Genomic DNA, 57,671 nt, shown 5'->3' with positions numbered 1-57,671 from the left:
CGTCGTTGGACAGGCCGGCCCCGACCAGTCCCATCACCTCGCGCTCCCGCTCAGTGAGGGCGTTGAGGCGCGGGCTCGGGTCGGGCCGGGGGCTGCGGCCGGCGAACTCGGAGATCAGCCGCCGGGTGACGGCGGGCGCGATCAGGGCGTCGCCGCGGGCCACCACCCGTACGCCGTGCAGCAGTTCCATCGGTTCGGTGTCCTTGACGAGGAAGCCCGACGCGCCGGCGCGCAGCGCGCCGTACACGTAGTCGTCGACGTCGAAGGTGGTCAGGATGACGACGCGGACGTCCGCCAGACGCGGGTCGGCGAGGATCCGGCGGGTCGCCTCAAGGCCGTCGACGCCGGGCATCCGGATGTCCATGAGCACGACGTCCGGGCGCAGTTCGCGGGCCAGGGCGACGGCCTGCTCGCCGTCGGATGCCTCGCCCACGACCTCGATGTCGGCCTCGTCGGCAAGGATTGATCGGAAGCCGGCCCGCACCAGAGTCTGGTCGTCGGCGAGCACCACGCGAATCATTCGGTCCCCCTCAGGTCCTGTTCAGGACCCAGCGGCAGCCGGGCGCTGACCCGGAAGCCGTCTGCTGTGTTGCGTGCGGTCAGTTCGCCGCCGAAGGCCTTGGCGCGCTCGGCCATGCCCATGATGCCGCTGCCCAGTGACTGCGCGTCGGCCGAGCCCTGTCCGTCGTCGTCGATCCGTACGCGGACGTCGTGCTCGGAGTAGGCGATGGTGATCAGCGCGGTGCTCGCGTTCGCGTGCCGGGTCACATTGGTCAGCGACTCCTGCACGATCCGGTAGGCGGCGAGGTCGACCGGCGGCGGCAGCGGACGGGGCGTGCCCTCCGTGCGCGTACGGACCTCGATGCCGGTTGCGCAGGCCCGTTCGACGAGCTCGCCGAGCCGGTCGAGCCCGGAGACGGGCGCGGTCGGCGCGGCCTCGTCGGCCTGCCGCAGCACCCCAAGGGTGGAACGCAGCTCGCGCAGCGCGTCCTTGCTGGTGCTCTTCACCGCCTCCAGCGCCGCCTCGGCCGCGGCCAGCGCGTCGGCGGGCTGCGGCTGCTTGCTCAGCTTGTGCAGTACGGCGCTGGACTGGACGTTGATCAGCGAGATGCTGTGGCCGAGCACGTCGTGCAGCTCGCGGGCGATCCGCAGCCGCTCCTCGGTGGCGCTCTGCCGGGCCCGCGCCTCCTGCTCGCGCTCGGCTGCCAGGGCGCGCTGCTCGACCTCGTGCAGATAGGCGAGACGGGTGCGCTGGAGGCGGCCGACGGCGACGAGACTGATCAGCCAGCCGGCGAGCATCACGAGCGAGGTGTCGTCGATCTGCCGGTTGCCCTCGCTCTGCCGCACCTCGCCGAGGCCGACGGCGAGCAGGGTGATGGCGGCGAGCGCGACGGCGGCGGTGAAGCGGCCCTCGGCGGCGACGCTGTAGAGCGCGAGCGCGAAGGTGATCATCAGCGGGCCGTCGAAGGAGCTCAGCGGGTAGTAGGCCGCGCAGGCGGCCAGCGTGACCACGGCGACGGCGACGGGCCGGCGACGCCGGAAGTAGAGCGCGCCACAGCCCACCGCGATCAGGGCCCAGCCGATGAGCGTGGCGGCCGGCGACTCGCTCTCGTACTGCGACATCACCGCGGTCCAGACGACCACGACGACGCTGACCAGCAACGTCACGACCGCGTCGGTCGCACGCGCGGACAGGCGGCTGCCCGGGGCGCGGGAGGGGAGGGCCATGCCTCGAAGGATAGGCGGGCGCGGCACTGTTGTGACCGAACGCTTCAGCCGTGGACCGTGGGCCCGGGGTGATCGAGGCGCTCCGTGCTGCCCCCGCGGTTACGATGCCAGAAAGGGCAGGTCGCCGGTCCCGGCACACCGAGCCGGCCCCAAGGACACCTGCACCGGCCTCAGCAGAGAGGCATGGCTCATGGCAAAGGACCAGATCCCAGGGGTCGATCCAACGGCGACTCCCAGCGGGGACGGCTGCGTGGAGTGCCTGGAGGGCGGCGGATGGTGGTTTCACCTGCGCCGCTGTGCGGCGTGCGGGCACATCGGATGCTGCGACTCCTCACCCGAGCAGCACGGTACGAAGCACGCTCGCGAGGCGGGCCATCCGTTCCTGACCAGCTTCGAGCCGGGCGAGAGCTGGACCTGGAACATCGAGACCGAGGAGTACTACGAGGGGCTGGAACTGCCCGAGCCCACCTCGCATCCGGCCTCCCAGCCGTCCCCGGGGCCGCTGGGCAAGGTCCCCGCGGACTGGCAGCAGCAGCTCCGCTGACCGCGCCGACTCTGCAGATTCACTGGATTCACTGGAGTGGGGCCGCCAGCAGTGGGTCGGTGATCCCGCCCGGAGAGGCGAGCCGGGGGATGTCCCAGCCCGTGTGCCGGGCTCCGGCGAGGTACGCGCTCTCGTAGAAGGCGAGTACGGCGGAACGAGGGTCGCTCTCGGCACGGGCCTCGGCGTACGGCAGCACGGCCAGATGGCTGTCATTGCGCGGGACCCAGTGCGCCGACGCGGGCACGAGCGGTTCGCCGGCCAGTTCCGCGGGCTCGGGTGCGGTGTAGGAGTAGAAGGCCGGTTCGCCCATGGCCTTGTCACCGAACCAGAATCCGAAGCTGATGAGCTCTCGGGAGTAGGCCTCCCGCGTTACGGGATCGACCTGCGGCGACTGGTCGGCATGGCGCCCGGAGAACCGGGTGTGGGCGACGTCGAAGCTGTGCCAGAAGTGGTGGACGGGGCTGGCCTTCCCCGCATAGCCGGCCGCGAACTCCTCCAGCACCAGCGTCACTTGGCTGAGGACCTGCCAGTAGCGGTTGGCCTGGGCGGGGTCGTAGCCGGCGTGCTCGGTGTCCTCGGCGAACGGCCGGTCGGCATCGGGCAGGTCGTACGGCCGGGGAAGCCGGATGCTCACGTCGATGCCCAAGTCGGCCAGTGCCTCAAGGGTGTTGCGGTGGAACGACGCCACGGACTGGCCCTGGAGCGGGAAGGATCTCGCCCGGCCGTCCAAGGTCGCGACGACCAGTTGATGGCTGACGAAGTCGAAGTCGATGGTGAAGACCGGCCGGCCGTCGGCCCGGCCCGTCGGACGGGTGGTCATGCCACGTCCGGTGAGATGGAACGGAACGTTCCACCAGTGATTGCGGCGGACGCTCGCGGCGAGCCGGATCTTGCCTACGACCTGCGCGAATCGGTGCAGCGTCTCTTTGGTGTCCTGCCACTGAGCGAGTGGCATCGGCGGGAACAGCTCCATCGCGTTCCCCTTCCTGCGTGGCACTGAGGTTCCTGCGTGGTGCTGCGCTTCCTGCGTGGTGCTGCGGCCGGGCCCCTTCATGATGGCCTCCGCTTACGCCGACGGCACCCGCTCGCGTGGTGCGCTTGACACCAAAATCGAACATCCATTCTCATGGAATTCCGGCCCTCGGTTCCGGGAGTTGTCCACAGGCGGGAAGGACGCCGGGGCCCATTGTCAGTGGCAGGGGATAGCGTCTTTGACGTGAAGCGATCGACTCAAGCAAATCGGGTGGAACCCATGGCAGGTACCGACCGCGAGAAGGCGCTCGACGCCGCGCTCGCACAGATTGAACGGCAATTCGGCAAGGGCGCGGTGATGCGCCTCGGCGAGCGGCCGAACGAGCCCATCGAGGTCATCCCCACCGGGTCGACCGCGCTCGACGTCGCGCTCGGCGTCGGCGGCCTGCCGCGCGGCCGTGTGGTGGAGGTGTACGGCCCGGAGTCCTCCGGCAAGACGACCCTCACGCTGCACGCGGTGGCCAATGCCCAGCGGCTCGGTGGCTCGGTGGCCTTCATCGACGCCGAGCACGCCCTCGACCCCGAGTACGCGAAGAAGCTCGGCGTCGACATCGACAACCTCATCCTGTCCCAGCCGGACAACGGTGAGCAGGCGCTCGAGATCGTCGACATGCTCGTCCGCTCCGGCGCTCTCGACCTGATCGTCATCGACTCCGTGGCGGCCCTGGTGCCGCGCGCCGAGATCGAGGGCGAGATGGGCGACTCGCACGTCGGTCTGCAGGCGCGGCTGATGAGCCAGGCGCTCCGGAAGATCACCAGCGCGCTGAACCAGTCCAAGACCACCGCGATCTTCATCAACCAGCTCCGCGAGAAGATCGGCGTGATGTTCGGCTCGCCGGAGACCACGACCGGTGGCCGTGCGCTGAAGTTCTACGCCTCGGTGCGGCTCGACATCCGCCGTATCGAGACCCTCAAGGACGGCACGGACGCGGTCGGCAACCGCACCCGCGTCAAGGTCGTCAAGAACAAGGTCGCGCCGCCCTTCAAGCAGGCCGAGTTCGACATCCTCTACGGCCAGGGCATCAGCCGCGAGGGCGGTCTGATCGACATGGGCGTGGAGAACGGCTTCGTCCGCAAGGCCGGCGCCTGGTACACGTACGAGGGCGACCAGCTCGGCCAGGGCAAGGAGAACGCCCGTAACTTCCTGAAGGACAATCCCGATCTCGCGAATGAGATCGAGAAGAAGATCCTGGAGAAGCTCGGCGTCGGCGTGAAGCCGGAAGCCCTGGCGGCGGAGCCGGGCGCGGACGCGGCCGGTGCGGCGGCTCCCGCAGAGGACGCGGCGAAGTCGGTGCCCGCGCCCGCCACCAAGGCCAAGGCGGCCAAGACGGCGGCGGCCAAGGGGTAGCGGGTGGCCCGGCGAACCGAATGGCCGGGCGACAGCGCCGACTCGTCGAGGGCCGAGAAGGAGCTGTCGCCCCAGGATCCGGTTGAGCGGGCGCGGGCGATCTGCCTGCGCCTGCTCACCGGGACCCCGCGCACCCGCAAGCAGCTCGCGGACGCGCTGCACAAGCGGGAGATCCCCTCGGAGGTGGCCGAGGAGGTCCTCTCCCGTTTCGAGGACGTGGGACTGATCAATGACGCGGCCTTCGCGGACGCATGGGTGGAGTCCCGGCACCACGGCCGTGGGCTCGCGCGGCGGGCGCTGGCGCGGGAGCTGCGCACGAAGGGCGTCGACTCCGCGCTGATCGACGACGCGGTGGGGCAGCTCGACTCCGACCAGGAGGAGGAGACGGCCCGCGAGCTGGTCGCCCGCAGACTCCGAGCGACCCGAGGCCTGGAACGGGACCGCCGCCTGCGGCGCCTCGCGGGCATGCTCGCCCGCAAGGGCTACTCGGAGGGGATGGCGCTGCGAGTGGTCAAGCGCGCGCTGGAGGAGGAGGGCGAGGACGTGGAGGACCTGGACGGGGACGGGGGCCTCTAGGGCCTGTCCGGCCGATCCTCGGGCCGATCCTCCCGTCGCTCCCGTCGCTCCCGTCGCTCGGCCCGAGCGGGGCCGATGCGGAGCGTGCGTCGCGGGCTCCCGCGCGGACCGGCGGTGCGCGCGCAGCGCACTTGCGCCTCCAGGTCGCCCCGTGCCCGCGCCCCGCCCGTACTTCCGCGCCCAGCGCCCAGGAGGCTCGCCCCCTCCCTGTCGCCGTGTGGTTCTACCCCTCGACCGGCAGACCCGCCGACTTCCAGGCCTGGAAGCCGCCGATCAGGTCGGTCGCGCGGTGGATGCCCAGCTGCCGCAGGGAGACCGCCGCGAGCGAGGAGGCGTAGCCCTCGTTGCAGATCACCACGACCCGCAGATCGTGGCTGACCGCCTCCGGCGCGCGGTGGCTGCCCTGCGGGTCCAGCCGCCACTCCAGTTCATTGCGCTCCACCACCAGCGCACCGGGGATCAGACCGTCCCGGTCGCGCAGGGCCGCGTACCGGATGTCCACCAGCAGCGCGCCGTCCGCCGCCTCCTCGAAGGCCTGCTTCGGCTCCACACGGTCCAGGTCCTCCCGGACCCGCTCCAGCAGTTCGTCGATCCCGATCCGGTCGCTCACTGCCAGTCCTCCGGTCGCTCGACCTGCTCAAGCCGGAGCACCGCGCCCGAGCGGCTGAAGCGGCGGATCAGCGGCAGCGGCGGGTAGTACGCATGGACCGATACGGCGTGCTCGGTGAACGACTCGTTGAGCACCTCGTGCACATGGTGCTGACCGAAGGCCCGGCCCTGGCCCGCGCCCAACCGCCGTTCGCGGTCGACCCCTTCGTGCAGTTCCAGCGTCTTCCAGCCGCTTGCCGGCAGACGTACGGCGAGCGAGTTCTCCTTCAGCTCTCCGGCGGCGGTGGCGAACGCGCCGTGCGACTCGGCGTGGTCGTGCCAGCCGGTGCCCGTGCCCGGCGGCCAGGCGATCAGCCAGGCCTCACTGCCGCCCGGACCTTCGAGCCGTACCCAGGTACGGCCTTCGGGGTCGAGCGGCAGCGAGGCGATGAGTTCTTTGTCGGCGGCGGAGCGCCGCACGAAGTCGAGCAGATCGGCGGCGGTCGGCGCGCTCGGATCACGGGTGGTGACAGCCGCGGAGAGAGACTGGGACACGGGAACCGTCCTGGGAGTTCGCTGGAGAGCGCGCAGGCACGGCGGCCCACAGCGCGGGGAAGAGGCGAATCAGCAGGACGGGCGACACACGCAGCCCGCATAGCGGACGAGGTCCATATGGACCCTCCGCCACAGGCGCACATCGGTGTCGGTCACGCTCCGGAGTACACCATGCGGGTCCTCGAGGGTCAATTGATGTCCGCAGTGCGGTCACTACGGACCGCTGACGGAGATCCGGGAGCCCCGCCGCGCGCCGCGTCCGCCGCCGAGTACAGCTCCGCGGGCCGCACTCCGGCGAACGCCGCGACCAGGTGCCCGTCCGGCCGCACCAGCAGCACCGTGTGCGCCGACGCACCCGGATAGCTCTCTGTCACCAGCAGCTCGGCACGTACCGGCAGTGCGGTCACCGCAGCCGCCAGCCGTGGCATCACTCCCGCGGTCATCCAGTGCCGCCGGTCCCACACCCCTGTACCCGGCGCGACCAGCATCACCAGCAGCCGGCCGCGGCCCAGCCGGTCCCGCAGCCGGGCGCTCGTCCCGTCCGGCGTCGTCACCCGCACGTCCGAGACCGGAGCGCCCGCCTCGGTGCCGACGAAGGTCTGCGAAGGGGCGTACCCGGGTGCGAGAGGAGAGTGCGTGTAGACGGGGGGCGCACCCAGCGGGCCGTGCCCCAGGTGGCCGTCGGTGAGCAGGATGTCGTGGCCGCGCGCGGCACCCGGCAGATACGTGCGCAGCCCGCTGCCGCCGCGCAGTATCGGCAGCGACTGGTCGGCGGCACGCAGCCGGGAGGCGACGGCGGCCCGCCGTTCCGCCTGATAACTGTCCAGCAGCGGCTCGGAGATGCCGTGGTGCCAGCTGTGCGCCAGCTTCCACGCCAGGTTGTCGGCGTCCCGCAGCCCCTCGTCGAGCCCCTGTGTGCCGAGTGCACCGAGCAGGTGCGCCGCGTCGCCCGCGAGGAAGGCCCGGTCCACCCGCCAGCGCCGCGCAAGCCGGTGGTGCAGCGTGTAGACCCCGGTGTCCAGGAGCTCGTACGGAGGCGTCCCGCCGCACCAGCCGGCGAGCGTGTCCCGGACGCGGGCCACCAGGGTGTCGGGCGTGACCAGTTCGCCGCGTGGCGGCAGCAGCCAGTCCAGCCGCCAGACGTCATCCGGCAGCGGCCGGGCGGTGACCTCCTCGCCACCGGTCCGCCAAGGCGGCTGACGGTGCAGCAACGCCTCGTCGGGCCACGGGAGTTCGGTGCGCAAGGTGGCGACGGCATGCCGCTCCACCGCCGTACGGCCCGGGAAGCGGATGCCGAGGAGTTTGCGGATCGTCGACCTGGCTCCGTCGCAGCCGACCAGATGGCTGCCGCGCCACCATGTCGCCTCCGGCCCGCGGGTGTGGACCGTGATTCCGCGCGCATCCTGCTCCAGTGAGTCGACGCGGCTCTCGGTGACCAGCTTGATCAGCGGCTCGCTGCTCACGGCGTTCCGCAGACCACGAGCCAGCGCGTGCTGCGGGATGTGCAGCGGCGCGGGCGTCTCGTCGACGCCTAGTGCCAGCTGCCGTACGTCCTGCTTGCGCCGCATGGAGCGCCAGCCGGTCCAGCGTGCCCCTTCGTCACGGAGGGTGGTGCAGCCGAGCCGCTCCACCATCGCGGCCATATCGGACCGCAGCACCACCGTGCGGGCAGGTCGTGGCCCTTCCTTGCCGGGACTCTCGTCGAGCACCACAGAAGGGACGCCTTGCTGCGCAAGGGCCAGCGAGAGCGCGAGACCGACCGGTCCCGCGCCCACGATGATCACCGGGTCCACGGCGTGACTCCTGGGGCCCGAAGGGTTGTGCGGAAAGGTGCGAGGGGAGCCCGGTGCGCGATCACAGAACGTATGCAACCTACTGCGAGTGCTTGCGTCAAGCGGCGCACGCAGTGGCGCGTGCGTCACTGCCCCGCGCTCCGTCTGCAGGTTGAGTATCCGTCAGCTCCGGCCCTCTCCGGTGCACAAGAAACGGCGGGTGGCATTCCTGCTGCCACCCGCCGCTGTCTCTCGTGTTCTGCCTAGAGGGATCCGTCAGCGCCCGCGATACCGCCGCTGGCGTGGTCCGTCACGTGGCCCGGGGCGTTGAGCTCCTGGACGTCGTCCGCTCCGAGGACCGCTCCGGTGCCCTTCTTCGTCCGGCGCGCCCGGCCCTCCAGCCAACTCGCGGCGCTGGTGAGCAGGTAGTTCAGTGCGATGAAGATCAGCGCGATCACGGTGAGCGTGGCGATGGTGTTCGCGCCGTAGTTCGCCGGGATCGTGCGGTACTGCGACATCAGCTCGGCGAGGCCGAGCAAGGCGCCGCCCAGGGCGGTGTCCTTGACGATCACCACGGTCTGGCTGACGAGGGCCGGAAGCATCGCCGTGACCGCCTGCGGCAGCAGTACGTACGACATGGTCTGGCCCTTGCGCATACCGATCGCCTTCGCGGCGTCGGTCTGGCCGGACGGCAGGGAGAGGATGCCTGCCCGCACGATCTCGGCGATGACCGAGGCGTTGTAGAGCACCAGGCCGGTCACCACCGCGTACATCGGCCGGATCTCCGACTCGATGTCCGTGAACTGGACGAACATCGCCTGGGCGAAGAACATCAGGATCAGCACGGGGATGGCGCGGAAGAACTCGACGACGGCACCCACCGGAACGCGGATCCACCGGTGCTCGGAGAGCCGGCCGATGCCGAGGATCGCACCGAGCGGCAGCGCGATCACGATGGCGAACGCCGCCGCTTTCACGGTTAGCCAGAGACCAGGCAGCAGGTAGGTCGACCACACCTCGGAGTCCGTGACGAACGGACTCCACTTGTCCGCCGCCAGCTGGCCCTTGTCGGCCATGAGCGACAGCGCCCACCAGATGACGAGCCCGAGCGCGACCAGGAACAGGATCGTGAAGAGGATGTTCCGCCGCTTGGCGCGAGGCCCGGGGGCGTCGTAGAGAACGGAGGTCATCGCTTCACCGCCACACGCTTGGCCACCCAGCCCAGGATCAGGCCGGTCGGGAGGGTCAGAACGATGAATCCGAAGGCGATGACTGCAAAGACGGCGAAGAGCGCGTCGGCCTCGTTCTCGAGCATTTCCTTCATCAGCAGTGCGGCCTCGGCGACACCGATCGCCGCTGCCACGGTGGTGTTTTTCGTCAGCGCGATCAGTACGTTCGCCAGCGGTGCGACGACCGAGCGGAATGCCTGCGGGAGCACGATGAGGGTCAGCACCTGGAAGAAGTTCAGTCCCAGCGCGCGGGCCGCCTCCGCCTGTCCGACGGGCACGGTGTTGATGCCGGACCGCAGCGCCTCGCAGACGAAGGTGCCGGTGTAGGCGATGAAGCCGAGGACGGCGAGCCGGAAGCCGATGTCCTTGAAGTTGTCTGCGCCCATCTTGAATCCCAGCGTCTGGTTCAGGACCAGCGAGCAGGAGATGATGATCACTGTCAAGGGGGTGTTACGGACGCAGTTGACGTAAATGGTGCCGAAGCCCCGCATCAGCGGGACCGGGCTTACCCGCATGGCGACCAGGATCGTGCCCCAGATCAGGGATCCGATGGCCGAGTACAGGGTGAGTTGAACCGTCACCCAGAAGGCGCCGAGCAGGTCGTACTGCCCAGAATCAAGAAAATCGAACACGTTGCCCCGCGCTCTCCCAGGGTTGGCTGGTGGAGCGCGCCGCCGGCATCGGCCGGCGGCGCGCCTCCGCTGACTCAGCTGCCTTCAGTGATCTGCGGTGCAGGCTCGTTCTTGTAGTTGGCCGGGCCGAAGTTCTTCTGCACGAACTTGTCCCAGGAGCCGTCGTCGACCATCTTCTTCAGGGCGGCGTTGATCTTCGTCTGAAGGTCCTTGTCGCCCTTCTTCAGGCCGATGCCGTAGTTCTCGTTGCTCAGGTTGAGGCCCACCAGCTTGAACTTGCCCTGGTGCTCCTTCTGCGCGGCGTAGCCGGCCAGGATGGAGTTGTCGGTCGTCAGCGCGTCGACGGCCTTGTTCTCCAGACCGGTCAGGCACTCCGAGTAGCCGCCGAACTCCTGCAGGTCCGCCTCGGGCGCCAGCTTTTCCTTGACGTTCTGGGCCGAGGTGGAGCCGGTCACCGAGCACAGCTTCTTCTTGTTGAGGTCGGTGGCCTTGGTGATGGAGTTGTCGTCCGTGCGGACCAGCAGGTCCTGGTGGGCCAGGAAGTACGGTCCGGCGAAGTCGACTTCGGCCTTGCGCTTGTCGTTGATCGAGTAGCTGGCGACGACGAACTTGACGTCACCGTTCTTGATCAGGTTCTCGCGCTCGGCGCTGGGCGCCTGCTTGAAGGTGATGTCCTTGGCGTCGTAGCCGAGCTCCTTGGCGACGTACGTGGCGACGTCCACGTCGAAGCCGGAGAAGGTGCCGTCCGGGGTCTTCAGACCGAGGCCGGGCTGGTCGTACTTGATGCCGACGGTGATCTTGCCGCCGCCGTCACTGCCCGAGTCGCTGTCGCCGCCACAGGCGGTCGCGGTCAGGGCGAGGACGAGGGCCGCGGCGGCCGCGGCGCTTGCCTTTTGCAGCTTCATGATGAACATCCCTTTTGTCGTAACTCGCCGGTCGCGCCGGTCGTCGGTGTGCAGGATCGCCGGTCGTCAGTGGTGCAGGATCGGCCGGTCGTCAGTGGTGCAGGATCTTCGACAGGAAGTCCTTAGCACGATCACTGCGCGGATTGCTGAAGAACTCGTCCGGAGTGGCCTCCTCGACGATCTTGCCGTCCGCCATGAAGACGACGCGGTTGGCGGCGGACCTGGCGAAGCCCATCTCGTGGGTGACAACAACCATCGTCATCCCATCCCGCGCCAACTGCTGCATGACCTCGAGAACCTCATTGATCATCTCGGGGTCCAGGGCCGAGGTGGGCTCGTCGAAGAGCATGACCTTCGGGCCCATGGCCAGCGCCCGTGCGATCGCGACGCGCTGCTGCTGGCCACCGGAGAGCTGTGCCGGGTACTTGTCGGCCTGCGAGCCGACGCCGACGCGGTCGAGCAGCGACCGCGCCTTCTCCTCGGCGGCCTTCTTGTCCGTCTTGCGGACCTTGACCTGGCCCAGCGTGACGTTCTCCAGCACGGTCTTGTGCGCGAAGAGGTTGAACGACTGGAAGACCATGCCGACGTCGGCGCGCAGCCGGGCCAGCTCCCTGCCCTCCTGGGGCAGCGGATTCCCGTCGATCGAGATCGCGCCGGAGTCGATCGTCTCCAGGCGGTTGATGGTGCGGCACAGCGTGGACTTACCGGACCCGGAGGGTCCGATGACGACCACGACCTCGCCACGGGCGATGGTCAGGTCGATGTCCTGGAGCACATGCAGCGCGCCGAAGTGCTTGTTGACGTTGCTCAGCACGACCAGGTCGCCCGACGCGGGTACGGCGTCCTCGGTGCCCTTGGTCACTGACACTCCGCTCATCGGCTTACAGCTCCGTCCTCCTCGGTTGGGAGGACCCTAATCACGCGGTGCGACCAGCGTCATTACATCTGAGGGGAAATTGAGCATAACGATCCGGCCGCGGCCTGACACTATGCGTGAACAGGATGCCGAACGGCGTACCGGGTGCGTAACGGAAACGGGCATGTATCGGGAAGGCCCTTGACTGTCCGGGCGGGAATCAGCCTTGATGCCCTGGTACGCACGCCGACGACCGCAGACCGCAGACCGCAGACCGCAGACCGCAGAACCACAAGAGGGGGGCCATGAGACTGCTGCTCGTCGAGGACGACGACCATGTCGCAGCCGCCCTGTCCGCGGTGCTCGCCCGCCACGGCTTCGAAGTGGTGCACGCCCGCAACGGCGAGGAGGCGCTGCACGCCGTGCTGCCCGCCGCGCATCCGAACAAGCCGCCCTTCGGAGTCGTACTCCTCGATCTGGGCCTGCCCGACCAGGACGGCTACCAGGTGTGCGGCAAGCTCCGGAAGCTCACATCGACCCCGGTGATCATGGTCACCGCGCGGGCCGACGTACGCTCGCGGATCCACGGGCTCAACCTCGGCGCCGACGACTATGTCGTCAAGCCGTACGACACCGGTGAGCTGCTGGCCCGTATCCACGCCGTCAGCCGGCGCAACTCGGCCGGGGACGAGACGGCCGCGTCCGGCGACGACCAGGCGCTGCGGCTCGGCCCGGTCACCATCGAACTGCCCACCCGCCGGGTCAGCGTCGACGGCGCCGCGGTGCAGCTCACCCGCAAGGAGTTCGACCTGCTGGCGCTGCTCGCCCAGCGGCCGGGCGTCGTCTTCCGCCGGGAGCAGATCATCAGCGAGGTCTGGCGCACCAGCTGGGAGGGGACCGGCCGCACGCTCGAGGTGCATGTGGCGTCCCTGCGCTCCAAGCTCCGGATGCCGGCGCTGATCGAGACCGTGCGCGGCGTCGGCTACCGGCTTGTCGCGCCGGCCGGCGTGTAAGGCCCGAAAACCCCGGTGCGTACCCGACTTCTCCCGCTGCTCATCGTGCTCATGGCCGGCGTGCTGCTCGCGCTCGGCTTCCCGCTGGCCGTGAGCCTCGCGGCGGCGGAGCAGCAGCGCGTCGTCGTCGACCGGATCGACGACACGGTGCGCTTCGCGGCGCTCGCGCAGTTCGTCACCGAAAGCTCGGGTCTCGACGAGCGGCGCTCCACGCTGCGACAGCAGCTCGAGCGGTACAGCGAGACGTACGGCATCAAGGCGGGCGTCTTCTACCGCGACGGCGACACCATGGCTCAGGCGCCCGCGGACTGGTCCGTGCCGCCGGAGGGCGAGGGCCGAGAGGCCTTCAAGGACGCCCTGTCGGGGCGGCGCAGCCAGGACCCTCCGCAGGTCTGGCCGTGGCAGCAGGACGGAAGGCTGGTCGTCGCCTCACCCGTCGTACGCGACGGGGACGTCATGGCCGTCGTGTTCACCGATTCGCCCACCGGCCAGCTGCGCTCCCGTGTGCTGCGCGGCTGGCTGCTGATCGGCGCGGGCGAGAGCGCGGCGATGCTGCTCGCCGTCGGCGCCGCCGTCCGTCTGACCGGCTGGGTGCTGCGGCCCGTACGGGTCCTGGACGCGGCCACCCACGACATCGCGACCGGGCAGCTGAACTCCCGGGTCGCGGCGGCCGGCGGACCGCCGGAGCTCAGACGCCTGGCCCGCTCGTTCAACGAGATGGCCGACAACGTCGAGGACGTGCTGGAGCAGCAGCGGGCCTTTGTCGCCGACGCCTCCCACCAACTGCGCAACCCGCTCGCCGCACTGCTCCTGCGCATCGAGCTCCTCGCGCTCGAACTGCCCGAGGGGAACGAGGAGATCGCCTCGGTCCGCACCGAGGGCAAGCGCCTCGCCCAGGTTCTGGACGACCTGCTGGACCTGGCGCTGGCGGAGCATTCCGCAACGGATCTCCAGCTCACCGACATCGGCGAGCTGGCGGCCGAGCGGATCGCCGCCTGGCGTCCGCTCGCCGACGAGAAGGGCGTCCGGCTCACCGAACACGGGGCCGCGGTGACCGCCTGGGCCGATCCGATCGCGCTCTCCAGCGCCCTGGACGCGGTGATCGACAACGCTCTGAAGTTCACGCCGAGCGGCGAGGAGGTCGTTGTCGCGGTCGGCTCCAACGGAGACACGTCGACGATCGTGATCACCGACTGCGGCCCGGGGCTGACCGACGAGGAGCTGTCCCGCATCGGCGACCGCTTCTGGCGCAGCGGCCGCCATCAGAACATCAAGGGTTCGGGCCTCGGCCTGTCCATCACGCGCGCGCTGCTGTCGGCGGGCGGCGGATCGATCGCGTACGCGCACCACGAGCCGCAGGGGCTGAAGGTGACGGTCAGCGTCCCGCGTACCTCTCCGAAGGCCGACCTGTCGCCTGCGTCACCGATGGCCTGACGCTGCTCGTACGGCCATGGCTCGGACGAGCCCTCGGCTCATGCCCAGGACGAGCCGTCGCTCATGGCTTGGACGAGCTGTAGTAGCGCCGGGCCCCTTCGTGCAGCGTGAGCGGATCGGTGTATACCGCCGTCCGCAGATCCACCAGCTGCGCCGGGTGGACGGTTGTGCCGATGCGGTCCCGGCTCTTGATCACCGTACGCGTGAAGCCCTCGGCCATCGCCGGATCCATCCGGTCGGTGGTCACCAGCAGGTTCGCCACCGCCATCGTCGGGACGGGAAGTCCGCTCTGCGCCTGCAGATAGGCGTCCGGAGGCATCACGGACGGGCGGTAGTAGCTGGTCGCGTCGCTGGTGATGTGCAGCCGCTCGACGACTTCGGCCTCCACCGGGACAAGCCGGATCTGGAAGCGCTCGGACAGTTTCTGCACGCTGTTGGTCGGCAGCCCGCCCGACCAGAAGAAGGCGTCCAGCTCACCGCGCTCCAGCTGGCCCGGGACGGTGTCTATGCCGGCCGGGACCGGGGTGATGCCGCGCTCCGGGTCGATGCCGGATGCGATCAGCAGCCGCTCGGCGACCAGCCGCACGCCGGACCCCTCCTGGCCGACGCCGACCTTCTTGCCACGCAGATCCTCGATCGTGTCCAGCGCCGAGTCCCTGGGCACGACGATGTGGACATAGTCGTCGTACAGCCGCGCACAGCCCCGCAGCCGCTCCGCGCCCGGCTTACCGTCCCGCTTGTACTTGGCCACGGCGTCGGCGGTGGCGATGGTGAAGTCGGCCTCGCCTGCCGCCACGCGCGCGAGATTCTGCTGCGATCCCTCGCTGAGCTCCAGGTCTATGTCCACGTCGGGAAGATCGCGGGCCAGCGCCTCCTTCAGCAGCACTCCGTACCGCTGGTAGACGCCGTTCTGCGATCCCGTACTGAAGGTGATCGATCCGCGCGGCGTCGACTCGCCGATCGGCGGCAGCCACCACAGCAGCAGCCCGAGCGCCACGAGGGCGGCCGCCGAGGCCTGAAGGGCGCGGCGGCGGCTGATGGGGGTGAGAGCCGGGGGCATGGGGGCGATCCTGCCAGCTCACTCCCTGTAATGGCCAGGCCCGGCCCGGCCGGCGGGCCCAGCACGGCGGTCAGACGAAGTTGACCGCGGCCCGGCGCAGCAGCGGATCGTCGACCAGCTGCCAGAGCGGTACGGCGTAGTTCCCGAAGCCGTAGCGGCCGCCGAAGTGGAGGCCGAGTACGCGGTGGTCCATGAGGTCGAAGACCGGCGAGCCGCTGTTGCCGCCGAGCGTGGAGCAGTCGTGCATGACGACGGTCCGCTCGGGACGGAACTCGGTAGTGGTGCCGGGCTGGAGGCGCTTGACGTTGTAGATGTCCATGAAGATCCGGCGCATCGATTCAGGTTCGTTGCGGCGGCCGTCGTACGCGGGGTAGCCCACGCAGTACACAGGGTGTCCGGTCAGCTCGGCGGGCGCGTCGGCGGCCACCGCGAGCGGGGCCGGCAGTGCGGTGCCGGCCGCGGCCGGTGCGACGCGCAGCAGGGCCATGTCGACGTCCTCGTGGATGCCGAGCACCTCGGCGATCTCGAAGGCGGGCCCGCCGTCCACCGCGAGCACGCCGTCCGCCGCGGGCCCGGCGTCCGTCGCGGGTGCGCCGTACTCCTCGGCCATGTCGATCCTGGCGCCCATGCCCTGCCGGAAGGCCCAGCCGGCACCGTCGCCGAGCGCGAACTCGGCCGCCACATGACGGTTGGTCATGACGACGTCGGGGCCCACGAGGAAGGCGGTGCCGACCCAGTCGAGGCTGGCGTGACCCGATACCTCGACGCGGCCGACGCGCGCGATCGACTCACGGATCGCCGCCCGGTGGCCGTCCAGGACCGCCCAGTCGCCCGCCTGCGAGGCGAAGTCCTGGTTCTGGACGAGGATGGCGGGCCGGCCCTCCAGCAGGACGATGGCCTCCATGCCGAAGGCCTCGTCGTCGCTGATCTCGTCCGTACGTCCGTCGGCGAGCTTCTCCAGACCGTCGGCCCCTGCCGACAGCACACGGTCCCGCTCCTGCTGGGCGAGCTGCGACAGCTGCTCGGCCGGCCGCTCGTCGGCGGGCAACTCCTGCGCCGACTCCGGGACTTCCTGCCACAGTCCGTCCCGTACGCGTTGCGCGACCTCGCGCAGGTCCGTGAAGACCTGCCCGGGGTCGGTGGCCACCGGTGACCTGCTGCGACTGCCCATATCGGTCTCCTCGATCCCTTGAGTCGATTCCGTTGATCCGATCCCATTGCGTCAATCGCCTTGTGCCGACTCGATCTCGGCGTGGACGGCGGGGCTGTTCGCCGCGAGATGGCGCATGACGGTGTCCATCTGGGTGCCCACATTGACGAAGGCCGCCGTCCTGCCCTGGAACATCACGTCCTCCACGCGCCGCGTGCCCCGGTGCAGCGCGACCACTCTCCAGTCGTCCGTGAGGACGGGAGAGCCGGAGGAGCCGCCCCGGGTGTCGGTGAAGTAGCGGACGTCGTTCTCGTCCGCCGCGTAGACGAGGTTGTTGCGCAGGGCGACGCGCTTCGGCTGGCCGCCGGGGTGCTGGATGATGTTGACGGCCACCACATCGCCATCGGCGACCGTGAGCGGTTTCCTCGTCAGCTTCAGCACGGGGCGTGACGGCTCGGCGGTCAACCGCAGGATCGCGTAGTCGAGTTCGGCGTCCGCGGCGACGAGTTCGGCGATGGCCGCCTCTTCGGTCTCCACGTCGTCGGTGTCGTAGTCGAATCGCGCGCGGGCGTGCCGTGCCTGCAGGAGCAGGTCGTCGGCGGCCGCCTGCGGCCGGCTCGTGCCGGTGCCCGCCCGGGCGTTGACCACATGGTGGTTGGTGATGAGCAGGGCCGGGGCGATGAGCCAGCCGGTGCCGGAGTGCGGGAATCCGTTCGGCTGGAGCGGCTCGCCCGACTCGTACGGCGGCACCTTGATGCGGGCGACTGCCGTTCCCGCGAGATCGCCGCCTCGGAGGAAGCCGAAAGGGACGGTGTCGTCGCGGTGGACGATCTGCTCCTTGAGCTCCGCGGCGGGCATCGCGGCCACGATGTCCGGCTCGCCGCCCGCGCTGCGGGCCACGTCGTCCAGGGACCGTTGAAACAGTGCGAGCGGCGCGGCCTCGGTGGTCTGGGCGACGGCATTGCGCAGCCAGATCTCCAGCGGCACCGAACCGTCCACGAGCCGCTCGACACGGTTCATCTCGTTGAGATCCGAGTGCACCTGCCGCCCGGGCGCGGGCAGCAGCGGCAGCGTGCCGCGGTACTTGGGCATGATGCCGTCGAACAGCAGCGGCCGGACCATGGGGTCGGCGAGCCCGGTCTCCAGGGCCGCGTCCCGCACCTGGAGGATCTCGTCCGGCGTGAGATACGCGGTCATGACGCCTCCTCGCGCGTAGCCCTTGCACGGCCCATCGCGCCCGCGCCCATTGCGGCGGCCACGCCGGCCGCGATCTCACCGCTCTCGTCCGGTACGGCCAGCAGCCGGCGGGCGACTGCGTCGAGCGTGCCGCGGTCGCGGGCCAGCCGCAGGATTCCGGTGGTGTCGGAGGGCCCGGCGCCGCACGCCTGCGGCTGGGAAGGGCCCGCGGCGTCGCCGAGGATGTCCATCAGCGCGACGAGCAGCGCCGGCTGCCGGGAGGCCGCACGGCATATCGCCGCCCCCAGGGTCTCCAGCGCCTCGTCGTCCGCAGGCAGTCCCACGACCTCCAGCGCATGCTCCAGTGCGGCGGGATCGTTCACATAGACCTGCGAGGCGACGGCCCGTACGAGTGCGGGCTGGTCGGCGAGTACGTCGTCCGGCAGCACCCGCAGCCGCTGCGCGAGCCGGCTGTCGGCCTCGGAATCGGGGACCTCCGCGCCTGCGGCCAGCCGGGCGCGGGCCAGCAGCGCACCCATGGCTTCGAGATCCTGGCCGAGTGCCACGGCGATGTCCTCCGCCATCCGCAAGTCCCGGTCCGCGCTCGCCGGGTCGTCCGCGTCCTCGGCTAGCCGGGCGGAGAGCAGCAGCAGCTCCAGCTGCCGTTCCTCGCATCCCCCGCCCTGCGCGGAGGCGATGGCGTCCGACGCTGCCGCACGGGCCTCGTCCTGCCGTCCCAGCCTGTTCAGCGTCTCGGCGAGCAGTGAGTGCAGCGGACTGCACGGTGTCCACGGCCGGCGTTCACCGAGCCGTACGAACGCCGCCTCGGTGAAGCCCTGAGCCAGCAGATCCTCCACCTCGCGTGCGGCGATGCGCTCCCAGTCCTCCTGGTCGGCGCCCTCCATGACATGGTCGGTGACGTCGCCGCCGAGACCTCCGAGCTTCGCTTTCAGCAGCCCGGCGGCCCTCGGTGTCATGTCCTCCTGCGCGCCGGTCAGGAACTGCTCGACGCCGGGCAGCCACCGCTCCTCCACCGATCGCGGGTTCTCGTTGAGCCGCAGCCGGTGGTAGATCTCCTCGGCGCGCGCCTCGAGACCGTCCCGCGCGGCGTAGTAGTCGACCGCGCGCTGTTCGACGGTGCGCATCACATCGGTCCGGTCGCCGCCGGGCAGGCGCAGCATGATGGCGCGTACGTCGGTGCGGTGCCGTACGGCACCTGGGCCGGCCGGCTCCACCAGGTCGAGCCGGGAGAGCTCGTCGAAGAGGTTCCGGGCGTCGTCGAGGGTCTCCACGCGCAGGCCGCACGGCTCGGCGAGTACATCCTTGATGATCTCGGGATTGATGATCCGGAGCACCAGCCCGGGATGCGCGAGACGGCGTACGTCCTGGTCAGCGATGTGGTTGAGGATCCGGTCGTACAGGATGCCCTGCACGAGCATCTGGTCGACGCGGCGGAAGAACTGCCGGCGGCGGGCCGGCAGGCTGCTGATCAGTTCGCCCATCGGGCCGGCCTCGCCGCCGGCGAGAGCGGCGGCCCGTGCCGCCAGCTTCAGGCTCAGTGGATGCCCGCCGACCCGCTCCGCCAACACCCGTGCCACGTCCGGGTCGTCGACGCCGCAGGACTGCAGCAGGCCGACGGACGCCTCCGGATCGAGCTCGCGGAGCTCGATGTCCCGCGGAGTCATCGCACGCGCCGGATGGTCGACGGAGGACCGCCCGGAGATGACGACTCGAAGCCGCGGAAAGAGCTGCTGGAACGAGACGCACATCGTCCACATCCGGCCCAGTACCGGTGAACCCCGGTACTGCGCCTCCTCGAACGAGTCGATGACCAGGACGAACGACGGATCCTCCTGGCCCGCCGACGCCACCGCCCGGACCAGGAGGTCGGCGGCTCGCCGGATGAGTTCCGACTCGCGCTCGGTCGCCAGCAGCTGGAACTCCTGCGAGGAAGTGCGGCCCAGGACGGACCGGGTGGTGGCGAGTTCGTGCAGCTGTGTCACCCGGTCGTGGCCCTCCCGCTGACTGCGCGCCGTCTGCTGGCACTCGTACGCCAGCGCGTCCAGCTCGGCGCGATGGGGCGGGTACTGGATGCCGAGCTGCCGTGCGGCCTCGGCGATGAGCGTGACGGGTTCGTGGATCGAGAGCGTGGGCCGCTCGAAGTCGATGTACGCGAAAGGGAAGCCGGGGGCGAGGTCGTTGATGCTGTCGAGGAGGAACTTGGCGAGGAGGGTGCTCTTGCCCATGCCGCCCGGGCCGTGGATCACCAGAGGCGGCACGGGCGCACCTCGGGCGTCCTCGTCTCCGGAATCGCCCGGCGGGCCGATGTAGTCGCGCAGTTCGTTGAGTTCATGGGTACGCCCTTGAAACGGCCCCTGCACGAGACGTTCCAGCGGCTGCAGGAGCCGGGCCCGCTCCAGAGAGTGCTGCAGGTCGTCCGTGTCCGGCAGCCCTGTCATGCCAGGTACCCGCGCGAGCCACAGCACTGCCTGGAGCGTGTCGGCGAGTTCGTCGGCCGAACGGCCGCTCAGCGACGGCCTGTTGTCGGAGAGATAGGCCAGACAGATGCCCTCAGGGCCCGGGTCGTCCTCGAACTGGGCGCGGTTGCACTCCAGCGCGCTCCGGGCGGCCTGAGGCCCGGAGAGACTCCGCAGCGCCTCGTCCCGGACATCCGACTTGAGACTCCAGACCGCCTGCTCCTTCATGCCCATGGTCGTGCAGTCGTCGAGCAGCTCCAGGACGGCGCCGCCGGTCGGGCGGTCCTCGCCGGGCAGCCGGAGCAGCATGGGATCGAAGTGCGTGAGCAGACAGGCCGCCGCCCGGTAGGCGCCGCGCACGTCCGAGACGGCTTGCGCGCCGTCCTCGCCGGCGCTGAGCTCCTCGCGCAGCCGGGCGGTGAAGATCTCCCGCGCCTCAGAGGGTCTGGTAGACACGGATGGCCCCCTCCGCTGCCGTGCAGATCTTCCGCATATAGCTGTCGCCGTTGGCGTCGGTTTCCGTGGCGCGCAGCACCTCTTGGACGGCGACGTCCACGAGTTCGGCGATCGTGGCTTCCTCGGGCTCTCCGGTACCGAGGAATCCGGGCGGGGATTCGTGGAAGTACTGGTCGAAGAAGTTGCGCAGATCGGCGGGTTCGGCGACCCGGGCCGTGTCCCAGCAGACGCTTCCGCGCAGGTCGTACGGCAGCTGGCGCATCGCGGGCCCGTAGCCGAGGAGTACGAGACGGGGCGCCTGGTCGCCTCGTACGGCGGCGTGTTCGTAGATGGCGAGGGCGAGTTGGCCGATGAAGTCCCACACGTCGGAGCTGGGGTCGAGCTTGTCGCACTCGTCGAGGACCAGCCAGAACCGGTCCTCGGCTGCGGTCGCCCTGCCGACCACCCAGTGCACGGCGTCGTCGATCGACGGCAGCAGGTCATTGAGTTCCGTCGGGTTCAGCGGCGAGATTCCCGCGCGCGGATCGGCGACGAATTCCGCGAGACGGCGCACGACCTTGTCCGCGGTGGAGGTGTGCGACAGCGTGACCCGCGCCGGACGGAATCCGTAGTGCTGGCCGATATGGCGGATGAGGTTGTACGAGTACGACCTGCCGCTGTCCGGGTCGCCGTCGACCAGCAGTACGGATTTCTCGGGGTCGTCGACGAAGGTGCGCAGTGTCTCGCGCAGACTCTGCCGGTCGATGAAGACCTCGGTCCCGTTCTTGAGGACGCAGGTGCGGAAATTGTCCTGAGACGCGTGGGCCCGGCAGTCCTCGCGGAGCCGGTCCCGGAATTCAAGAGCTTTGGATACTTCCGGGAGTACGGAAAGCCGGTCGACCGTGGCGACTTTCTCGACGAGTCCGAGCTGGCCCCGGATGTCTTTGCGTGAAGCTTGAACGAGTGCTCGGGCATTCTCCGCGCTGACCGCCGTCAGCGGAAGTTCGGAGACGAATTCCGCGGAGAAGCCGTACTGGACGAGCTGGGTGTGCGGATCGGTGGTGTCGAGCAGGTACTCCCGTACCCACATGGTCACAAGGTCCCATTCCGTTTCGGTCAACGGCATGCCGCACCTACCCAGCCGCCCCTGAGGAGCACGAGACGGACTAACTCCTACTTGTCATGTTTCCATCCTGTTTATGTACCTGCAAGACGGCTCTATGGACCTGTCGGATGGCCGAACATCGCGTGGAATGCCTCTCTGACCTGAGGATGTGTGAGGTACTCGGTGATGCCGTGATGGTTCTCGCTGTCGTTCCGCACCAGCAGGTCGGTGACCCGCTCGGCCGGCGCGTACTCCGGCCGCAGCGTGTGGTCCAGGGCCACCAGATCCCGCAGGTCCGAGGCGTTGCGCCAGGCCCGCACGCCGGCCGGAACCGCCGGTGGCCGCGCCAGATGGTCCTGGATCTCGCTGATCGCGAGCGGCGAGCCCACGGTGACGAAGAGCTCCACCTCCTGCTGCCGCTCCGCCAGCACCTCGTAGGCGACGATGGAGCCGAGGCTGTGCCCGACCACCGCGACGGGAACGCCGTCCAGGCCCTCCAGGGCCTCCTCGACGACCTCGCGTATCGCCGGCCCCGCGCCGCCGAAGAAATAGGCGTGCACGTCCTTGAAGGTGTGCTTGACGAGTGTCCGGAACACCGACTTTCGGACCGACCGAGGCAGCGGCAACGCCTCCTCCAGTGGAGGCTCGGTCTCCTCGGTCTCGGCGAGCGTGTCCGCGAGATACGTCATGTCCCGCAGCCAGCCGCCGAGCGCGTCCTTCGTACCGCCGGTTCCGGGCGTGCCTTCCGGCGCGATGTCGCCGACTTCGAACCGTGCCTCGTAGAAGGTCCTCGCGACAAACTCCTCGGCGGCCTCGACCTCCACGGGCTCCTGCGCACCCTCGGTTTCCTCGGGTGCGCCGTCCATCGGATCCGACTGGGAATCAGGAAGCGGCGATTCGTACCGGAGCGGAGCCCAGTACGCCATGCGCGAGATCTCGCCCATGTCTCTGCCGAAAAGAGCCCTGTCCCATTGCGACTTGAGCAGTTCCGATCGGACTTTGTTGCCATTGCCGTGGACGTAAATGACTCTGGGGTCCATCGTGCCTCCCGACACCGTTCAAGGACGCCGGTCAATGCCAGTATTGATCTCCGGCGATGCGCGCGCCATTCGGCCGGGGCCTGTGGAAGCATCCGAAAGACGCACGTCGGCACGGCGCAAGGAGCGACCATGGCCACCGGCCTCTCCCTTCACATCGGACTCAACAAAGTCGACCCAGCGAAGTACGGAGGCTGGGACGGCGAGCTCGTCGCATGCGAGAACGACGCCCACGACATGGCGAATCTGGCGCGCGAAGCCGGTTTCCACGACACGACTCTGCTGACGCCCGACGGCACGGTCGAGAACGTCACCGCCGAGCTGCGCAAGGCGGCCAAATCGCTGAAGAGCGGCGACATCCTGCTGTTCAGCTACTCGGGTCACGGCGGTCAGATTCCGAACGCCGTCGGCTCGGACGACGAACTCGACGACTTCGACGAGACGCTCGTCCTCTACGACCGCGAATTCCTCGACGACGAGCTGTACCGGGAGTTCGGCCGCTTCGCGGACGGCGTGCGGATCCTGGCCTTCCTCGACTCCTGCCACAGCGGTACCGGCATCGAGGTGCGGGAAATCCTCAGCCCGCAGGCCATGGAGGAGCAGTTCCAGACCAGAGACCCCGAGCAGATCGAGTACACCTCACGGCTCATGCCGGTCGCCAAGCAGTACGAGATCTACCAGCGGGACAAGGATTTCTACCAGGAACTCCAGCGCGGAATCAGCACCGAGAACGGCCGCGAGGCGGACGTCAGCGCGCTGCTCATCTCCGGCTGCCAGGACAACCAGCTCTCCTCCGACGGCCCGGTCAACGGCAAGTTCACCGGCACGATGCTGGAGGTCTGGGACCGCGGTGCGTTCCGCGGCGGATACCGCGCATTCCACCGGGACGTCGTGCGGAACATGCCGGCCACACAGAGCCCCAACTTCTATGTGACCGGCAGTCCTGGCGACGCGTTCCTGGAGCAGCGGCCCTTTACCGTCTGAGCCGTCTGGGTCGTCTGGTTCGATTGAGCGTTTGCGTCGGTTGAGTGGGTTGGGCCATCCGAGGCTTCAGCCGAAGGCGCCGGCGAAGTCGATGTCCTGGGCCCACTCCTGGTGGTCTATGAGCGGATTGCGGTTGCCCTGTATTTCGGCTATCGCCGCGTTGCGGTGCAGCTCGTACTCGCTCACCTCGTCGTCCCGGTGCCAGGTCAGCAGCAGGTCCAGACGCTCCCGCTGGAGCTCGCGCGCCTCGTCCCCGATGAATCCGGGATAGCGCAGCAGGAAGTACAGCGTCGCCCTGGCCACCGGGCCCTTGCCCGCCGAGGGCTCGAACTTCAGCGGCTCGCGGCGGCCGCAGGCGTGCCGGACTACTTCCTCGGTGTCCGCGAAGTCGAAGTACGGGATGTTCCCGCGGAAGCTGTTGCACGCCGACTCGCAGGCGAACAGATGATGCAGATCCCCGCGCATGGGTTCCTTCTTGGCGAACCAGGACTGGGGCACCACGTGCTCGCAGTTGAACGGCAGCGAGGCCTCCAGCGCGTCGAGTTCGGCCGCCAGGGCCTCGGGTCCCGGCGCGCTCTCGTGCAGGAGGAACTCCTGCCAGCGTCCGATCCGGGCGGCCTCCACCGCCGCGTCGGCGCGTATCAGCTCCTCGGGCGTGAAGTCCTTGCCCGAGTAGATGCTGCGCAGTTGCTGGTCCGGGTGCAGATCGACCCACGGGTAGAGCAGCCGCATCGGCTTGTACGCGGGCCGGCGGTCGTGCGTGGCCTCCAGGAGCTCGGTGAGCTCCCGGCGCAGGACGGTGGGGCTGCCGGTGTTGATGTCCGCGTAGTAGGCCTCGCGCGCGGCTCGGTCCCCGGCCTCGTCGTAGTACGGACGGGCCCTGGACGCGGCGAGGTTGACCAGTGCGGCGGCGAGGTCGGACTCGGCGGGCGCCTGGCCGTCGATGTGCCCGATGCCGGGCATTGCGGCGGTGACCGGAGGCAGGGGCTGGGGATTGAGAGCGGTCGCATCGAGGCTGACGGTGATGTGCAGCGGAACAGTCCACCGCATGGTGTTCGCCGGGAGCGCCGACACCGTCGGCTGCTGCGCGGTCGTGTCCTGCAGGAGCCGCTGGGGCCCGACGCCGTTCATACCGCTCATGCCGTTCACGCCGATCGGCGCAGGCTCCGCCTCCACCGGGTGCAGGGACGCTCCGGCCACGAAGATCTCCTCGCGGAGCGCGGCCGCTGCACCGGACATGGGGACCTGCCGGAGCGCGTTCAGGACACGGCTGATGCGCACTCCTTCATTGGCCTTCCAGTCCAGCCGGTGCTCACCCATGCTCGGCCGCCAGATCGATCCGTCGATGGCGAGGGGCTTGCCGTTCTGGTCGGTGCGCGGAACGCCCGCGTGATGCAGGGCCACGACCTCCCACTGGTCGTTGAAGACCGGCGAGCCGGACGAGCCGGGCGCGGTGTCGGTCTCGTAGTGCACGAAATTCTCCAGCAGGTCCACGACTGTGTTCTCGCGCAACGCGAGCTGTTTGGGTTCGCCGTTGGGGTGCTGGATGATATTCACGATCTCGCCCAGGATGACCTTGCCTTCGCCCTCCTTGAGCGGCAGCCGGCCGAACGGCGAAAGCGGCTCGCCGTCCTGGGAGGTCCGGGTCACGGCGACTACGCTGAAGTCGAGATCGCGGTCGGTGACGAAGAAGGTCCCGGGCTCCAGCCGGAACACCACCGGTACGAGCGCCTTTCCGTCCAGTCCCGCCTGGAAGTTGAATTCGACGACACCACGGCCCGCTTCGTCCGCCGAGCGCAGCACATGGTTGTTCGTCATCAGGAGTGTGGGCGAGATGAGGAATCCGGTGCCGTGATGGACTCCGGCTCCGCCGCGGACGGTGATCCGGCCTATGGAGCGCGCGGCGAGAAAGCCGGCTTCGAGGAAACCGACTCCGATGAGGTCATTGCGTCCCATGAGACGCTCGAGGCCGAGCAGATCGGCGCCGACGGCGTCCGGATCCAGCTCCAGACTGCTGCCGGTGGTGGCTGCAGCGGGTGTCCGCTCGATGGCCGTGGCCAGCGCCAAGTCGGCACCGAGGCGCTTCAGCCGCATGTTCACCCGCTCGGGGGAGTCGGCGTACAGAATCCCATTCCGGTCGAGCACGCGCATATTACGGGCCCGCTCTGCCGCACGCATCTCGTAGCGGTCGCGGGCCTTCTCCACTTGTGCGAGATATCCGGCGTCGGCTTCGGGCAATTGCTGCACTGTCATTCGTCCCGCCTCCTTGTGGCCTCGTCGGTACGTCCATTGTGGGCACGGAACGCGAGGTGCTGCCCACCCGAATGGATCAGTGGTTGGCCGTTCAATACCCGGCCTCTGCAAAACTCGACGGCTGGACAATTGCGCATTGAATTTCGGCTGCACGGAACCTGCATGGCGCGTGCGCGGAAGTTGATCCGTGCACGATCGACGCGCCATTCCTCGGAGGGCTGACGGCCACTCAGAACGCGGCCGCCGGAGGGCCGGTCGCCTGGCCGATCCGTCCGATTCTGCGGATCATGCCCCGGCTCGCGTGGTTGCTCCCTATTCTAGGCGTCTCGCCGGGCCCGAATTGGGGGGTGCCCGGCATGAACTGAGGGACGCTCATGCTCCAAACCCGCACACTCGCCGCGGCTGCCGCCGCGGCGTCTCTCATCGGCCTCGCCCTGCTGCCGGCCCCGGCCCAGGCCGCAGCCGGATCGGTTCACCTGTACAAGATCTACTACGACAGCCCGGGCTCGGACCGGGGCTCCAACGTCAGCCTCAACGGCGAGTACGTGCAGATCCGCAACACCACCACGAAGGCGGTCAGCCTGAAGGGGTGGACGCTGGTCGACGCGAAGAACCACAAGTACGTCTTCCCGACCTACTCACTGGGCGCCGGAAAAGTGGTGACCGTCCACACGGGCCAGGGGACCAACAACGCCGCCCACCGCTATCAGGCGCGGAAGTGGTACGTGTGGAACAACGACAAGGACACCGCCTGGCTGAAGCGGTCGACGGGCACCACCGCCGACACCTGCTCGTACAACTCGACCAGGGTCGACTACAGGATGTGCTGAGCCGCTGACCGTCGTCACGAGCGTCCTGCACCATGAGGGCGCTCGTGGCGGAGGAGAGCCACTGCGGTTGTGTCCGTCACGGACAGGGCGGATTCTGGAGGAAATGACCCGGGCTGGTGTGGCGCTATGAGCGCTTGGAACGCGGCGGAGACCGCCGATTTCCGTGGTCCGCTCGACGTCACCAGGGCCGCCACGGCGGTTCTCGACGCCCAGAACACCGTGATCGGATGGAGCGGCGCGGCAGAGGATCTCCTCGGATACCCGCAGCAGGAGATCGTCGGCAAGCCTCTGTCCACGTTTCTGGCGCCCGGGCAGACCTCCGAGTCCGCCGCGGCACAGCATTCCGTTCAGCCCCTCGGTGCGCCGCTGAGCGGCACCGAGATCCGCGTCGCGCGCCACCGGGACGGCCGGGAGCTGCTGCTCGCGATCGCCGTCTGCCCGCTGCCCGGCTCAGGACCTGCCGCCCGCGTCGTCGTCGCCACAGACCTGGAGCATCTGCGGCTGTGGGAGTCGCGGCTGTCCCTGCTGCAGGGGCTGGCCACCCAGTCACCCGTCGGTCTCGGCATCTACGACACCGACCTGCGGCTGACGTGGTGCAACACCGCGTACGAGCTCGAGATCGGGCGGCCGTTCGAAGAGTTCCGCGGGCTGCGGGCCGATGAGATGTACCCCGAGGGCCGGTTTGTGACCAAGGGGTACCCGACCACGCTCGAGGCGGTCATGCGCCATGTCATCGACACCGGCGAACCGATCCTCGACCTGCACTTCCTCGCCGAGCAGCCCAGCGACCCCGGCAGGGAGCACCTCTGGTCGTGCTCGTACTACCGGCTCCAGGACTCCGACGGCCATGTCTTCGGCGTGTGCGAGGACGCCTTCGACATCACCGACCGCTACGAGGCCCAGCGCCGCCTCAATCTGCTCGTCGACGCGGGCCGCGCGATCGGCACAGCCCTGGACGTGGTGGTCACCGCCGAGGAGCTCACCGAGGTGGCGGTCCCGGACTTCGTCCACGCGGTCACGGTGGATCTGACGCAGGAGGTCCTGGAGGGCGAGGAGCAGGGCGTCGGCGGCCCGGCGACGCCTCTGCTGCGGGTCGCCTCCCGGTCGGCCTGGACGGACGACCCCGACGGCTCGGGCAAGCCGCGGCAGCCCACTCCGGTCGAATACCCGCGGGGTTCGCCGCAGAGCCGCAGCCTCTCCTCCGGCGGACTCGTCGTCGTGGACGACACCATGGTCGTGCCGCTGCGGGTCGGCAGCAGTCTGCTCGGCCTCATCACCTTTCGCCGGGACAACCCGCTGGCCACCTTCGACAACGGCGAGGTCGAGCTCGCGGACGAGCTGGCCACCCGTACGGCCGTGAGCATCGACAACGCCCGGCGCTTCACCCGAGAACGCGCCGCCTCACTCGCCCTGCAGCGCCAGCTGCTGCCGCGGCACGTGCCCCAGCAGTCGGCGGTCGATCTGGCCTACCGCTATCTGCCCACCGACGACGTGAGTGGTGTCGGCGGCGACTGGTTCGACGTCATCGCGCTGTCCGGCAGCCGGGTGGGACTGGTGGTCGGCGACGTGGTCGGCCACGGGCTGCGGGCGGCTGCCACCATGGGACGGCTCCGTACGACGGTACGCGCGCTGGCCCAACTGGACCTGGCCCCGGACGAGTTGCTCACCCGGCTCGACGACCTGCTGGGCCACTCGGCGCACGAACAGTCGGACCTGCCCGGCTCGGAGACCGAACCACAGGAGGACGACGCCACCGGAGCGACCTGTCTCTACACCGTCTACGACCCGGTCTCACGACGCTGCACCATGGCCCGGGCCGGGCATCTGCCGCCGGCGGTCGTGGATACCGAAGGCCATGTCTCCTTCCCCGAGCTGCCGGCCGGTCCGCCACTGGGGCTGGGCGGCCTTCCGTTCGAGTCCACGGAGATCGAGCTGCCGGTGGGCAGTCTGCTGGCCCTCTTCACCAACGGTCTCGTCCAGTCCCGTGACCGTGACATCGAGGAGGGGCTCGGCGTTCTCGGCGGGGTGCTCGGCGACAACCGCCGATCGCTGGAGGATCTGTGCGACCGCGCCGTGGCGGAGCTGCTGTCCGGCGGCAAGACGGTCGACGACTCGGCCCTGCTGCTGGTCCGTACGCGCGAACTCGGCGCCGCACAGGTCGTCGACTGGGAGCTGCCCGCCGAACCGGTCGCGGTGGGCCATGCCCGGGAGCTGGCCACCGGCCAGCTGCATGAGTGGGGCCTCGACGAGCTGTGCTTCTCGACCGAGCTCGTCGTCAGCGAGCTGGTCACCAACGCGGTCAGGCATGCCGGCGGGCCGCTGCATCTGCGTCTGATCCGTGACCGCATGCTGCTGTGCGAGGTCGCGGACGCGGGCCACACCTCGCCGCATCTGCGGCACAGCGCCGAGGACGACGAGGGCGGGCGTGGCCTGTTCATCGTCGCGCAGATCGTGCACCGCTGGGGAACGCGCTACACCGACTCCGGAAAGACCATCTGGACGGAACAGGCGTTCCCCTCGGCGGGATGACGGCGCGCTGAGCGCCGGCAAGTCGCCCACATCAGGCGACGGTTGCGGGCAGCGAGACTCCGGTGAGGCGTTCGGCCTCGGTCCACAGGCGGGCGTTGGTCGCGGTGTCGAGGGCCCGGCGGGTGACGCGGGCGGTGCTCGTGGGACCGACCAGGCCGAAGCGTCCGCTCGGACCGTAGTAGCCGCCCGCGACGGCGTCGGGGCTGGTCGCCGCGTACAGCAGCGGCTCGGTGCCCTGCTCGACCTGCTGCTTGGGCAGGAAGTCCAGTGCGCTGAGCACTGAGTGTGACCGCTTGGGCTTGTCGCGTCCGAGGCTCGCGCCTGCGGTCTGGAGGTTGGTGACGGTGTAGCCGGGGTGCGCGCCGGTGCTCATCAGGTTCCAGCCGCGTTCGGCCACCAGCGCGGCGAGGTGCGTGGTCAGGATGAGGTCGGCCAGCTTGGACTGGGCGTAGGAGAGGTTGGGCCTGTAGCGGCGGCTCTCCCACTGGAGGTCCTGGAAGCCGATCCTGCCGTAGTTGGCCGTGCCGCTGCTCATGGTGGCCACCCGCGGCGCCGTGGCGGCGAGGAGCGCCGGCAGCAGCCGGACGGTGAGAGCGAACGGGCCCAGGAAGTTGCTGCCCATCTGGAGCTCGAAGCCGTCGGCGGTGGTCATCCGCGTGGGCGGGGCCATCACTCCGGCGTTGTTGACCAGCAGGTCCAGCGGCGTGCCGTCGGCGATGATCCCGTCGGCGAACTCCTTGACCGAGGCCAGATCGGCCAGGTCGATCCTGCGCACTTCGAGCCGGGCGTGCGGATGCCGGGCCAGGATCTCGTCGCGGGCCTTCTCGCCCTTGGCGACGGTGCGGACGGCCATGACGACACGGGCGCCCGCGTCGGCGAGGCGGCGGGCGGTTTCCTTGCCGGTTCCGCTGTTGGCTCCGGTGACGACGGCGAACGTGCCGGTCTGGTCGGGGACGGCGTACATGGTGACTCCTCAGGGTTAGCGGACCGTCGGTCTGTTGTGTGGAAAACGCTAACAGACCGATGGTCTGATGACAACAGACCGGGGGTCTGTAGACTGGGTGCATGGCAACGACCTTCCAGCGCGCCCGCAACGAGGAGCAGCGCGCCGTACGACGGCAGGCGATCCTGGACACCGCGGCCGCGATGCTGACCGAGATGCCCGTGGCGCAGGTGAGCCTCAATGAACTGAGCCGCAGAGTCGGCCTGGCGAAGTCGAACGTGCTGCGCTACTTCGAGTCCCGCGAGGCCGTTCTCCTCGAACTGCTCGCCGCCGCGTCCCGCGAGCTGGTGGAGCACCTGCGAACCGCGCTCCCCGCGGCCGTCGACGCCGATGCCCCGGTCCGCGAGCGGGCCGACCAGGTCGCCGCGGCGTTCGTGACCGCGGTGGCGGAGCGTCCTGTGATGTGCGACCTGATCAGCGCGCAGGCGGCGGTCCTGGAGCGCAATGTCTCCCCGCAGGTCGCCGCCGACTACAAGCGCACCGCCATCGCGAACGCCGTCGCCCTGGCGCAGTTGGTGGCCACGCACATCCCCGAACTCGGCGAGCGCGACGCCATGCGTTTCATGGCCGGCGCGGTCATGGTGACGGGCGCCATCTGGACCCACGCGCATCCCTCGGCCGCCATGGAGGCCGCGTACGCCGCAGATCCCTCGCTGGCAGCGCTGCGCCTCGACTTCGCCGCGACGCTTCGCGAGACGCTCGAAGTCCTGCTCTCCGGACTGCTCGCGCGGGCGTCCGGCCAGGGCCGGCCCTAGGTCGTCGCGGGAGTGGAAGGCGGTGGCCGAGAGGCACTCGGGACACCGCCTACCCTTGTTCCATGAGCAGCAGCGACCGGAGCCAGGCAGTGGACGAAGCGAAAACGTACGAGGTGCGCACTTACGGGTGCCAGATGAACGTCCACGACTCCGAGCGTCTGTCGGGCCTCCTGGAGGACGCCGGTTACGTTCGCGCCCCGGAAGGCTCCGACGGTGACGCCGATGTCGTCGTCTTCAACACCTGCGCGGTGCGGGAGAACGCCGACAACAAGCTGTACGGCAACCTCGGCCGGCTCGCGCCGATGAAGACCAAGCGCCCCGGGATGCAGATCGCCGTCGGCGGCTGCCTCGCCCAGAAGGACCGCGACACCATCGTCACCAAGGCTCCGTGGGTCGACGTCGTCTTCGGCACGCACAACATCGGCAAGCTCCCGGTCCTGCTGGAGCGCGCCCGTGTCCAGGAAGAGGCCCAGGTCGAGATCGCCGAGTCGCTCGAGGCCTTCCCGTCCACGCTGCCGACCCGCCGGGAGTCCGCGTACGCCGCGTGGGTCTCCATCTCGGTCGGCTGCAACAACACCTGCACCTTCTGCATCGTGCCCGCGCTGCGTGGCAAGGAGAAGGACCGCAGGCCCGGCGACATCCTCGCGGAGATCGAGGCGCTCGTCTCCGAGGGCGTCTCCGAGATCACCCTGCTCGGCCAGAACGTCAACGCGTACGGCTCCGACATCGGCGACCGCGAGGCCTTCAGCAAGCTGCTGCGCGCCTGCGGAAAGATCGAGGGCCTGGAGCGCGTCCGTTTCACCTCGCCGCACCCGCGCGACTTCACCGACGATGTGATCGCCGCGATGGCCGAGACGCCGAACGTCATGCCGCAGCTGCACATGCCGCTGCAGTCCGGCTCGGACACGGTCCTCAAGGCGATGCGCCGCTCGTACCGGCAGGAGCGTTTCCTCGGGATCATCGAGAAGGTGCGCGCCGCAATCCCGCACGCCGCCATCTCCACCGACATCATCGTGGGCTTCCCCGGCGAGACCGAGGAGGACTTCGAGCAGACGATGCACGCGGTGCGCGAGGCACGCTTCGCGAACGCCTTCACCTTCCAGTACTCCAAGCGTCCCGGCACGCCCGCCGCCACCATGGACGGGCAGATCCCGAAGCAGGTCGTGCAGGCGCGCTACGAGCGCCTGGTCGCCCTGCAGGAGGAGATTTCCTGGGACGAGAACAAGAAGCAGGTCGGCCGGATCCTGGAGGTCATGGTCGCCGAGGGCGAGGGCCGCAAGGACGGAGCGACACACCGTCTCTCGGGGCGCGCGCCCGACAACCGCCTGGTGCACTTCACGAAGCCCGGCGAGGAGGTGCGTCCGGGCGATGTGGTGACCGTGGAGATCACCTATGCCGCGCCGCACCATCTGCTCGCCGAGGGTGCTGTGACGTCCGTACGCCGCACCCGCGCGGGCGACGCCTGGCAACAGCGCAACGCCGCCGAGGCCGCCAAGCCGGCCGGAGTGATGCTGGGCCTGCCGAAGATCGGCGTCCCGGCGCCGCTGCCGGTGGCGGCCGCGCCCGGCTGCGGCTGCGACTGACAAGCGACTGACAAGCGAGTGACGAGCGCCGGACCGGGCTTGGAGACGAGCACGGACTAGGCTGCCGATCATGCTTGTCGCCGCAGCCGTCTGCCCCTGTCCGCCGCTGCTCGTGCCCGAGGTCGCCGCGGGCGCGGCGCCCGAACTCGACGCGGCCAGAACCGCGTGCGCCGACGCCGTCGGCGTGCTCGCCGCCGCCCGGCCCGATCTGCTGGTCGTGATCGGTCCCGCGGACGAGGACGGCCGCGGCCCGCATCCTGCAGGAGCCGCCGGCTCGTTCCGGGGCTTCGGCGTGCCCGTCGACGTACGGCTCGGAACAAGCGAGAACCAGGAAGCGGGCCCGGCAGCGGAACGGCCTCTTCCGTCGTCGCTGGCCGTCGCCGCGTGGCTGCTCGACCGTGCCCAGTGGGCAGGCCCGTTGGAGGGCCTCGGCGTCGGCGAGCCGCTCGCCCCCGAACGCTGCCTGACTGTGGGACGTGAACTCGGCGCCCGCGCCCGGCGCGTCGCACTGCTGGTGATGGGCGACGGCAGCGCCTGCCGCACGCTGAAGGCCCCGGGCTATCTGGACGAGCGGGCCGCCGGCTTCGACGCCATGGCCGCGCGGGCGCTTGGTGACGCCGACGTCGATGCGCTCAAGGCCATGGACGAGTCACTGGCGTACGAACTCAAAGCGGCGGGCCGGGCTCCGTGGCAGGTGCTCGCGGGCGCCGCCGAGGGAGCCGGCCTCGATGGCCGGCTGCTCTACGAGGACGCGCCGTACGGCGTCGGCTACTTCGTGGCCGCCTGGTCGTAGCTCGGTCGGTGCGGGGCACCGGCCCCGGCGGACACACCGCAGCAGACAGGCCCCGGCGGACACACCACGGCGGACGGCCGCGAACAATCCGTCGTCCGCGGCCGTCCGCCGTGAATGCGCTGAATGTCAGGCAGCAGGCGGCGCAGTGCCGCCGTCCTGCGGAGTGGTGCCCTCGTCCTTGGGAGCGGCACCGTCCTGGCGCACATCTGTGTCCTTGTGGGCGATGCGTCCCAGAGCGCCCTTGGCCTTGCCGGTGCCGGACTCGATCTTGCCGCTGTACTTGCCCTTGGTCCGTGAGTCGACCGCCTTGGCGGCCTTGTCCAGACTGTGCTCGATCTTGCCCCCGTGCTGCTGCGCGAGGTCAGAGACCTTGCCCTTGGCCGGGGCGAGCTTGGCTTTCAACGTGTCCTTGAAGCCCATGGGTCACCTTCCCTCGTGAGGACTCACTTGCGGGCGCCCTCGCCGGCTTCGTTGTCCGCCGCCTCTTCGACCGACTGCTGCTTGGGAATCTCCACGCCTTCGGTGACCGTGGCCTCGGCGACCTCCGCCTCTCCGGTTTCGGTGGCCTCCGCCGCGTCGTCCTTCGACTTCTCGTCGTCCTTCGGCTCCTCGACGTCCTTCGACGCCTCGGCCTCGGAACCGCAATCGGCCGGGGGCTCGGCCGTCAGTGTTCCGACGGCTGTGTCCTCGGCCGGCGCCTCGGCCGTCGAATTGGACTTACGACGAAACCGTGAAAAAACGCCCATATCTGCTCCATAGCCTACTCGTGCGGGCGAAGTTCCGCGTCGCCCGGAGCGTCCCATTGCGCCGCCCGCGGGCACCGGTCGGAAAACCGGCGTTCGGAACCTCGCAACAGGCAACGAAGCCGCCTCCGTGCCGTCACCTCGCTCGTTCGGGGACATGCCCGTAGGTTTGCAAGACTGTGTCGGTGAGAAGTCCAGCTCCCGCACCGCGGGTCATCGCCGTTGTCGGTCCCACCGCGGCCGGAAAGTCCGATCTGGGCGTTTTCCTCGCCCAGCGGCTCGGCGGCGAAGTCGTCAACGCCGACTCCATGCAGCTCTACCGCGGGATGGATATCGGCACCGCCAAGCTGACGGCCGACGAGCGCGGCGGCGTCCCGCACCACCTCCTCGACATCTGGGACGTCACGGAGGCCGCGAGCGTCGCCGAGTACCAGCGGCTGGCCCGGGCCGAGATCGACCGGCTGCTCGCCGAAGGCCGCACGCCGGTCCTCGTCGGCGGTTCCGGGCTGTACGTCCGTGGAGCCATCGACGCCCTCGAGTTCCCCGGCACCGACCCGGCGATCCGCGCCCGCCTGGAAGACGAGCTCACGACGCACGGCTCCGGCGCGCTGCACGCCAGGCTCGCCGCCGCCGACCCGGGAGCGGGCAGGGCGATCCTGCCCAGCAACGGCCGCCGCATCGTCCGCGCCCTCGAAGTCATCGAGATCACCGGCAAGCCCTTCACGGCCAACCTCCCGGGGCACGACGCGGTCTACGACACCGTCCAGATCGGCGTCGACGTCGCCCGTCCGGAACTCGACGAGCGCATTGCGGTGCGCGTGGACCGGATGTGGGACGCGGGCCTCGTCGAGGAAGTGCGCACGTTGGAGGCGCAGGGCTTGCGGGAGGGGCGCACGGCATCCCGCGCGCTCGGCTACCAGCAGGTCCTCACGGCGCTCGCGGGGGAGTGCACAGAACTTCAGGCGCGCGACGAGACCGTGCGCGCCACGAAGCGCTTCGCGCGCCGCCAGGACTCCTGGTTCCGGCGGGACCCGCGGGTGCACTGGCTGAGCGGCGCTGCACAGGACCGCGGGGAACTTCCGCACCAGGCGCTGGCGTTGGTCGAACGAGCGGTCACAGCCTGATCACGTGATGGCATCGGGACGCTCCGGCCGTCATTTCGGCCCCCTGGAGCGTGCCATCATCGAGCATCGATCGACGTGAAGTCCGAGTTGGGAGGGCGCGTGGCGATGGAGGCCGGCCCTCACGACACTGAACAGGAACGACGGGATGCCGCGGACAGCGGGACCCGTCTGAGCCCTGACGGGCCCGACGATCAGGACGTGATCGCCGACGAGGTCGAGGTGGAACTGCGTCCGCCGCGCAGGCTGCGGATCTGGCAGCTCGCCCCCATCGTCGTGCTCGCCGCGGTCGGCTCCCTGATGTTCGCCTTCCCGCTCGCCTTCGGCACCGGCGACGGCGGCGCGGTCGTCGCCATGCTCGGCCTGCTGATCAGCTGCTGCGCCGCCGGCTGGGGCGTGATGGCCGCCCGACGCGTCGGCCACACCTGGCCGGGCCTGCCGCCGCGCGGCTCCGGAGAGCGCCCCGACTGGCGCGTTCTCGCGCTCTACGTCGGCGTGGCCGCGGCGATCGTCGCGCTCGCGGTCTGGCGAGTCGCCCGCCTGCGCTGACGCAGACCACGGTCGGCCGCGGGCAGGCCGTCTGCGTACGGACAGACTGCGCACGGACAGCCGGTGCGTCACGGCCGGAGGAGCGCCGCTTCACCGGCTGCTGAAGTGCCACCCGGCACGTTGTCCGAGCCTCCTCGTACGATGGACGGCGTGAGCAACCCGCAGACCTCGCCGATCGCCTTCCTCAAGGGCCACGGGACCGAGAACGACTTCGTGATCGTCCCCGACCCGGACAACGCCATCGACCTGCCCGCCTCCGCCGTCGCCAGGCTGTGCGACCGCCGCGCCGGCATCGGCGGCGACGGACTGCTGCATGTCGTCCGGTCCGCCGCGCACCCCGAGGCGCGTGCCATGGCCGGCGAGGCCGAGTGGTTCATGGACTACCGCAACGCCGACGGCACGATCGCCGAGATGTGCGGCAATGGCGTACGGGTCTTCGCCCGCTATCTGCAGCGTGCGGGCCTCGTCGAGGCCGGCGACCTCGCGGTGGCCACCCGCGGCGGCGTCAAGAAGGTGCACATCGCCAAGGCCCTCCCCGGCAGCGGCCGCGAGGGCGGCATCACCGTCGCCATGGGCCGTGCGCTCCTTCCCGAAGCCGGCGTCACGGTCACCGTCGACGGCCGCAGCTGGCCCGCGCAGAATGTGAACATGGGCAACCCGCACGCCGTCGCCTTCGTCGAGGACCTGGACCACGCCGGCAACCTCTATGCCGAGCCCCCGTTCGGCCCGGCCTCCGTCTACCCGGACGGTGTGAACGTCGAGTTCGTCGTCGACCGCGGTGAACGCCATGTAGCCATGCGCGTGCACGAACGCGGCTCCGGCGAGACCCGATCCTGCGGAACCGGCGCGTGCGCCGTCGCCGTCGCGGCGGCCCGCAGGGACGGCGCCGACCCTTCGGTCACCGGCACCCCCGTCACGTACACCGTGGATCTGCCGGGCGGACGGCTTGTGATCACGGAGCAGCCGGACGGCGAGATCGAGATGACCGGCCCCGCCGTCATCGTCGCGGAGGGTCACATCGCACCGGAACTTCTCGCACGGACCGAAACCGTCGTCGCATAGAGCTTCGCTCGAATGGGTGATCCGGTTCACGCTGAGCGAGAGCCGGACTGCTCCACGTGGTGGGCTCGGTAGCATCAAGCACCGGCCCGGAGGTCACACCTGCTCCTCCACCGCCGGTCGAATGTTGCCGGAGGTGCCCCCATGAGTGCAGAGGCCGCCAACCCTGGTGCCCACAGCCGCAGGCGCGGCCGTCCCAGGATCGACCTCCGCAGGCTGGGCCGCGCCGCGCTCCTCGGCCCAGCGGGCCGCGACCGGCTGCCCGACGCGATCGGACATGTCGCCGAGGCGCACCGCGCACACCACCCGGACGCCGACATGGCCATCCTGCACAAGGCGTACGTCCTTGCGGAGTCGTCCCACCGCGGCCAGTTCAGGAAAAGCGGCGAGCCGTACATCACGCATCCCCTCGCGGTGACCCTGATCCTCGCCGAACTGGGCGCGGAGACCACGACCTTGACGGCCTCTCTGCTCCACGACACCGTCGAGGACACCGATGTGACGCTCGATCAGGTGCGGGCGGAGTTCGGCGCCGAGGTCTGCTATCTGGTCGACGGCGTCACCAAGTTGGAGAAAGTCGACTACGGCGCGGCGGCCGAGCCGGAGACATTCCGCAAGATGCTCGTGGCCACCGGCAACGACGTCCGCGTAATGTCGATCAAACTCGCCGACCGCCTGCACAACATGCGCACCCTCGGCGTGATGCGCCCGGAGAAGCAGGTCCGGATCGCCAAAGTCACCCGCGACGTCCTCATCCCGCTCGCCGAACGGCTGGGCGTCCAGGCGCTCAAGACCGAGCTGGAAGACCTCGTCTTCGCGATCCTCCACCCCGAGGAGTACGAACGCACCCGCGCGCTGATCGCGGACAACACCACCGCGGGAGACTCGCTCGACGCCATGGCGGAGAGCTTCAAGGCGGTGCTGCGGGACGCCGACATCGACGCCGAAGTCCTCATCAGGCCACGCCACTTCGTCTCCGTCCACCGGATAAGCCTCAAGCGCGGCGAGCTGCGCGGCACGGACTTCGGTCGGCTGTTGGTGCTCGTCGGCGAGGACGCCGACTGCTACGGCGTACTCGGCGAACTGCACACCTGCTTCACGCCGGTGATCTCGGAGTTCAAGGACTTCATCGCCGCGCCCAAGTTCAACCTGTACCAGTCGCTGCACACCGCCGTCGCCGGACCGGACGGAGCGGTCGCCGAAGTCCTCATCCGTACGCACCAGATGCACAAGGTCGCCGAGGCCGGCGTGATCGCTCTCGGCAATCCGTACGTACCGGTCGAGGGAACGGCCGAAGGAGCCGAACCCGCCGACGGCGAGCGCGCCGACCCCACCCGCCCCGGCTGGCTCTCCCGGCTCCTCGACTGGCAGGAATCGACGCCGGACCCCGACACCTTCTGGACCTCGCTGCGCGCAGACCTGGCGCAGGACCGCGAGATCACGGTCTTCCGCGCCGACGGCGGAACGCTCGGCCTGCCCGCCGGCGCGAGCTGCGTGGACGCCGCCTACGCGCAGTACGGCGAGCAGGCGCACGCCTGCATCGGCGCCCGCGTCAACGGCCGTCTGGCCACGCTCAGCACGGTGCTGAGCGACGGCGACACCGTCCACCTCCTGCTGGCGCAGGACGCCGCTTCCGGCCCCTCGCCCGACTGGCTCGACCACGCCCGTACACCCGCGGCGCGCATCGCCATCACCACCTGGCTCGCGGCACACCCGGAAGGCGCCAAGGCCCCGGCGGCAGCGCCGCGCAGGCCGGCGCCCGCCCCCGCGGAGCGGCCCGCCGTGGTGAACGCCGTCGTCGATCTGCCGGACGCGACCGTACGCCTCGCCGGCTGCTGTACGCCGGTGCCGCCGGACGCGGTCACCGGCTTCGCGGTACGCGGTGGTGTGGTCACCGTCCACCGCGAGGAGTGCCCCGGAGTCGCCCGGATGAAGTCACTCAAGCGCGAGCCGGTCACAGTGCGCTGGGGCGACGCGGGCGAGGCCCGGGTGACCCTGGTCGCCGAGTCCTTCGGCCGCCCGCGGCTGCTCGCGGACCTCACGGAGGCCATCGCCACCCAGGGCGCGGCCATCGTCTCCGCGACCGTCGAGCCCCCCAGCGAGCAGCGCGTACGGCACACCTACACGCTGCAACTCCCCGACGCCGCCGGTCTTCCGGCCCTGATGCGGGCCATGCGAGATGTCCCGGGCGTGTACGACGTGAGCCGTACGCAGCATCCGGCGACGACCGCCTGAGGGCACCCGGCGGCCCGGGGGAGCATCCGGCGGCCGTCCCCCGTTCTCGTTCGGGTGGTACGACGCGCGTCGCCGCCGCCGTCGGCAGGTGCGCTGATAGCCGTAGTGCATGCTGCACACCTCTCGGCGCCGCCTGCGTGCCGTCCTGCTGGCCGCCGCCTCGGCTGCTCTCGTCGCCGCGGCCCTGCCCTCGCCCGAACCTCTCGGCATCGGCGATCCGCTCTTCCCGCATCTCGGCAACCCCGGCTACAACGTCCTCACGTACGACATCGCCTTCACCTACCGCGGCGCCAACAGCACGCCGCTGAACGCCGTCACCAAGATCGACGCGCTCGCGACCGAGCCGCTGGAGCGCGTCAACCTCGACTTCACCCACGGCACCGTGAGCGCGGTCGAGGTGAACGGGGCGGCCGCCGAGTTCGCGACGGCCGGCGAGGACCTCGTCGTGGAGCCCGTCGCGGCGATCCAGCGCGGCTCCAGGATGCGGATCACGGTGAAACACACCAGCGACCCGCGAGGCACTCGGGAAGCCGGCGGCTGGGTGCAGACCGGCGACGGTCTGGCGATGGCGAACCAGGCCGACGCCGCCCACCGGGTCTTCCCGGGCAACGACCACCCGGCCGACAAGGCGTACTTCACGTTCCGGATCACCGCACCCAACAAGCTCACCGCGGTGGCCAACGGGCTGCGGAAGTCGAAGAAGACGAGCGGCGCCAACACCACCTGGACCTACCGGACCAGCCACCCCATGGCCACCGAACTGGCCCAGGTTTCGATCGGCACCTCGGCCGTCCCGACGCGCACCGGCCCGGGCGGACTGCCGGTGCGCGACGTGGTGCCGGCCAAGGACAGCGCCAAGCTCGAGCCCTGGCTGAAGAAGACGCCCGGCCACCTGGAGTGGATGGAGCAGAAGGTCGGCCGCTACCCCTTCGAGACATACGGCGTACTGGTCGCCGACGCCAACACCGGCTACGAACTGGAGACCCAGACGCTCTCGCTCTTCGAGCGCTCGATCTTCACCAGCGGACTCTTTCCCGCTTGGTACATCGAATCGGTGATGGTGCACGAGCTGGCCCACCAGTGGTTCGGCAACAGCGTCACACCGCGCGGCTGGTCCGATCTCTGGCTGAACGAAGGCCATGCCACCTGGTACGAGGCCACGTACTCCGAGGAGAAGGCGGGACAGCCGATGGAACGGCGGATGCGCGAGGCGTACAAGCGCTCCGACCAATGGCGCGCCGACGGCGGCCCGCCCGCGGCCCCGAAGCCGCCGGCGGCCGGCCAGAAGATCAGCCTCTTCCGTCCGGTGATGTACGACGGCAGTGCGCTGGTCCTGTACGCGCTGCGGCAGACGATCGGCAAGGACGCCTTCGACCGGCTCGAGCGGGCGTGGGTGCGTGAGCACCGGGACGGGACGGCGACCACCGCGGACTTCACGCAACTGGCGTCGACGATCGCGGGGCGTGATCTGTCGGCGTTCTTCCGGCAGTGGCTGTACGCCCCGCGCACGCCGCAGATGCCGGGGCACCCTCAGTGGCGCAGCACCGCGCCGACCGCTCGCAAGGCAGGTTGAAACTGGGATGACGGCCCTGGCGGCAGCGTGCGACCATCGACGAGTCGGCGATGCGGCCGGGGCCGGAATCCTGTACGGGAATCATCCGGGCCCGTCACGCGTTGTGACGTGCAAGCCGGATTTCGGCGAATTCCAATCGACGTAAGGATCCAATGACCTCCTCTTCATCCCCTTCCCAGGACGAGCAGAGCTTCGCGGAGACGCGCACCGAGAGCCTTCGGGCCGATGCCCTGATGGAAGAGGACGTCGCCTGGAGCCACGAGATCGACGGAGAGCGGGACGGCGATCAGTTCGACCGCTCCGAGCGCGCCGCGCTGCGGCGAGTGGCGGGCCTCTCCACCGAGCTCGAGGACGTCACCGAGGTCGAGTACCGGCAGCTGCGCCTGGAGCGCGTGGTGCTGGTCGGCGTATGGACCTCGGGGACGGTGCAGGACTCGGAGAATTCTCTCGCGGAGCTTGCGGCGCTCGCCGAGACGGCGGGCGCGCTGGTGCTCGACGGCGTCATCCAGCGCCGCGACAAGCCCGACTCGGCCACGTACATCGGCTCGGGCAAGGCACAGGAGCTGCGCGAGATCGTGCTCGAAACCGGGGCCGACACCGTCGTCTGCGACGGTGAGCTCAGCCCCGGCCAGCTGATTCACCTCGAAGACGTCGTCAAGGTCAAGGTGGTCGACCGGACCGCGCTGATCCTCGACATCTTCGCCCAGCACGCCAAGTCCCGAGAGGGCAAGGCACAGGTCGCGCTCGCACAGATGCAGTACATGCTGCCGAGGCTGCGCGGCTGGGGTCAGTCGCTGTCCCGGCAGATGGGCGGCGGCAGCGGCGGCGGCATGGCCACGCGTGGCCCCGGTGAGACCAAGATCGAGACCGACCGGCGTCGGATCCGCGAGAAGATGGCGAAGATGCGCCGGGAGATCGCGGAGATGAAGACCGGCCGCGAGGTCAAGCGGCAGGAGCGCCGACGCAACAAGGTGCCCTCGGTAGCGATCGCCGGTTACACGAACGCGGGGAAGTCCTCGCTGCTCAACCGCCTCACGGGCGCCGGTGTCCTGGTGGAGAACTCGCTGTTCGCCACCCTGGACCCGACTGTCCGCCGCGCGGAGACGCCGAGCGGCCGGACCTACACCCTGGCCGACACCGTCGGGTTCGTACGGCATCTGCCGCACCACCTCGTCGAGGCCTTCCGCTCCACGATGGAGGAGGTCGGGGAGTCCGATCTGATCCTGCACGTGGTGGACGGATCGCACCCGGCACCGGAGGAGCAGCTGGCCGCCGTGCGCGAGGTGATCCGCGAAGTCGGCGCGACCGACGTGCCGGAGATCGTGGTGATCAACAAGGCGGACGCGGCCGATCCGCTCGTGCTGCAGCGCCTGATGCGCATCGAGCGGCATGCGATCGCGGTGTCGGCGCGGACCGGCCAGGGCATCGACGAGCTGCTCGCGCTCATCGACGTCGAACTGCCGCGGCCCGAGGTCGAGATCGAGGTGCTCGTGCCGTACACGCAGGGCGGTCTGGTCTCGCGGGTGCACGCCGAGGGCGAGGTGATCTCCGAGGAGCACACCACGGAGGGCACTCTGCTCAAGGCGCGGGTGCACGAGGAGCTGGCGGCAGCGCTGGCGCCTTATGTACCGGTGATTCACTGATCTGCTCGGTCAAGCGGAAGGCCCGCCCCCTCGCGAAGAGGGGGAGGGCCTTTTGCATGCTGTCCCGCCGGTCGGGCCTATGGGCGAAGTCGCCTACTGGGCACCGAACTTGTCGCTCATCGTCGTGTAGATCTGCTGCGCGCCCTGACCGAGGCGCGGACCAGCAAGCCAGCCCGAAGTGACCGGGCCGATGGACGTGTTGGAGACCAGCGCCAGCTTTCCGTTCGGCTGGTTGGCGAACCAGCCGCCGCCGGAGGAACCGCCGGTCATGGTGCAGCCGATGCGCCACATCGTCGGCGTGCCGGGAGCGATCGACAGCCGGCCGGGACGGTCCACGCACTTGTGCATGATCGCGCCGTTGAACGGCGGAGCGGCCGGGTAGCCCCAGGCGCCCATGGCGCCGATGCCCTTGGCCTCGGGAGCGTTGAAGTTCACGTCGAGCGCGACGCCGACCGTCTCCTCCAGCGACTTGGTGCCCTTCTCCGGCTTCACATGCATCACGGCGTAGTCGTACGCGGCGCCCGTGCCGCCGGTCGGCCCGCCCTGGCTGATCCACTCACTGGAGGTCGAGACCCAGTCGGCCCAGTACACGCCGTACGGGGCGATCTCCTGCGGCTGCGCGTTCTGCAGCGCCTGCGGGGACTGGCCCTTGTCGTTGTAGGCGGGCACGAAGGCGATGTTCCGGTACCAGCCGCCCGCCTGGCCCGCGTGCACGCAGTGGCCCGCGGTCCACACCAGGTTGGACTTGCCCGGGTTCTTCGGGTCCTTGACGACCGTCGCGGAGCAGACCATCGACCCCTCGGGGGCGTCGAAGAAGACCTTGCCGACCGGGGCGGCGTTCTGGTGGTACGGCTTCTTCTCCGCGACGGCCTGCACCGGCGCGGGCTCCGGGTCGGTGACGTCCTGGTCGCCGGAGATGTCGCCGGTCGCGAGCGTCCGCGTCGGCGCCTTCGCCGTCGTCATCCGCTCGGGCTTCCACATGCCCTCGATGATCGGGTTGACGAAGTCCTTGGCCTCACGCAGCCACTTGTCCTTGTCCCAGTTCTTCCACCCGCCGTTCTTCCACTCCTCCGGGTCGACGCCGTGCTCCTTGAGCTTGTCGGCCAGGTCCGCGGGAAGACCGGCGCCGCCGTCCGCGGCGGGGCTGGAAGAAGCCGGCTTGTCGGCGGCCTTGTCCTCGCCCGGACCACAGGCGGTGGCCGTCAGCGCGAGCGCGGCGGTGATGCCCGCCACGGCCAGCAACGGACGTATGGATCGCATGGAACGTCTCCCCCTGAAGTGCGTTTGCTCAATGACGAAAGGGCGGCCTTCCGGGGCCGCCCCTACTGCGGCATCACTTTATTTCGGTGCCTGGCAGTGCAGTTGAGACCCGTGCCCTACCTGCACGGAGTCTCCACGAGGAACAAACAGGAGGGCGGGCGGCCCGGCGGGCCGCCCGCCCCTGTCGTTCGTCGCTCGAACCGTCCGGTTCTACTGGCCCGCAAACTTCTTGCTGACCGCCTCGTAGACACCCTTCGCCTCGTCACCGAGGCGCGGACCGGCCAGCCAGCCTGCCGTGATCGGGCCGATCGAGGTGTTGGAGACCAGCGCGGGCTTGCCGTCCTGGCCCTTGGCCACCCAGCCACCGCCGGACGAACCGCCGGTCATCGTGCAGCCGATGCGGTACATCGTCGGGTCGTTGGCCTTCAGTGACAGCCGGCCCGGCTTGTCGGAGCACTGGAACAGCTTCTGGCCGTCGAACGGCGGCGCCGCCGGGTATCCGGTCGCCTTCATGTTGTCGATCTGCGGTACGGCCGGGGCGTTGAAGTCCACCGGAAGCGCCGAACCGACCGTCTCCTCCAGCGACTTGCCCGTGCCGCCCTTCTCCGGGGTCACATGGATCACGGCGAAGTCGAACGGAGCACCCTGGCCGCCGGTCGCGGCGCCCTGGGAGATCCACTGCTCCGACGTCTGGGCCCAGTCACCCCACCACACGCCGTACGGAGCGATCTGCTCCTTGGGAGCCTTCTCCAGCTCGGCGTTGGACTTGGCGCTGTCGTTGTACGACGGCACAAAGGCGATGTTGCGGTACCAGCCGCCGCTCTTGCCAGCGTGCACGCAGTGGCCCGCGGTCCACACCATGTTGGACTTACCGGGGTTGGCCGGGTCCTTCACGACGGTCGCGGAGCAGACCATCGAACCCTCGGGGCCGTCGAAGAACACCTTCCCGGCCTCGGGGGCGCTCGAGTGGTACGGAGCCTTCACCGCCTGCGCGTCGACCGGCGCGGGCTCCGGGTCGGTGACACCCTCGTCGCCGGAGATGTCGTTGTCGACGGGCTTCTCCGGCGGCTTCTCGGCCTCACGCATCCGGTCCGGGTCCCACAGGTCCTCGATGATCGGGTTGACGTAGTCCTGGGCCTCACGGAGCCACTTGTCCTTGTCCCAGTTCTTCCACTCGCCGTTCTTCCACTTGTCCAGGTCGATCCCGTGCTCCTTGAGCCGGTCCTTGAGATCGTCCGGAATGGTGATCTTGTCGTCGGTGGCCTGGCCGGTGGAAGCGCTCGGCTTGTCGCCCGCGTTGTCCTCGCTGGGACCGCAGGCGGTGGCAGCCAGCGCGAGCACGGCGGCGATGGAGGCCGCTGCCAGCGTCGGGCGAATGGGTCGCATGTCTTGATCCCCCTGGGACTTCAGTACTGCTGAGTACTTCTGAACATTCGAACTTCCGGCACCTTACAAGGGCGTTGCCCGCCGGGCCGTGGAGCCCGGTGCGACAACGCGGCCCCCCACTATGCCGATGCCGATGGGGACGGCGCGCGGCAGGTCCGCGGTTCCGTCACCGCAAGGATCTTCCGATTGCCCGTGATCCCCGGCTTGCAGCGTCGTTGCTACCTACGGGGGGCACGCGGGCTGCGTTCAGTCCGGCTGAGCCGCCTACGAACGCTTACGAATGCTGCACAGATGTGCAATGCAACCGTTATAGGTGGAGGACCAACAGCCTTGGCCGTGACCGATCCTGCTCCGGTGGCGTTGCCCGTCGCGCACGAGGGGATTCTGCGCCGACAGTCGCTCCGCGAGTCGGCGGCCCGTACGTACGCGCGCTCGCTGCCCATCGTTCCCGTACGGGCCCGCGGGCTCACCATCGAGGGAGCGGACGGGCGGCGGTATCTCGACTGCCTCTCCGGAGCGGGGACGCTGGCGCTCGGGCACAACCATCCCGTCGTCCTCGAAGCCATCAAGAAGGTCCTGGACTCGGGGGCGCCGCTGCACATCCTGGACCTGGCCACTCCGGTCAAGGACGCGTTCACCACCGAGCTCTTCGCCACGCTGCCACGGCAGTTCGCCGACGACGCACGGATCCAGTTCTGCGGGCCTGCGGGAACCGACGCGGTCGAGGCGGCTCTCAAGCTGGTGCGCACCGCCACCGGCCGCAGCGGGCTCCTCACCTTCACCGGCGCGTACCACGGCATGACCGCCGGAGCGCTCGAAGCCTCGGGCGGCGCCACCGACGTACGCGTGACGCGGCTGCCCTTCCCGCAGAACTACCGCTGCCCGTTCGGCGTCGGCGGCGAGCGCGGTGCCGAACTCGGCGCCCGCTGGACCGAGAACCTCCTCGACGACCCCAAGAGCGGCGTCCCGTCGCCGGCGGGAATGATCCTCGAACCGGTGCAGGGAGAAGGCGGAGTGATCCCCGCTCCCGACATCTGGATGCGCCGGATGCGGGACATCACCGCCGCCCGCTCCATCCCCTTGATCGCCGACGAGGTGCAGACCGGGGTCGGGCGCACCGGCACCTTCTGGGCGGTGGAACACAGCGGTGTCCTGCCCGATGTGATGGTCCTCTCCAAAGCGATCGGCGGCTCCCTTCCGCTCGCTGTGATCGTCTACCGCTCCGAACTCGACGCCTGGCAGCCCGGCGCCCACGCCGGCACCTTCCGCGGCAACCAGCTCGCCATGGCCGCCGGCGCGGCCACCCTCGCGTACGTCCGGGAGAACCGGCTTGCCGACCGCGCCGCGACACTCGGCACCCGCATGCTGGGCTGCCTCCAGGGCATGGCCGCGGCTCACCCCTGCATCGGCGACGTACGAGGCAGAGGCCTCATGATCGGCATCGAACTGGTCGATCCGGACGCCGAGGCCCCCGACGCCCTTGTCCCGCCGCCCGCTCCCGCGCTCGCCGCCGCCGTCCAGCAGGAGTGCCTGAACCGCGGGCTCATCGTCGAACTCGGCGGCCGCCACTCCGATGTCGTGCGGCTGCTGCCTCCTCTCACCCTCACCGACGAGCAGGCCATTGCCGTCCTCGACCGCTTTGCCGATGCCCTTACCGCTGCCGAGCGCGCCGGTCGGCGACGCAGCGACAGCAGGCAGCCCTACTGACCCGGACCAACGCAAGGAAGACCTCCGTGAACCACATCCCCGCACCGGATGCACCCGAGGCCGACGGCCGCCCAACCGCCCAGCACCGGGGACAGCCAGGGCTGCGCGGCCCGCTCTCCGTCGAGGCACCGACAGTCCCGCGCCAGCAGACAGCCAGCCACGGCGAACGCACACCCGCAGCGGGCCCGCCGGCCACCCGAGCCGCCGACCTCCTCGACCATCCGGACCCGTATGTCGCCGCGGACGCTGCGGCCACCGAGAATCTGCTGCGCTGCTGGGTGCGGGAGAACGACCTCGATCAGCCCGAGGGCCACACCCTGCGCATCCCGCTCCACGCCAGCGGCACCACGCTCCTCGTCACGGTCCGGTACTGGTCACCCACCGGATGGCACCGCTTCGGCCCACCCACCATCGAGGAGGGCCTGGGCGACGCACCCACGGTCGACGCGGTCACCGTGGCGGCCCTGCTCGGCCGCGAAGCAGGCCAGAGCGAAGGAGCCGACCTCGTCGGCCGGGTCGCAGACTCCGTACGACGCACCGCCGACTTCCTCACCGACCGTCGTGCCCGCCCCGCCTGCGTGCCCGGGGCGGACCTCTTTCTCACTGCCGAGCAATCCCTGCTGCTCGGCCACCCGATGCACCCGACGCCCAAGAGCCGCGAGGGGCTCTCCGAGGCCGAAAACCGGCTCTACTCACCGGAGTTGCACGGCTCCTTCCCGCTGCACTGGATGGCCGTTGACCGGTCCGTCCTGGCCACCGACTCGGCCTGGACCGAACAGGGCCGCACCCTCCCCGCCGAACAGCTCACGGCCCGGCTCTCCGGGGACCTCCAACTCCCGGACCACACCGTTGCTCTGCCCCTTCACCCCTGGCAGGCCCGCGAACTGCGGCACCGCCCCGCCGTCGCCGCTCTCCTCGAGTCCGGCCTTCTCCACGACCTCGGTCCGCACGGCGACCCATGGCATCCGACCTCCTCAGTCCGCACCGTGCACCGCCCGGGCGCCCCGGCCATGCTCAAGCTCTCTCTCGGCGTACGCATCACCAACTCCCGTCGTGAGAACCTCCGCAAAGAACTCCACCGCGGCGTGGAGGTCCACCGGCTGCTCCGCACCGGCCTGGCCAAGCAGTGGCAGGCCGCCCACCCGGGCTTCGACATCGTGCGCGACCCCGCCTGGCTCGCCGTCGACACCGCCGACGGCGAACCGGTGCCGGGGCTCGACGTCATGCTGCGCCACAATCCGTTCGGCTACGGCGACGACGCCGTATGCATCGCCGGACTGACCGCACCCCGGCCCTGGCCCGGCCGGACCGAAATGCACTCCCGCCTGGCCGACATCGTGAGCCGGCTCGCCGCCCGCACCGGCCGACCCACCGGAGCCGTCGCCGCCGAGTGGTTCCTGCGCTATCTCGACCATGTCGTACGTCCCGTGCTGTGGCTGGACGCGCATGCGGGCATCGCTCTCGAAGCCCACCAGCAGAACACCCTGGTGATCCTCGACCACGACGGCTGGCCGACCGGTGGCCGCTACCGCGACAACCAGGGCTACTACTTCCGCGAGTCACACCGCGCCGAACTCTCCCGCCGCCTCCCCGGCATCGGCTCGAACAGCGACACCTTCGTCGCCGACGACGTCACCGACGAGCGCTTCGCCTACTACCTCGGCATCAACAACGTCCTCGGCCTGATCGGAGCCTTCGGCGCGCAACGCCTGGCCGACGAACGCGTACTCATCGCCGCCTTCCGGCAGTTCCTCGCGGCCGTCGCCGACCTCGGCTCGCCGCTGCCCGCGCAGCTCCTCGAAGCCCCGACGCTGCGCTCGAAGGCAAACCTGCTCACGCGCCTGCGCGGCCTCGACGAACTCGTCGGCCCCGTCGACACCCAGTCCGTCTACGTCACCATCACCAACCCCCTCCGTCCCTGAAGGAACACAACCGACCGACCTGCGAGAGGAGAGCGCCACCGTGCCTCCCACCGATGCGAGCACCGACACCGGAGCCGGTCCGAATCCCCAGCTCACCGGCGGTGTCGAGGACACACTCGACCTGCGGCTCACCGGCGAGCTCCTTGCGCTGTTCCGCAAGGGCGAGCCCGAGCCCGTCGGCGCCCCCGAGCAGGCGGACGACTCGACCGCCGGCGATCTCCTCGACAACCTGGCTGAATGGGGGCCCGTCACCACCCCCGACGGCTCTTTCCACCTCGTCCCCGTACGCATCGAACGCGATCTGGCGCTGATCACCCGCTGGATGAACGACCCAGCCGTGGCCGCCTTCTGGGAACTGGCGGGACCCGACTCCGTCACCACCGCACATCTGCGCACCCAACTCGACGGCGACGGACGCAGCCTCCCCTGTCTCGGCGTCCTCGATGGTGTCCCCATGAGCTACTTCGAGATCTACCGCGCCGATCTCGATCCCCTCGCTCGCCACTATCCGGCTCGTCCTCATGACACCGGCATTCACCTCCTCATCGGCGGCGTCGCCGACCGCGGCCGCGGCGTCGGCTCAACCCTCCTCAGGGCCGCCGCCGAGCTCGTACTCGACCACCGTCCCCGCTGCGCACGCGTGATCGCGGAACCCGACCTGCGCAACACCCCTTCCGTCTCCGCATTTCTGAGCGCCGGCTTCCGCTTCTCCGCGGAAGTCGACCTCCCCGACAAACGAGCAGCTCTCATGGTCCGCGACCGCGCGCTTCGCAACCTGCTGTGAACGACCCGCTGCCTTACTTACACCGCTCGCCCCGCATCGGTTCCACTCGAGGAGTCCCCGTGCCGAAGCCCCCTGCCGTCCACGACTCCGAGCAGCCGCACGACGCCCCGTTCACCCCGCCCGGGCTGAACTCACGGGCATGGGACCTGGCCGCGGGCCGCCTCCTCGCCAAGATGCTGGGCGAGTTCGCGTACGAAGGGATCATCGAGCCGGCCCAGGAAGGGGACGAGGGCGATGACGAGGAACCGCTCCCCGACACGACGGAGGAACCGCTCCCCGACACGACTTCCGACACCGCCGCGGACGCGGCTCCCCGCATCGCCCGCCGCCGCTACACCCTCACGCTCGACGACTCTGCCGCTCTGTCGTTCCGGGCCCGCCGCGGGGCCTACGGAAGCTGGCGCGTCGATCCGGACTCCATCGAACGCGACGGACGGCGCTACACGGACCCGCTCGACTTCCTCGCCCGCGCCCGCCGGCTCCTCGACCTTGACGGAGCCACCCTCGGTCATCTCCTGCGCGAGCTGACCGTCACCCTCGTTTCCGACACCGGACTCGAACACACCGCATTAAGCGCGGCACGGCTCGCCGACCTCGGCTACTCCGAAATCGAGGGCTACCAGACCGGCCACCCCTGGCTCGTACTGAACAAGGGCCGCATCGGCTTCTCCGCCAGTGACACCGCCGAGTGGGCGCCCGAGAGCCGCCGACCCGCCACACTGCCCTGGATCGCGGTCAGTTCGGCGATGGCCGTCTACCGGGGAGTACCTGCGCTGTCCCGCTCCGAAGATCTGTACTCCCGTGAACTGGACCAGCCCGTCAGGGAGTTCTTCGCAGCCACGCTGCGAGCCAAAGGCCTCGACCCTGCCGCGTACCTCTTTCTCCCCGTACACCCCTGGCAGTGGGACGAGATCCTGCTGCCGCTCTTCGCGCCCGCTGTCGCCCGCGGCGACATCGTGCCACTGCCCACCGACGGAGACCTGCGGCTGCCGCAGCAGTCCATCCGCACCTTCGTCAACGTGGACCGCGCCGACCGCCACACCGTCAAACTGCCGCTCTCCGTCCTCAACACCCTGGTCTGGCGCGGCCTGCCCACCGAACGCACGCTGGCCGCGCCCGCCGTCACCTCCTGGGTGCACGGGCTGCGCGACGCGGACCCGTTTCTGCGCGACGAATGCGGAGTGATCCTCCTCGGAGAAGTTGCCTCCGTCACCGTCGAGCACCCGCTGTACGACCGCCTCCCCGAGGTTCCGTACCAGTACAAGGAGCTCCTGGGCGCGATCTGGCGCGAACCGCTGGAGCCCCGGCTCGGGCTCGGCGAGCGAGCCCGCACTCTTGCCTCGCTGCTCCATGTCGACCCGCAGGGCCGCGCCTTCACCGCCGAGCTGGTCAGCCGCTCCGGTCTGGCTCCGACCGTCTGGCTGCGGCGCCTGTTCGCCGCGCTGCTGCCGCCGCTGCTGCACTTCCTCCACCGCTACGGCACGGTGTTCTCCCCGCACGGCGAGAACGCCATCGTCGTCTACGACGACCAGGACGTGCCCGTACGCCTCGCGATCAAGGATTTCGTGGACGACGTCAATGTCAGCGCGCAGCCGCTTCCCGAGCACGAATCCATGCCGGCCGACGTCCGGGACGTGCTGCTCACGGAGGAGCCGTCGTTCCTGACCCAGTTCATCCACTCCGGGCTTTTCGTCGGCGTATTCCGCTTTCTCGCGCCGCTGTGCGAGGAGCAGCTGGATGTGCCGGAGGCCGATTTCTGGTCGTTGGTACGGGCCGAAATTCTGCGGTACCAGGCCCGCTTTCCCGAGCAGAAAGACCGCTTTGAGATGTTCGACCTGTTCGCGCCCCGTATCGAGCGGCTGTGCCTCAACCGCAACCGGCTCCATCTCGACGGCTACCGGGACCGTCCGGAGCGTCCGCATGCAGCGGTCCACGGCACCGTCCCCAACCCTCTGGCGTGATCGGAGCGGATTGTCAGTGGCGCCACGTAGGGTTGTCGGCCTATGACGAAGCCATCCCTTCCCGAACTCCTCCACGCCGCCGTCACCGCCGTCGGTGGTGTGGAAAGGCCTGGTCAGGTAGCCATGGCCGAAGCTGTCGCCGAATCCGTCGACGACGGATCGCATCTGCTCGTCCAGGCAGGCACGGGCACGGGAAAGTCCCTGGCCTATCTGGTGCCCGCGCTCGCGCACGGGGATCGGGTCGTCATCGCCACCGCCACCCTGGCCCTCCAGCGCCAGCTGGTCGAGCGCGACCTTCCGCGCACGGTCGACGCGCTCCACCCGCTGCTGCGCCGACGGCCCGATTTCGCCATGCTCAAGGGGCGGTCCAACTACCTCTGTCTGCACCGGCTGCACGAAGGCGTGCCGCAGGAAGAGGAAGAGGGTCTCTTCAATCCGTTCGAGGCCGCGGCGCCGACCAGCAAGCTCGGTCAGGATCTGCTGCGCATGCGCGACTGGGCCGACGAGACGGAGACCGGGGACCGTGACGACCTGACGCCCGGCGTCTCCGACCGCGCCTGGGCCCAGATCTCCGTCTCGTCCCGCGAATGCCTCGGCGCCAGCAAGTGCGCATACGGCGCGGAGTGCTTCGCCGAGATGGCCAGAGAGCGGGCCAAGCTCTCGGATGTCGTCGTCACCAATCACGCGCTGCTGGCCATCGACGCCATCGAGGGCGCGCCCGTGCTTCCGCAGCACGAGGTCCTGATCATCGACGAGGCGCATGAGCTGGTCTCCCGGGTCACCGGCGTCGCCACCGGTGAGCTCACTCCGGGGCAGGTCAATCGCGCCGTGCGCCGATCGGCCAAGCTGGTCAACGAGAAGGCGGCGGACGCGCTTCAGACCGCGGCCGAGACGTTCGAGAGGCTGATGGAGCTGGCTCTCCCGGGACGGCTGGAGGAGATCCCGGAGGATCTCGGATACGCCCTGATGTCGCTGCGCGACGCGTCGCGCACGGTCATCTCGGCGCTCGGCTCCACCCGGGACAAATCCGTCCAGGACGAGGACGCCGTACGGAAGCAGGCGCTGGCCGCCGTCGAGAACGTCCATGACGTCGCGGAACGCATCACTCAAGGCTCCGAATGGGACGTGGTCTGGTACGAGCGCCATGACCGTTTCGGCGCTTCGCTCCGGGTGGCGCCGCTCTCCGTCTCGGGGCTGCTGCGCGAGAAGCTGTTCGCCGATCGCTCCGTGGTTCTGACGTCCGCCACGCTCAAGCTCGGTGGTGACTTCAACGGCGTCGGCGCGTCCCTCGGACTGGCCCCCGAGGGCACCGATGGCGAGGACGTCCCGAAGTGGAAGGGCCTCGACGTCGGCTCGCCCTTCGACTATCCGAAGCAGGGCATCCTCTATGTCGCCCGCCATCTTGCGACGCCCGGTCGTGAAGGGTCGCGCGGCGACATGATGGACGAGCTCGCCGAGCTGGTGGAGGCGGCCGGCGGCCGCACGCTCGGACTGTTCTCCTCCATGCGGGCCGCCCAGGCGGCGGCCGAGGAGATGCGCGGCAGGCTCGAGAAGCCGGTGCTCCTGCAGGGCGAGGAGACCCTCGGCGAGCTGATCAAATCCTTCTCCGCCGACCCGGAGACCTGTCTGTTCGGCACGCTCTCGCTGTGGCAGGGCGTCGATGTGCCCGGTGCCAGCTGCCAGCTGGTGGTGATGGACCGGATTCCGTTCCCGCGCCCCGACGATCCGCTGATGAGCGCCCGCCAGAAGGCGGTGGAGGAGGCCGGCGGCAATGGCTTCATGGCCGTGGCCGCGACGCATGCAGCGCTGCTGATGGCTCAGGGGGCGGGCCGCCTCGTACGGGCCACGGGCGACCGCGGTGTGGTTGCCGTACTGGATCCCCGGCTGGCCAATGCCCGGTACGGCAGCTACCTGCGCGCCTCACTGCCCGACTTCTGGTACACCACGGACCGCAACCAGGTGCGGCGCTCGCTGGCCGCGATCGATGCCGTCGCCAAGGCGGACGGCAGGTAGCGGCTGTTCCCGCCGACGATGGCAACCGGGACCGCGAAGCAGTGGCCGGACGCTCTGCCGATACGGCAGGGCCCCGGGACCGGCGCAGTGGGTCCCGGGGCCCGGTCAGAGCCGGCGCGTCTGTCAGACCCGCCGCAGCACCGCGACCACCTTGCCGAGGATGGTCGCCTCATCGCCGGGAATGGGCTGGTACGCGGCATTGTGCGGCAGCAGCCATACATGCCCGCTCTCCCGCTTGAACCGCTTGACGGTTGCCTCGCCGTCCAGCATCGCGGCCACGATGTCGCCGTTCTCCGCGACGGGCTGGCGGCGCACCGTCACCCAGTCGCCGTCGCAGATCGCCGCCTCGATCATCGAGTCACCGACGACCTTCAGCACGAACAGCTCGCCGTCGCCGACCAGCTGCCGGGGGAGCGGGAAGACATCCTCGACCGACTCCTCGGCGAGGATCGGGCCGCCGGCCGCGATGCGGCCGACCAGCGGTACGTAGGACGCGGCGGGCTTGCCCGTCGTGTCGGTCGGCTGGCTGCTGGGCTGGTCAGAACCGCGCACCTCGTACGCCCGGGGCCTGTGCGGGTCACGGCGCAGGAAACCCTTGCGCTCCAGCGCCATCAGCTGATGGGCGACGGAGGAGGTGCTGGACAGCCCCACGGCCTGGCCGATCTCCCGCATCGACGGCGGGTATCCCCGACGCTGCACGGAGTCACGGATCACCTCGATGACGCGCCGCTGCCGATCCGTGAGCCCGGAGCTGTCCGCCCGGATACCTGGAGGTCGGCCGGGCAGCGAACGCGTGGGCTTGGGCCCCTCAGGGGTCGTTGCTGCGTCATTCATGGCATGCACCGGCTCGAATCGGTTCTGGGAGCGGTCCTGGGCAGTGATGGTGGCACTGTCTGCGGTGGTGGTCACGTCGGCCCCTCTCGAGTGGTCTCCCTGGCTGGTCAACGGTAGTTGGTTTCGAAAGGTTGCGCCAAACACACGTTCGAGTGAAAAATCGCAGATTGCCTGACGCGGTCATGCGGCTGGGTGTATGTGCGAACGAGCGCGCCGTACGGCAATTCGGGCCATTACGGTAACCATCGCCGCCGAGGTGTGATCGGCGGGGTGCTTCCAGTCTTGCATCCGGCGGGCCGGAATCGGGGGAACCGCGCGATTCCCGTACCCTCGTGGCCGGTCCCGGCCCTCCTGGTGTCGCGGTGTCACCACTCGTACGCCTGCTGCGATCTGCGCCCGCGGCGCGACACGCGCGGCTGGGCGAAAAACGCGACCAGACACCAGATCTAGTGGTTGGATTGTGTCAGCCGCCCAGAAGTTGTGGTCCCTGGTGCTCCAAGACCACGGCGATCGCCTATGCTTGGGGCTGCTTCGGGGGGCGTTCGACCGGCCCGCCGAGGCTATTCAGTCGTGCTGTGAAGGAGGGTTGGGAACCATGCACTGCCCCTTCTGCAGGCACCCCGACAGCCGCGTCGTCGACAGTCGCACCACCGACGACGGAACGTCGATCCGGCGCCGTCGGCAGTGTCCCGACTGCTCCCGCCGGTTCACGACGGTGGAAACCGCCTCGCTGATGGTGATCAAGCGCAGCGGTGTCACCGAGCCCTTCAGCCGTACCAAGGTCATCTCCGGCGTCCGCAAGGCGTGCCAGGGGCGGCCGGTCACCGAGGACGCTCTCGCCCAGCTCGGCCAGCGGGTCGAGGAAGCGGTGCGCGCCACGGGAAGCGCCGAGCTGACCACCCACGACGTGGGTCTGGCCATACTCGGCCCCCTGCAGGAACTCGACCTGGTCGCCTACCTGCGCTTCGCATCCGTGTACCGGGCGTTCGACTCGCTCGAAGACTTCGAGGCCGCCATCGCGGAGCTCCGCGTGCAACGGCCTCCCGCAGGAGAACGCGGGCCCGGCGAGACCCTCGAGGTCACCGTGCCCGCCACCGCCACCGCCGCCGACTGACCGGCCCCGGCAGAGCAGCTGGGGTCCGCCCGATCGGCGCCGCCGATCGACAGCGGTGCGGCAACAAAGACCTGTCACGGGCGCTGCGTGCGTCCGCGGCATCAGACAAAGACTGTGCCACGGGAAGATCTGGGCACTTCAGGGCGTTTTTGCCCGTATATGGGAGGCGGCATGACAGAGACGACGAGCGGCCCGGCACGAGGGTCCCGAACCAAGGGATCCAAGGCGAGCAAGGGTCTGCGCATCGAGCGAATCCACTCCACTCCCGGCGTGCATCCGTACGACGAGGTGGTCTGGGAGCGCCGTGACGTCGTCATGACCAACTGGCGCGACGGCTCGGTCAACTTCGAGCAGCGCGGCGTGGAGTTCCCCGACTTCTGGTCGGTGAACGCGGTCAACATCGTCACCAGTAAGTACTTCCGCGGGGCTGTAGGTACCCCGCAGCGCGAGACCAGCCTCAAGCAGCTGATCGACCGGATCGTGAAGACCTATCGGAAGGCCGGCGAGGACTACAACTACTTCGCCTCGCCCGCCGACGCCGAGATCTTCGAGCACGAGCTGGCGTACGCCCTCCTGCACCAGATCTTCAGCTTCAACTCGCCGGTGTGGTTCAACGTCGGCACGCCCCAGCCGCAGCAGGTCTCCGCCTGCTTCATCCTGTCCGTCGACGACTCCATGGAGTCGATCCTCGACTGGTACAAGGAAGAGGGCATGATCTTCAAGGGCGGCTCCGGCGCCGGCCTGAACCTCTCCCGGATCCGCTCCTCAAAGGAGCTGCTCTCCTCCGGCGGCAATGCCTCCGGTCCGGTCTCCTTCATGCGCGGCGCCGACGCGTCCGCAGGAACGATCAAGTCGGGTGGCGCGACGCGCCGCGCCGCCAAGATGGTCATCCTCGACGTCGACCACCCCGACATCGAGGGCTTCATCGAGACCAAGGTGAAGGAAGAGGAGAAGATCCGCGCCCTGCGTGACGCGGGCTTCGACATGGACCTGGGCGGCGACGACATCACGTCCGTCCAGTACCAGAACGCCAACAACTCGGTCCGGGTGAACGACGAGTTCATGAAGGCCGTCGAGTCCGGCTCGAAGTTCGGCCTGCGTGCCCGCATGACCGGCGACGTCATCGAAGAGGTCGACGCCAAGGCTCTCTTCCGCAAGATGGCCGAGGCCGCGTGGGCCTGTGCCGACCCCGGCATCCAGTACGACGACACCATCAACCACTGGCACACCTGCCCCGAGTCGGGCCGGATCAACGGCTCGAACCCGTGCAGCGAGTACATGCACCTGGACAACACCTCGTGCAACCTGGCCTCGCTGAACCTGATGAAGTTCCTCAAGGACGACGGCGAGGGCCACCAGTCGTTCGAGGTCGAGCGCTTCGCCAAGGTCGTCGAGCTGGTCATCACCGCGATGGACATCTCCATCTGCTTCGCCGACTTCCCGACCCAGAAGATCGGCGAGAACACCCGCGCCTTCCGGCAGCTCGGCATCGGCTACGCCAACCTCGGCGCGCTGCTGATGGCGACGGGGCACGCGTACGACTCGGACGGCGGCCGCGCGCTCGCCGGTTCCATCACCTCGCTGATGACGGGCACGTCGTACAAGCGCTCCGCCGAGCTGGCGGCGGTCGTCGGCCCGTACGACGGCTACGCCCGCAACGCCGCGCCCCACAAGCGCGTCATGAAGCAGCACGCCGACGCCAACGGTGTGGCCGTCCGCATGGACGACCTGGACTCTCCGATCTGGGCCGCCGCCACGGAGGCCTGGCAGGACGTGATCCGCCTCGGCGAGAAGAACGGCTTCCGCAACGCGCAGGCGTCCGTCATCGCCCCGACCGGCACCATCGGTCTCGCGATGTCCTGCGACACCACCGGCCTTGAGCCCGACCTCGCGCTGGTCAAGTTCAAGAAGCTGGTCGGCGGCGGCTCGATGCAGATCGTCAACGGCACGGTCCCGCAGGCGCTGCGCCGCCTCGGCTACCAGCCGGAGCAGATCGAGGCGGTCGTCGCCCACATCGCCGAGAACGGGAATGTGGTCGACGCGCCGGGCCTCAAGCCCGAGCACTACGAGGTCTTCGACTGCGCCATGGGCGAGCGCTCCATCTCCGCGATGGGCCACGTCCGCATGATGGCCGCGATCCAGCCGTGGATCTCCGGCGCGCTCTCCAAGACGGTCAACATGCCGGAGTCGGCGACCGTCGAAGAGGTCGAGGAGATCTACTTCGAGGCGTGGAAGATGGGCGTCAAGGCGCTCGCGATCTACCGCGACAACTGCAAGGTCGGCCAGCCCCTCTCCGCCAAGACCAAGGACAAGGCGAAGACCGAGATCACCGAGAAGGCCGAGGAGACGATCCGGGCCGCGGTGGAGAAGGTCGTCGAGTACCGG

At 69.5% G+C, this 57,671-nt stretch carries 48 protein-coding genes (2 of these 48 cut by a window edge); 24 read left to right on the top strand and 24 right to left on the bottom strand.

Translation table 11 applies throughout. The annotated features are described in order from the left end of the window. Both ACH4YL_RS20085 and ACH4YL_RS20080 read right to left on the bottom strand, forming a co-directional pair. A protein-coding gene (locus ACH4YL_RS20085; RefSeq protein ID WP_398508718.1) for a response regulator crosses the window boundary here: on the bottom strand, positions 1-520 show its 5' portion. 146 nt of this gene lie to the left of the window's left edge; 520 of the gene's 666 nt are visible here — the first part of the coding sequence; its start codon is at positions 518-520; its stop codon lies off the left edge, out of view. Continuing rightward, positions 517-1,728: a sensor histidine kinase gene (locus ACH4YL_RS20080; protein WP_398508717.1), complete on the bottom strand. Its 1,212-nt coding sequence runs from the start codon at positions 1,726-1,728 to the stop codon at positions 517-519. Before ACH4YL_RS20080 ends, ACH4YL_RS20085 begins: the two co-directional genes overlap by 4 nt. A 190-nt stretch (positions 1,729-1,918) precedes the next feature. Here ACH4YL_RS20080 and ACH4YL_RS20075 point away from each other — a divergent pair, with 190 nt between their 5' ends. Then, positions 1,919-2,272: a UBP-type zinc finger domain-containing protein gene (locus ACH4YL_RS20075; protein WP_398508716.1), complete on the top strand. Its 354-nt coding sequence runs from the start codon at positions 1,919-1,921 to the stop codon at positions 2,270-2,272. Between the two features lie 28 nt (positions 2,273-2,300). Here the strand turns inward: ACH4YL_RS20075 and ACH4YL_RS20070 are convergent, their stop codons facing one another. After that, on the bottom strand, positions 2,301-3,245 hold the full coding sequence (locus ACH4YL_RS20070) for a DUF5996 family protein (protein ID WP_398508755.1): 945 nt from the start codon (positions 3,243-3,245) through the stop codon (positions 2,301-2,303). Positions 3,246-3,524: 279 nt separating this feature from the next. On the opposite strand from ACH4YL_RS20070, the gene recA reads away from it, so the two are divergent. Both recA and recX read left to right on the top strand, forming a co-directional pair. Beyond that, entirely contained in the window at positions 3,525-4,652 is a 1,128-nt protein-coding gene (recA, locus tag ACH4YL_RS20065) for a recombinase RecA (protein WP_398508715.1), read from the top strand. Positions 4,653-4,655: 3 nt separating this feature from the next. Continuing rightward, positions 4,656-5,228: a recombination regulator RecX gene (gene recX / locus ACH4YL_RS20060; RefSeq protein WP_398508714.1), complete on the top strand. Its 573-nt coding sequence runs from the start codon at positions 4,656-4,658 to the stop codon at positions 5,226-5,228. A gap of 223 nt (positions 5,229-5,451) precedes the next feature. Here the strand turns inward: recX and ACH4YL_RS20055 are convergent, their stop codons facing one another. From ACH4YL_RS20055 to ACH4YL_RS20020, 8 genes are all read right to left on the bottom strand, one after another. Continuing rightward, positions 5,452-5,838: a rhodanese-like domain-containing protein gene (locus ACH4YL_RS20055; protein WP_398508713.1), complete on the bottom strand. Its 387-nt coding sequence runs from the start codon at positions 5,836-5,838 to the stop codon at positions 5,452-5,454. Beyond that, positions 5,835-6,371 carry a cysteine dioxygenase gene (locus tag ACH4YL_RS20050; RefSeq protein ID WP_398508712.1) on the bottom strand — a complete coding sequence of 179 codons (537 nt, stop codon included), beginning with the start codon at positions 6,369-6,371 and terminating at the stop codon, positions 5,835-5,837. The genes ACH4YL_RS20055 and ACH4YL_RS20050 overlap by 4 nt, the downstream gene beginning before the upstream one ends. Before the next feature lie 69 nt (positions 6,372-6,440). After that, on the bottom strand, positions 6,441-6,512 hold the full coding sequence (locus ACH4YL_RS20045) for a putative leader peptide (protein WP_309544753.1): 72 nt from the start codon (positions 6,510-6,512) through the stop codon (positions 6,441-6,443). A gap of 47 nt (positions 6,513-6,559) precedes the next feature. Then, complete coding sequence (locus ACH4YL_RS20040; RefSeq protein ID WP_398508711.1) at positions 6,560-8,164, bottom strand: FAD-dependent monooxygenase; 1,605 nt, start codon at positions 8,162-8,164, stop codon at positions 6,560-6,562. 242 nt (positions 8,165-8,406) lie between these two features. Further along, entirely contained in the window at positions 8,407-9,333 is a 927-nt protein-coding gene (locus tag ACH4YL_RS20035) for an amino acid ABC transporter permease (RefSeq protein WP_398508710.1), read from the bottom strand. Then, positions 9,330-10,004, bottom strand: coding sequence for an amino acid ABC transporter permease (locus tag ACH4YL_RS20030; RefSeq protein WP_398508709.1), 675 nt, complete (start codon positions 10,002-10,004; stop codon positions 9,330-9,332). The genes ACH4YL_RS20035 and ACH4YL_RS20030 overlap by 4 nt, the downstream gene beginning before the upstream one ends. A 74-nt stretch (positions 10,005-10,078) precedes the next feature. Then, a complete protein-coding gene (locus ACH4YL_RS20025; protein ID WP_398508708.1) occupies positions 10,079-10,909 on the bottom strand; it encodes a glutamate ABC transporter substrate-binding protein in 831 nt (276 codons plus the stop codon). Positions 10,910-11,000: 91 nt separating this feature from the next. After that, the gene (locus ACH4YL_RS20020) at positions 11,001-11,786 is read right to left on the bottom strand and encodes an amino acid ABC transporter ATP-binding protein (protein ID WP_398508707.1); all 786 of its coding nucleotides are present in this window, start codon (positions 11,784-11,786) and stop codon (positions 11,001-11,003) included. Between the two features lie 284 nt (positions 11,787-12,070). On the opposite strand from ACH4YL_RS20020, the gene ACH4YL_RS20015 reads away from it, so the two are divergent. Both ACH4YL_RS20015 and ACH4YL_RS20010 read left to right on the top strand, forming a co-directional pair. Next, entirely contained in the window at positions 12,071-12,778 is a 708-nt protein-coding gene (locus tag ACH4YL_RS20015; protein ID WP_398508706.1) for a response regulator transcription factor, read from the top strand. 15 nt (positions 12,779-12,793) lie between these two features. Next, the gene (locus ACH4YL_RS20010) at positions 12,794-14,212 is read left to right on the top strand and encodes a sensor histidine kinase (protein WP_398508705.1); all 1,419 of its coding nucleotides are present in this window, start codon (positions 12,794-12,796) and stop codon (positions 14,210-14,212) included. A gap of 61 nt (positions 14,213-14,273) precedes the next feature. Here the strand turns inward: ACH4YL_RS20010 and ACH4YL_RS20005 are convergent, their stop codons facing one another. The 6 genes from ACH4YL_RS20005 to ACH4YL_RS19980 all read right to left on the bottom strand — a co-directional run bounded on the left by ACH4YL_RS20005 (position 14,274) and on the right by ACH4YL_RS19980 (position 22,655). After that, positions 14,274-15,272, bottom strand: a complete 999-nt coding sequence (locus ACH4YL_RS20005; protein ID WP_398508704.1) for a TAXI family TRAP transporter solute-binding subunit — start codon at positions 15,270-15,272, stop codon at positions 14,274-14,276. 70 nt (positions 15,273-15,342) lie between these two features. Then, on the bottom strand, positions 15,343-16,443 hold the full coding sequence (locus tag ACH4YL_RS20000) for a trypsin-like serine peptidase (protein ID WP_398508703.1): 1,101 nt from the start codon (positions 16,441-16,443) through the stop codon (positions 15,343-15,345). Positions 16,444-16,494: 51 nt separating this feature from the next. Beyond that, entirely contained in the window at positions 16,495-17,619 is a 1,125-nt protein-coding gene (locus ACH4YL_RS19995) for a trypsin-like peptidase domain-containing protein (protein ID WP_398508702.1), read from the bottom strand. After that, a complete protein-coding gene (locus ACH4YL_RS19990; protein WP_398508701.1) occupies positions 17,616-20,531 on the bottom strand; it encodes an ATP-binding protein in 2,916 nt (971 codons plus the stop codon). Before ACH4YL_RS19990 ends, ACH4YL_RS19995 begins: the two co-directional genes overlap by 4 nt. Next, positions 20,512-21,636 carry a hypothetical protein gene (locus ACH4YL_RS19985; RefSeq protein ID WP_398508700.1) on the bottom strand — a complete coding sequence of 375 codons (1,125 nt, stop codon included), beginning with the start codon at positions 21,634-21,636 and terminating at the stop codon, positions 20,512-20,514. Before ACH4YL_RS19985 ends, ACH4YL_RS19990 begins: the two co-directional genes overlap by 20 nt. 92 nt (positions 21,637-21,728) lie before the next feature. Continuing rightward, a complete protein-coding gene (locus tag ACH4YL_RS19980; protein ID WP_398508699.1) occupies positions 21,729-22,655 on the bottom strand; it encodes an alpha/beta fold hydrolase in 927 nt (308 codons plus the stop codon). 129 nt (positions 22,656-22,784) lie between these two features. Here ACH4YL_RS19980 and ACH4YL_RS19975 point away from each other — a divergent pair, with 129 nt between their 5' ends. Next, positions 22,785-23,636: a caspase family protein gene (locus tag ACH4YL_RS19975; protein ID WP_398508698.1), complete on the top strand. Its 852-nt coding sequence runs from the start codon at positions 22,785-22,787 to the stop codon at positions 23,634-23,636. A 66-nt stretch (positions 23,637-23,702) separates the two neighbouring features. Here the strand turns inward: ACH4YL_RS19975 and ACH4YL_RS19970 are convergent, their stop codons facing one another. Further along, positions 23,703-25,889, bottom strand: coding sequence for an endonuclease (locus ACH4YL_RS19970; protein ID WP_398508697.1), 2,187 nt, complete (start codon positions 25,887-25,889; stop codon positions 23,703-23,705). 374 nt (positions 25,890-26,263) lie between these two features. Here ACH4YL_RS19970 and ACH4YL_RS19965 point away from each other — a divergent pair, with 374 nt between their 5' ends. Next, positions 26,264-26,719 carry a lamin tail domain-containing protein gene (locus tag ACH4YL_RS19965; RefSeq protein ID WP_398508696.1) on the top strand — a complete coding sequence of 152 codons (456 nt, stop codon included), beginning with the start codon at positions 26,264-26,266 and terminating at the stop codon, positions 26,717-26,719. A 126-nt stretch (positions 26,720-26,845) separates the two neighbouring features. Then, entirely contained in the window at positions 26,846-29,248 is a 2,403-nt protein-coding gene (locus ACH4YL_RS19960) for a SpoIIE family protein phosphatase (RefSeq protein ID WP_398508695.1), read from the top strand. A gap of 31 nt (positions 29,249-29,279) precedes the next feature. Here the strand turns inward: ACH4YL_RS19960 and ACH4YL_RS19955 are convergent, their stop codons facing one another. Next, the gene (locus tag ACH4YL_RS19955) at positions 29,280-30,212 is read right to left on the bottom strand and encodes an SDR family oxidoreductase (RefSeq protein ID WP_398508694.1); all 933 of its coding nucleotides are present in this window, start codon (positions 30,210-30,212) and stop codon (positions 29,280-29,282) included. Positions 30,213-30,313: 101 nt separating this feature from the next. On the opposite strand from ACH4YL_RS19955, the gene ACH4YL_RS19950 reads away from it, so the two are divergent. The 3 genes from ACH4YL_RS19950 (at position 30,314) to ACH4YL_RS19940 (ending at position 33,382) form a co-directional block, all read left to right on the top strand. After that, positions 30,314-31,006 (top strand): TetR family transcriptional regulator, encoded by a 693-nt coding sequence (locus tag ACH4YL_RS19950; protein WP_398508693.1) that lies wholly within the window; start codon positions 30,314-30,316, stop codon positions 31,004-31,006. A 62-nt stretch (positions 31,007-31,068) separates the two neighbouring features. Beyond that, entirely contained in the window at positions 31,069-32,589 is a 1,521-nt protein-coding gene (gene miaB, locus ACH4YL_RS19945) for a tRNA (N6-isopentenyl adenosine(37)-C2)-methylthiotransferase MiaB (RefSeq protein WP_398508692.1), read from the top strand. 70 nt (positions 32,590-32,659) lie between these two features. Then, the gene (locus tag ACH4YL_RS19940) at positions 32,660-33,382 is read left to right on the top strand and encodes a class III extradiol dioxygenase subunit B-like domain-containing protein (protein WP_398508691.1); all 723 of its coding nucleotides are present in this window, start codon (positions 32,660-32,662) and stop codon (positions 33,380-33,382) included. 126 nt (positions 33,383-33,508) lie between these two features. Here ACH4YL_RS19940 and ACH4YL_RS19935 read toward each other — a convergent pair whose 3' ends face one another. Then, positions 33,509-33,802, bottom strand: coding sequence for an antitoxin (locus ACH4YL_RS19935; RefSeq protein ID WP_398508690.1), 294 nt, complete (start codon positions 33,800-33,802; stop codon positions 33,509-33,511). 23 nt (positions 33,803-33,825) lie between these two features. Next, complete coding sequence (locus tag ACH4YL_RS19930) at positions 33,826-34,128, bottom strand: hypothetical protein (RefSeq protein WP_398508689.1); 303 nt, start codon at positions 34,126-34,128, stop codon at positions 33,826-33,828. 182 nt (positions 34,129-34,310) lie between these two features. Here ACH4YL_RS19930 and miaA point away from each other — a divergent pair, with 182 nt between their 5' ends. From miaA to hflX, 6 genes are all read left to right on the top strand, one after another. Continuing rightward, on the top strand, positions 34,311-35,249 hold the full coding sequence (gene miaA, locus ACH4YL_RS19925; RefSeq protein ID WP_398508688.1) for a tRNA (adenosine(37)-N6)-dimethylallyltransferase MiaA: 939 nt from the start codon (positions 34,311-34,313) through the stop codon (positions 35,247-35,249). A 105-nt stretch (positions 35,250-35,354) separates the two neighbouring features. Further along, positions 35,355-35,795, top strand: coding sequence for a hypothetical protein (locus tag ACH4YL_RS19920; protein WP_398508754.1), 441 nt, complete (start codon positions 35,355-35,357; stop codon positions 35,793-35,795). A gap of 141 nt (positions 35,796-35,936) precedes the next feature. Beyond that, a complete protein-coding gene (gene dapF, locus ACH4YL_RS19915) occupies positions 35,937-36,857 on the top strand; it encodes a diaminopimelate epimerase (RefSeq protein ID WP_398508687.1) in 921 nt (306 codons plus the stop codon). Positions 36,858-36,998: 141 nt separating this feature from the next. Further along, positions 36,999-39,089, top strand: a complete 2,091-nt coding sequence (locus ACH4YL_RS19910) for a RelA/SpoT family protein (RefSeq protein ID WP_398508686.1) — start codon at positions 36,999-37,001, stop codon at positions 39,087-39,089. Between the two features lie 109 nt (positions 39,090-39,198). Then, positions 39,199-40,662, top strand: a complete 1,464-nt coding sequence (locus tag ACH4YL_RS19905) for a M1 family metallopeptidase (RefSeq protein WP_398508685.1) — start codon at positions 39,199-39,201, stop codon at positions 40,660-40,662. Positions 40,663-40,814: 152 nt separating this feature from the next. Further along, complete coding sequence (hflX, locus tag ACH4YL_RS19900) at positions 40,815-42,305, top strand: GTPase HflX (protein ID WP_398508684.1); 1,491 nt, start codon at positions 40,815-40,817, stop codon at positions 42,303-42,305. 93 nt (positions 42,306-42,398) lie between these two features. Here hflX and ACH4YL_RS19895 read toward each other — a convergent pair whose 3' ends face one another. Continuing rightward, on the bottom strand, positions 42,399-43,565 hold the full coding sequence (locus tag ACH4YL_RS19895; protein WP_398508683.1) for a trypsin-like serine peptidase: 1,167 nt from the start codon (positions 43,563-43,565) through the stop codon (positions 42,399-42,401). Between the two features lie 210 nt (positions 43,566-43,775). Beyond that, positions 43,776-44,951, bottom strand: coding sequence for a trypsin-like serine peptidase (locus ACH4YL_RS19890; RefSeq protein WP_398508682.1), 1,176 nt, complete (start codon positions 44,949-44,951; stop codon positions 43,776-43,778). A 330-nt stretch (positions 44,952-45,281) separates the two neighbouring features. Between ACH4YL_RS19890 and ACH4YL_RS19885 the strand changes: the two genes are divergently transcribed. The 5 genes from ACH4YL_RS19885 to ACH4YL_RS19865 are packed head-to-tail and all read left to right on the top strand — an operon-like array spanning position 45,282 to position 53,338. Then, the gene (locus ACH4YL_RS19885) at positions 45,282-46,658 is read left to right on the top strand and encodes a diaminobutyrate--2-oxoglutarate transaminase family protein (protein ID WP_398508681.1); all 1,377 of its coding nucleotides are present in this window, start codon (positions 45,282-45,284) and stop codon (positions 46,656-46,658) included. Between the two features lie 26 nt (positions 46,659-46,684). Beyond that, positions 46,685-48,580 (top strand): IucA/IucC family protein, encoded by a 1,896-nt coding sequence (locus ACH4YL_RS19880; RefSeq protein ID WP_398508680.1) that lies wholly within the window; start codon positions 46,685-46,687, stop codon positions 48,578-48,580. Between the two features lie 40 nt (positions 48,581-48,620). Continuing rightward, on the top strand, positions 48,621-49,364 hold the full coding sequence (locus ACH4YL_RS19875) for a GNAT family N-acetyltransferase (RefSeq protein WP_398508679.1): 744 nt from the start codon (positions 48,621-48,623) through the stop codon (positions 49,362-49,364). A 59-nt stretch (positions 49,365-49,423) separates the two neighbouring features. Beyond that, entirely contained in the window at positions 49,424-51,325 is a 1,902-nt protein-coding gene (locus ACH4YL_RS19870) for an IucA/IucC family protein (RefSeq protein WP_398508678.1), read from the top strand. 42 nt (positions 51,326-51,367) lie between these two features. Then, positions 51,368-53,338 carry an ATP-dependent DNA helicase gene (locus tag ACH4YL_RS19865; RefSeq protein WP_398508677.1) on the top strand — a complete coding sequence of 657 codons (1,971 nt, stop codon included), beginning with the start codon at positions 51,368-51,370 and terminating at the stop codon, positions 53,336-53,338. Between the two features lie 123 nt (positions 53,339-53,461). Here the strand turns inward: ACH4YL_RS19865 and lexA are convergent, their stop codons facing one another. Beyond that, positions 53,462-54,247 carry a transcriptional repressor LexA gene (gene lexA, locus ACH4YL_RS19860; protein ID WP_328395638.1) on the bottom strand — a complete coding sequence of 262 codons (786 nt, stop codon included), beginning with the start codon at positions 54,245-54,247 and terminating at the stop codon, positions 53,462-53,464. Positions 54,248-54,767: 520 nt separating this feature from the next. On the opposite strand from lexA, the gene nrdR reads away from it, so the two are divergent. Both nrdR and ACH4YL_RS19850 read left to right on the top strand, forming a co-directional pair. Then, positions 54,768-55,286, top strand: coding sequence for a transcriptional regulator NrdR (nrdR, locus tag ACH4YL_RS19855; protein ID WP_398508676.1), 519 nt, complete (start codon positions 54,768-54,770; stop codon positions 55,284-55,286). Between the two features lie 171 nt (positions 55,287-55,457). Next, positions 55,458-57,671 carry the 5' portion of a vitamin B12-dependent ribonucleotide reductase gene (locus tag ACH4YL_RS19850; RefSeq protein WP_398508675.1) on the top strand. 669 nt of this gene lie beyond the right edge of the window, so 2,214 of the gene's 2,883 nt are visible here — the first part of the coding sequence; it begins with the start codon at positions 55,458-55,460; its stop codon lies off the right edge, out of view.

The sequence above is a fragment of the Streptomyces sp. NPDC020681 genome (assembly GCF_044334895.1).
In the GTDB taxonomy this organism is placed as follows: Bacteria; Actinomycetota; Actinomycetes; order Streptomycetales; family Streptomycetaceae; genus Streptomyces.
The sequence above is the reverse complement of the archived record's forward strand: the minus strand, read 5'-3'. Positions and strand labels throughout refer to the sequence as shown.

Bases quoted from the DNA above. Each gene is read 5' to 3' on its own strand.
- ACH4YL_RS20080 (WP_398508717.1), bottom strand. From the start codon at position 1,728: ATGGCCCTCCCCTCCCGCGCCCCGGGCAGCCGCCTGTCCGCGCGTGCG.
- ACH4YL_RS20075 (WP_398508716.1), top strand. From the start codon at position 1,919: ATGGCAAAGGACCAGATCCCAGGGGTCGATCCAACGGCGACTCCCAGC.
- ACH4YL_RS20070 (WP_398508755.1), bottom strand. From the start codon at position 3,245: ATGGAGCTGTTCCCGCCGATGCCACTCGCTCAGTGGCAGGACACCAAA.
- recA (WP_398508715.1), top strand. From the start codon at position 3,525: ATGGCAGGTACCGACCGCGAGAAGGCGCTCGACGCCGCGCTCGCACAG.
- ACH4YL_RS20035 (WP_398508710.1), bottom strand. From the start codon at position 9,333: ATGACCTCCGTTCTCTACGACGCCCCCGGGCCTCGCGCCAAGCGGCGG.
- ACH4YL_RS20025 (WP_398508708.1), bottom strand. From the start codon at position 10,909: ATGAAGCTGCAAAAGGCAAGCGCCGCGGCCGCCGCGGCCCTCGTCCTC.
- ACH4YL_RS20020 (WP_398508707.1), bottom strand. From the start codon at position 11,786: ATGAGCGGAGTGTCAGTGACCAAGGGCACCGAGGACGCCGTACCCGCG.
- ACH4YL_RS20015 (WP_398508706.1), top strand. From the start codon at position 12,071: ATGAGACTGCTGCTCGTCGAGGACGACGACCATGTCGCAGCCGCCCTG.
- ACH4YL_RS20005 (WP_398508704.1), bottom strand. From the start codon at position 15,272: ATGCCCCCGGCTCTCACCCCCATCAGCCGCCGCCGCGCCCTTCAGGCC.
- ACH4YL_RS20000 (WP_398508703.1), bottom strand. From the start codon at position 16,443: ATGGGCAGTCGCAGCAGGTCACCGGTGGCCACCGACCCCGGGCAGGTC.
- ACH4YL_RS19995 (WP_398508702.1), bottom strand. From the start codon at position 17,619: ATGACCGCGTATCTCACGCCGGACGAGATCCTCCAGGTGCGGGACGCG.
- ACH4YL_RS19985 (WP_398508700.1), bottom strand. From the start codon at position 21,636: ATGCCGTTGACCGAAACGGAATGGGACCTTGTGACCATGTGGGTACGG.
- ACH4YL_RS19980 (WP_398508699.1), bottom strand. From the start codon at position 22,655: ATGGACCCCAGAGTCATTTACGTCCACGGCAATGGCAACAAAGTCCGA.
- ACH4YL_RS19975 (WP_398508698.1), top strand. From the start codon at position 22,785: ATGGCCACCGGCCTCTCCCTTCACATCGGACTCAACAAAGTCGACCCA.
- ACH4YL_RS19970 (WP_398508697.1), bottom strand. From the start codon at position 25,889: ATGACAGTGCAGCAATTGCCCGAAGCCGACGCCGGATATCTCGCACAA.
- ACH4YL_RS19965 (WP_398508696.1), top strand. From the start codon at position 26,264: ATGCTCCAAACCCGCACACTCGCCGCGGCTGCCGCCGCGGCGTCTCTC.
- ACH4YL_RS19960 (WP_398508695.1), top strand. From the start codon at position 26,846: ATGAGCGCTTGGAACGCGGCGGAGACCGCCGATTTCCGTGGTCCGCTC.
- ACH4YL_RS19955 (WP_398508694.1), bottom strand. From the start codon at position 30,212: ATGTACGCCGTCCCCGACCAGACCGGCACGTTCGCCGTCGTCACCGGA.
- ACH4YL_RS19950 (WP_398508693.1), top strand. From the start codon at position 30,314: ATGGCAACGACCTTCCAGCGCGCCCGCAACGAGGAGCAGCGCGCCGTA.
- miaB (WP_398508692.1), top strand. From the start codon at position 31,069: ATGAGCAGCAGCGACCGGAGCCAGGCAGTGGACGAAGCGAAAACGTAC.
- ACH4YL_RS19940 (WP_398508691.1), top strand. From the start codon at position 32,660: ATGCTTGTCGCCGCAGCCGTCTGCCCCTGTCCGCCGCTGCTCGTGCCC.
- ACH4YL_RS19935 (WP_398508690.1), bottom strand. From the start codon at position 33,802: ATGGGCTTCAAGGACACGTTGAAAGCCAAGCTCGCCCCGGCCAAGGGC.
- ACH4YL_RS19930 (WP_398508689.1), bottom strand. From the start codon at position 34,128: ATGGGCGTTTTTTCACGGTTTCGTCGTAAGTCCAATTCGACGGCCGAG.
- ACH4YL_RS19920 (WP_398508754.1), top strand. From the start codon at position 35,355: ATGGAGGCCGGCCCTCACGACACTGAACAGGAACGACGGGATGCCGCG.
- dapF (WP_398508687.1), top strand. From the start codon at position 35,937: ATGGACGGCGTGAGCAACCCGCAGACCTCGCCGATCGCCTTCCTCAAG.
- ACH4YL_RS19910 (WP_398508686.1), top strand. From the start codon at position 36,999: ATGAGTGCAGAGGCCGCCAACCCTGGTGCCCACAGCCGCAGGCGCGGC.
- ACH4YL_RS19905 (WP_398508685.1), top strand. From the start codon at position 39,199: ATGCTGCACACCTCTCGGCGCCGCCTGCGTGCCGTCCTGCTGGCCGCC.
- hflX (WP_398508684.1), top strand. From the start codon at position 40,815: ATGACCTCCTCTTCATCCCCTTCCCAGGACGAGCAGAGCTTCGCGGAG.
- ACH4YL_RS19895 (WP_398508683.1), bottom strand. From the start codon at position 43,565: ATGCGATCCATACGTCCGTTGCTGGCCGTGGCGGGCATCACCGCCGCG.
- ACH4YL_RS19890 (WP_398508682.1), bottom strand. From the start codon at position 44,951: ATGCGACCCATTCGCCCGACGCTGGCAGCGGCCTCCATCGCCGCCGTG.
- ACH4YL_RS19865 (WP_398508677.1), top strand. From the start codon at position 51,368: ATGACGAAGCCATCCCTTCCCGAACTCCTCCACGCCGCCGTCACCGCC.
- nrdR (WP_398508676.1), top strand. From the start codon at position 54,768: ATGCACTGCCCCTTCTGCAGGCACCCCGACAGCCGCGTCGTCGACAGT.